Source organism: Burkholderiales bacterium, assembly GCA_035560005.1.
GTDB lineage: Bacteria > Pseudomonadota > Gammaproteobacteria > Burkholderiales > Eutrophovitaceae > DASRFY01.
Genome location: DATMAN010000093.1, coordinates 55,829 through 112,934, shown reverse-complemented (window position 1 = coordinate 112,934; position 57,106 = coordinate 55,829). Strand labels below are relative to the sequence as shown.

General features: G+C 65.3%; 47 protein-coding genes, 2 tRNA genes, 1 other RNA gene and 1 pseudogene (1 of these 51 only partly in view). 18 read left to right on the top strand and 33 right to left on the bottom strand.

All coding sequences use genetic code 11. The features are described from left to right. Window positions 1-330: the 5' portion of a YceD family protein gene (locus tag VNM24_14555; GenBank protein ID HWQ39802.1), read on the bottom strand. 177 nt of this gene lie to the left of the window's left edge; the window shows 330 of its 507 coding nt (coding positions 1-330); it begins with the start codon at window positions 328-330; the stop codon falls past the left edge of the window. Window positions 331-377: 47 nt separating this feature from the next. On the opposite strand from VNM24_14555, the gene VNM24_14550 reads away from it, so the two are divergent. Both VNM24_14550 and VNM24_14545 read left to right on the top strand, forming a co-directional pair. Then, window positions 378-971 (top strand): Maf family nucleotide pyrophosphatase, encoded by a 594-nt coding sequence (locus VNM24_14550; GenBank protein ID HWQ39801.1) that lies wholly within the window; start codon window positions 378-380, stop codon window positions 969-971. A 23-nt stretch (window positions 972-994) separates the two neighbouring features. Then, window positions 995-1,714 (top strand): annotated as a pseudogene (locus VNM24_14545) (SAM-dependent methyltransferase). Window positions 1,715-1,723: 9 nt separating this feature from the next. On the opposite strand, the gene VNM24_14540 reads toward VNM24_14545, so the two are convergent. The 4 genes from VNM24_14540 to VNM24_14525 are packed head-to-tail and all read right to left on the bottom strand — an operon-like array spanning window position 1,724 to window position 4,619. Next, window positions 1,724-2,662, bottom strand: a complete 939-nt coding sequence (locus VNM24_14540; protein HWQ39800.1) for a S49 family peptidase — start codon at window positions 2,660-2,662, stop codon at window positions 1,724-1,726. Further along, entirely contained in the window at window positions 2,649-3,020 is a 372-nt protein-coding gene (locus VNM24_14535) for a Rieske 2Fe-2S domain-containing protein (GenBank protein ID HWQ39799.1), read from the bottom strand. The genes VNM24_14540 and VNM24_14535 overlap by 14 nt, the downstream gene beginning before the upstream one ends. Next, a complete protein-coding gene (locus VNM24_14530) occupies window positions 2,999-3,655 on the bottom strand; it encodes an HAD-IA family hydrolase (protein ID HWQ39798.1) in 657 nt (218 codons plus the stop codon). Before VNM24_14530 ends, VNM24_14535 begins: the two co-directional genes overlap by 22 nt. Further along, window positions 3,648-4,619: an RluA family pseudouridine synthase gene (locus VNM24_14525; GenBank protein HWQ39797.1), complete on the bottom strand. Its 972-nt coding sequence runs from the start codon at window positions 4,617-4,619 to the stop codon at window positions 3,648-3,650. The genes VNM24_14530 and VNM24_14525 overlap by 8 nt, the downstream gene beginning before the upstream one ends. Before the next feature lie 352 nt (window positions 4,620-4,971). On the opposite strand from VNM24_14525, the gene VNM24_14520 reads away from it, so the two are divergent. Next, window positions 4,972-7,449: an Rne/Rng family ribonuclease gene (locus VNM24_14520; protein HWQ39796.1), complete on the top strand. Its 2,478-nt coding sequence runs from the start codon at window positions 4,972-4,974 to the stop codon at window positions 7,447-7,449. A 24-nt stretch (window positions 7,450-7,473) separates the two neighbouring features. Here VNM24_14520 and VNM24_14515 read toward each other — a convergent pair whose 3' ends face one another. After that, a complete protein-coding gene (locus tag VNM24_14515; GenBank protein ID HWQ39795.1) occupies window positions 7,474-7,965 on the bottom strand; it encodes a low molecular weight protein-tyrosine-phosphatase in 492 nt (163 codons plus the stop codon). Continuing rightward, window positions 7,958-10,075, bottom strand: coding sequence for an excinuclease ABC subunit UvrB (uvrB, locus tag VNM24_14510; protein HWQ39794.1), 2,118 nt, complete (start codon window positions 10,073-10,075; stop codon window positions 7,958-7,960). The genes VNM24_14515 and uvrB overlap by 8 nt, the downstream gene beginning before the upstream one ends. Before the next feature lie 199 nt (window positions 10,076-10,274). On the opposite strand from uvrB, the gene VNM24_14505 reads away from it, so the two are divergent. Continuing rightward, window positions 10,275-11,480, top strand: a complete 1,206-nt coding sequence (locus VNM24_14505; GenBank protein HWQ39793.1) for an amino acid aminotransferase — start codon at window positions 10,275-10,277, stop codon at window positions 11,478-11,480. 4 nt (window positions 11,481-11,484) lie between these two features. On the opposite strand, the gene VNM24_14500 is transcribed toward VNM24_14505, so the two are convergent. After that, entirely contained in the window at window positions 11,485-12,921 is a 1,437-nt protein-coding gene (locus tag VNM24_14500) for an AsmA-like C-terminal region-containing protein (protein HWQ39792.1), read from the bottom strand. Between the two features lie 58 nt (window positions 12,922-12,979). Between VNM24_14500 and VNM24_14495 the strand changes: the two genes are divergently transcribed. The 3 genes from VNM24_14495 (at window position 12,980) to VNM24_14485 (ending at window position 16,632) form a co-directional block, all read left to right on the top strand. Continuing rightward, a tRNA-Asn gene (locus VNM24_14495) sits at window positions 12,980-13,055 on the top strand. A 139-nt stretch (window positions 13,056-13,194) separates the two neighbouring features. Beyond that, the gene (gene map / locus VNM24_14490; protein ID HWQ39791.1) at window positions 13,195-14,016 is read left to right on the top strand and encodes a type I methionyl aminopeptidase; all 822 of its coding nucleotides are present in this window, start codon (window positions 13,195-13,197) and stop codon (window positions 14,014-14,016) included. A gap of 12 nt (window positions 14,017-14,028) precedes the next feature. Beyond that, the gene (locus tag VNM24_14485; GenBank protein ID HWQ39790.1) at window positions 14,029-16,632 is read left to right on the top strand and encodes a [protein-PII] uridylyltransferase; all 2,604 of its coding nucleotides are present in this window, start codon (window positions 14,029-14,031) and stop codon (window positions 16,630-16,632) included. 106 nt (window positions 16,633-16,738) lie between these two features. On the opposite strand, the gene def is transcribed toward VNM24_14485, so the two are convergent. From def to smc, 7 genes are read right to left on the bottom strand one after another with little or no spacing between them, the layout of a single operon-like run. Continuing rightward, window positions 16,739-17,272, bottom strand: a complete 534-nt coding sequence (def, locus tag VNM24_14480) for a peptide deformylase (GenBank protein HWQ39789.1) — start codon at window positions 17,270-17,272, stop codon at window positions 16,739-16,741. Then, window positions 17,262-18,008: an S-methyl-5'-thioinosine phosphorylase gene (locus VNM24_14475; GenBank protein HWQ39788.1), complete on the bottom strand. Its 747-nt coding sequence runs from the start codon at window positions 18,006-18,008 to the stop codon at window positions 17,262-17,264. Before VNM24_14475 ends, def begins: the two co-directional genes overlap by 11 nt. Window positions 18,009-18,014: 6 nt before the next feature. After that, window positions 18,015-18,560 (bottom strand): hypoxanthine-guanine phosphoribosyltransferase, encoded by a 546-nt coding sequence (locus VNM24_14470; protein ID HWQ39787.1) that lies wholly within the window; start codon window positions 18,558-18,560, stop codon window positions 18,015-18,017. Window positions 18,561-18,565: 5 nt separating this feature from the next. Beyond that, on the bottom strand, window positions 18,566-19,456 hold the full coding sequence (galU, locus tag VNM24_14465; protein HWQ39786.1) for a UTP--glucose-1-phosphate uridylyltransferase GalU: 891 nt from the start codon (window positions 19,454-19,456) through the stop codon (window positions 18,566-18,568). A gap of 9 nt (window positions 19,457-19,465) precedes the next feature. Next, the gene (ligA, locus tag VNM24_14460) at window positions 19,466-21,490 is read right to left on the bottom strand and encodes an NAD-dependent DNA ligase LigA (GenBank protein ID HWQ39785.1); all 2,025 of its coding nucleotides are present in this window, start codon (window positions 21,488-21,490) and stop codon (window positions 19,466-19,468) included. Further along, a complete protein-coding gene (locus VNM24_14455; GenBank protein HWQ39784.1) occupies window positions 21,490-22,578 on the bottom strand; it encodes a cell division protein ZipA C-terminal FtsZ-binding domain-containing protein in 1,089 nt (362 codons plus the stop codon). Before VNM24_14455 ends, ligA begins: the two co-directional genes overlap by 1 nt. 33 nt (window positions 22,579-22,611) lie before the next feature. Next, a complete protein-coding gene (gene smc, locus VNM24_14450; protein HWQ39783.1) occupies window positions 22,612-26,133 on the bottom strand; it encodes a chromosome segregation protein SMC in 3,522 nt (1,173 codons plus the stop codon). A 126-nt stretch (window positions 26,134-26,259) separates the two neighbouring features. On the opposite strand from smc, the gene queF reads away from it, so the two are divergent. The 6 genes from queF to prmB all read left to right on the top strand — a co-directional run bounded on the left by queF (window position 26,260) and on the right by prmB (window position 32,095). Continuing rightward, on the top strand, window positions 26,260-26,688 hold the full coding sequence (queF, locus tag VNM24_14445) for a preQ(1) synthase (protein HWQ39782.1): 429 nt from the start codon (window positions 26,260-26,262) through the stop codon (window positions 26,686-26,688). A gap of 118 nt (window positions 26,689-26,806) precedes the next feature. Continuing rightward, entirely contained in the window at window positions 26,807-27,997 is a 1,191-nt protein-coding gene (gene dapC / locus VNM24_14440; protein ID HWQ39781.1) for a succinyldiaminopimelate transaminase, read from the top strand. An 18-nt stretch (window positions 27,998-28,015) separates the two neighbouring features. After that, a complete protein-coding gene (gene dapD, locus VNM24_14435; protein HWQ39780.1) occupies window positions 28,016-28,837 on the top strand; it encodes a 2,3,4,5-tetrahydropyridine-2,6-dicarboxylate N-succinyltransferase in 822 nt (273 codons plus the stop codon). A gap of 31 nt (window positions 28,838-28,868) precedes the next feature. Next, window positions 28,869-30,035: a PilT/PilU family type 4a pilus ATPase gene (locus tag VNM24_14430; protein HWQ39779.1), complete on the top strand. Its 1,167-nt coding sequence runs from the start codon at window positions 28,869-28,871 to the stop codon at window positions 30,033-30,035. A 34-nt stretch (window positions 30,036-30,069) separates the two neighbouring features. After that, window positions 30,070-31,206, top strand: a complete 1,137-nt coding sequence (dapE, locus tag VNM24_14425) for a succinyl-diaminopimelate desuccinylase (protein ID HWQ39778.1) — start codon at window positions 30,070-30,072, stop codon at window positions 31,204-31,206. Beyond that, window positions 31,196-32,095: a 50S ribosomal protein L3 N(5)-glutamine methyltransferase gene (gene prmB / locus VNM24_14420; GenBank protein HWQ39777.1), complete on the top strand. Its 900-nt coding sequence runs from the start codon at window positions 31,196-31,198 to the stop codon at window positions 32,093-32,095. The genes dapE and prmB overlap by 11 nt, the downstream gene beginning before the upstream one ends. On the opposite strand, the gene VNM24_14415 is transcribed toward prmB, so the two are convergent. The 8 genes from VNM24_14415 to VNM24_14380 form a co-directional block, all read right to left on the bottom strand. Continuing rightward, window positions 32,067-33,041 (bottom strand): pseudouridine synthase, encoded by a 975-nt coding sequence (locus VNM24_14415; protein ID HWQ39776.1) that lies wholly within the window; start codon window positions 33,039-33,041, stop codon window positions 32,067-32,069. The two genes, prmB and VNM24_14415, sit on opposite strands and share 29 nt — an antisense overlap. Further along, a complete protein-coding gene (recR, locus tag VNM24_14410; GenBank protein ID HWQ39775.1) occupies window positions 33,038-33,634 on the bottom strand; it encodes a recombination mediator RecR in 597 nt (198 codons plus the stop codon). The genes VNM24_14415 and recR overlap by 4 nt, the downstream gene beginning before the upstream one ends. Before the next feature lie 94 nt (window positions 33,635-33,728). Beyond that, the gene (locus VNM24_14405) at window positions 33,729-34,055 is read right to left on the bottom strand and encodes a YbaB/EbfC family nucleoid-associated protein (GenBank protein HWQ39774.1); all 327 of its coding nucleotides are present in this window, start codon (window positions 34,053-34,055) and stop codon (window positions 33,729-33,731) included. Window positions 34,056-34,067: 12 nt separating this feature from the next. Further along, entirely contained in the window at window positions 34,068-35,600 is a 1,533-nt protein-coding gene (gene dnaX, locus VNM24_14400; protein HWQ39773.1) for a DNA polymerase III subunit gamma/tau, read from the bottom strand. Continuing rightward, complete coding sequence (locus tag VNM24_14395) at window positions 35,597-36,019, bottom strand: acyloxyacyl hydrolase (GenBank protein HWQ39772.1); 423 nt, start codon at window positions 36,017-36,019, stop codon at window positions 35,597-35,599. The genes dnaX and VNM24_14395 overlap by 4 nt, the downstream gene beginning before the upstream one ends. 131 nt (window positions 36,020-36,150) lie before the next feature. Beyond that, an RNA gene (gene ffs / locus VNM24_14390) (signal recognition particle sRNA small type) lies at window positions 36,151-36,249 on the bottom strand. A gap of 102 nt (window positions 36,250-36,351) precedes the next feature. Then, window positions 36,352-37,764 (bottom strand): di-heme oxidoredictase family protein, encoded by a 1,413-nt coding sequence (locus VNM24_14385; protein ID HWQ39771.1) that lies wholly within the window; start codon window positions 37,762-37,764, stop codon window positions 36,352-36,354. Between the two features lie 39 nt (window positions 37,765-37,803). Continuing rightward, window positions 37,804-39,333, bottom strand: a complete 1,530-nt coding sequence (locus VNM24_14380; protein ID HWQ39770.1) for a fumarate hydratase — start codon at window positions 39,331-39,333, stop codon at window positions 37,804-37,806. A 270-nt stretch (window positions 39,334-39,603) separates the two neighbouring features. On the opposite strand from VNM24_14380, the gene acs reads away from it, so the two are divergent. Beyond that, window positions 39,604-41,568: an acetate--CoA ligase gene (acs, locus tag VNM24_14375; GenBank protein HWQ39769.1), complete on the top strand. Its 1,965-nt coding sequence runs from the start codon at window positions 39,604-39,606 to the stop codon at window positions 41,566-41,568. On the opposite strand, the gene VNM24_14370 is transcribed toward acs, so the two are convergent. Continuing rightward, on the bottom strand, window positions 41,565-42,014 hold the full coding sequence (locus VNM24_14370; GenBank protein ID HWQ39768.1) for a hypothetical protein: 450 nt from the start codon (window positions 42,012-42,014) through the stop codon (window positions 41,565-41,567). The two genes, acs and VNM24_14370, sit on opposite strands and share 4 nt — an antisense overlap. 628 nt (window positions 42,015-42,642) lie before the next feature. On the opposite strand from VNM24_14370, the gene VNM24_14365 reads away from it, so the two are divergent. The 4 genes from VNM24_14365 (at window position 42,643) to VNM24_14350 (ending at window position 44,935) form a co-directional block, all read left to right on the top strand. Further along, a tRNA-Ser gene (locus tag VNM24_14365) sits at window positions 42,643-42,735 on the top strand. A gap of 230 nt (window positions 42,736-42,965) precedes the next feature. Next, the gene (locus tag VNM24_14360) at window positions 42,966-43,361 is read left to right on the top strand and encodes a hypothetical protein (protein HWQ39767.1); all 396 of its coding nucleotides are present in this window, start codon (window positions 42,966-42,968) and stop codon (window positions 43,359-43,361) included. A 479-nt stretch (window positions 43,362-43,840) separates the two neighbouring features. Next, complete coding sequence (locus VNM24_14355; protein ID HWQ39766.1) at window positions 43,841-44,254, top strand: hypothetical protein; 414 nt, start codon at window positions 43,841-43,843, stop codon at window positions 44,252-44,254. A 168-nt stretch (window positions 44,255-44,422) separates the two neighbouring features. After that, window positions 44,423-44,935: a cupin domain-containing protein gene (locus VNM24_14350; GenBank protein ID HWQ39765.1), complete on the top strand. Its 513-nt coding sequence runs from the start codon at window positions 44,423-44,425 to the stop codon at window positions 44,933-44,935. Between the two features lie 60 nt (window positions 44,936-44,995). Here VNM24_14350 and VNM24_14345 read toward each other — a convergent pair whose 3' ends face one another. The 9 genes from VNM24_14345 to VNM24_14305 all read right to left on the bottom strand — a co-directional run bounded on the left by VNM24_14345 (window position 44,996) and on the right by VNM24_14305 (window position 57,085). After that, window positions 44,996-46,897 carry a propionate--CoA ligase gene (locus VNM24_14345; GenBank protein ID HWQ39764.1) on the bottom strand — a complete coding sequence of 634 codons (1,902 nt, stop codon included), beginning with the start codon at window positions 46,895-46,897 and terminating at the stop codon, window positions 44,996-44,998. Between the two features lie 25 nt (window positions 46,898-46,922). After that, on the bottom strand, window positions 46,923-47,915 hold the full coding sequence (locus VNM24_14340; GenBank protein ID HWQ39763.1) for an oxidoreductase: 993 nt from the start codon (window positions 47,913-47,915) through the stop codon (window positions 46,923-46,925). A 35-nt stretch (window positions 47,916-47,950) separates the two neighbouring features. Next, window positions 47,951-49,066 carry a cell division protein ZapE gene (gene zapE / locus VNM24_14335; protein HWQ39762.1) on the bottom strand — a complete coding sequence of 372 codons (1,116 nt, stop codon included), beginning with the start codon at window positions 49,064-49,066 and terminating at the stop codon, window positions 47,951-47,953. 5 nt (window positions 49,067-49,071) lie between these two features. Continuing rightward, window positions 49,072-50,499, bottom strand: coding sequence for a dihydrolipoyl dehydrogenase (lpdA, locus tag VNM24_14330; GenBank protein ID HWQ39761.1), 1,428 nt, complete (start codon window positions 50,497-50,499; stop codon window positions 49,072-49,074). Window positions 50,500-50,519: 20 nt separating this feature from the next. Continuing rightward, on the bottom strand, window positions 50,520-51,761 hold the full coding sequence (odhB, locus tag VNM24_14325) for a 2-oxoglutarate dehydrogenase complex dihydrolipoyllysine-residue succinyltransferase (protein HWQ39760.1): 1,242 nt from the start codon (window positions 51,759-51,761) through the stop codon (window positions 50,520-50,522). A gap of 24 nt (window positions 51,762-51,785) precedes the next feature. Further along, on the bottom strand, window positions 51,786-54,653 hold the full coding sequence (locus VNM24_14320) for a 2-oxoglutarate dehydrogenase E1 component (GenBank protein HWQ39759.1): 2,868 nt from the start codon (window positions 54,651-54,653) through the stop codon (window positions 51,786-51,788). 109 nt (window positions 54,654-54,762) lie between these two features. Continuing rightward, window positions 54,763-56,067 (bottom strand): citrate synthase, encoded by a 1,305-nt coding sequence (gltA, locus tag VNM24_14315; GenBank protein ID HWQ39758.1) that lies wholly within the window; start codon window positions 56,065-56,067, stop codon window positions 54,763-54,765. 80 nt (window positions 56,068-56,147) lie between these two features. After that, window positions 56,148-56,375 (bottom strand): succinate dehydrogenase assembly factor 2, encoded by a 228-nt coding sequence (locus VNM24_14310; protein ID HWQ39757.1) that lies wholly within the window; start codon window positions 56,373-56,375, stop codon window positions 56,148-56,150. Between the two features lie 14 nt (window positions 56,376-56,389). Beyond that, a complete protein-coding gene (locus VNM24_14305; GenBank protein ID HWQ39756.1) occupies window positions 56,390-57,085 on the bottom strand; it encodes a succinate dehydrogenase iron-sulfur subunit in 696 nt (231 codons plus the stop codon). Window positions 57,086-57,106 lie beyond the last annotated feature (21 nt).

Below are 57,106 nucleotides of genomic sequence, written 5' to 3'. Positions count from 1 at the left end.
CGGCACGCAATCAATCGTGTCGCCTTCCTCCGCGACGTCCATTTCCGGCTCGCCGGGCAAGATCAGCACGAACTCTCGCTCGCAGGCGACCTTGTGCTCCAAGGGTTGCAGGCACCTTTGGCAGGTCAGCATCAGGCGTCCCGACATTTTCAGAAGCAGACGCGGCCGACCCTGTGCTCCGATGTGACCCGACAGCTTGAACAGGATGCTGCCTGTCTGATCCGCAAGCGCATCATGCAGGCGAACCAGTTCCGAAACCAGCGCTTCGCCTGTCAATATCGAACGCTGCCGAGCAAACTCGGCGCTGTCGATCAGCGGCCGTCCGGACATAAGGCGCGCATAATATTGGCTTTGAACAACCCTGTCAAAACAAAATCTTGGAGCAACAACTCGATTCACGCCTGGTCCTGGCCTCGGCCTCGCTCTATCGGCGCACGCTGCTGGAAAGGCTCAAGCTGCCTTTTGTTGCCGTAGCCCCCGACATCGACGAAACAGCGCTTGCCGGTGAACCAGCGCCGGCGACCGCGCTGCGCCTTGCCTACGCCAAAGCGCGCGCCGTTGCCCGGCGCCTTCCGGAGCGGCTCATCATCGGCTCTGACCAAGTGGCCGAGTGCCAGGGCATCAGGCTCGACAAGCCGCAAGGACACGCACGCGCGGTCGAACAGTTGCGGCTGCTGAGCGGCCGCGAAGCGGTGTTTCACACCGCGGTGACCTTGCTGAACTCGGCGACCAACCGGGCGCAGACCGAGGTCGTGCCGACCAAGGTGCGGTTCCGGCTCCTCAGCGAAGAAGAAATCGAGCGCTACCTGCAGAAGGAGCCGGCCTACGACTGCGCCGGCAGCGCCAAGTCCGAAGGACTCGGCATCGCGCTCATGGAGTGGATCGAAAGCAAGGACCCTGCGGCGCTGATCGGCCTGCCGCTCATCGCACTATGCACGATGTTGCGCAACGAAGGCTTCGCCCTCCCCTGATGATCGATGCTCGATGACGACCAATGATCAAGAAGCACAACCCCGGTCGGCTCTACCTCATCCCCTCGCCACTCGGCTCGACCGCCGCCAGTATCGGGTATCTGGGCTGCCTGCCCGCGGAAGTGCGCCAGCTCGCGCACTTCGTCGTGGAAAACGCGAGAAGTGCGCGGCGCGTTCTGGGCGGCCTGGGCCTGACTCGCCCGTTGCAGTCGCTGGATATCCAGGAACTCAACGAGCACACCCCGGCGCACCGCTTGGACGGGTTGCTGGTTCCCTTGCTCGCCGGCGAAGACGTCGGGCTGCTGTCGGAAGCGGGCTGTCCCGCGATCGCCGATCCCGGTGCCCAACTGGTGCGGCGCGCGCATGCCAACGGCGTGCGGGTGCTGCCCTTGATCGGTCCCTCGGCTATCCTGCTGGCACTGATGGCCTCGGGACTGGACGGCCAGCGCTTTGCTTTCTGCGGCTACCTGCCGCGCAGGTCGGCGCAGCGCGAGATTGCGATCAGGCAGGCCGAGGAGCGCTCGCGGCGACTGAGTCAAACCCAGATTTTCATCGAGACCCCGTATCGCAATGACGCGCTGTTGGCGGCGCTGCTGGGAACCTGTGCCGAGACGACCTTGCTGTGCATTGCCGCCGACCTTACTCGGCAGAGCGAGCAGATTGTCATGCGCAGCATTGCCCAGTGGCGTGCGTCGCAACCTCTAACGCTCGACCACAGACCGACCACCTTCTTGCTGCTTGCCGCGGGGCAATCAGCGAACCGTGTCGGGCGAGGCAGCACGCAGCAGCGACTCGCCAAGCGCCGTCCCGAAACGGCGGGCTAGGCGTTCAGCCAGGTTCTCGCGGCGCGTGAAGTTCACGATCTCTTCGGCTTTGAGGACTTCGCGCGCCACGAACTCGACGCTGCCGATGCCGTCGGCCAGACCGAGCTCCACACTCCTCTCTCCGGTCCACATCAGTCCGGAGAACAGCTCCGGCTGCTCTTTGAGTCGGTTGCCCCGGCCGGCCTTGACGGCCCCGATGAACTGCTGGTGGATCTCTGCCAGCATTTGCCGCGCGTAGTCTCTGTGCCTGGGGTCAAGCGGCGAGAACGGATCGAGGAAACCCTTGTTCTCTCCGGCCGTGAGCAGACGGCGCTCGATGCCGAGCTTTTTCATGGCTTCGGTAAACCCGAAACCATCCATCAATACCCCGATGGAACCGACCATGCTGGCCTTGTCGACGTAGATCTTGTCGGCGGCCACGGCGACGTAGTAGCCACCGGAGGCGCAGATGTCCTCTACCACCGCATACACAGGCACTTGCGGATGCAGGCTGCGCAGCCGCCGGATCTCGCTGTTGATGCTCGCAGCCTGTACCGGACTGCCTCCGGGACTGTTGATCCGCAGGATGACGCCCTTCGCGTTGCCCGACTCGAATGCATCGCGCAGGCCGGCAACGACATCCTCTGCGTTGGCAGGTGAATCAGAGGCAATCACGCCGGTGAGGTCGACGAGGGCCGTATAGGGACCGGATGGCTTGATTTCGCCCCCGATCCAGCCGAGCGCCACGAATAGCAGAATGAACAAATAGGCGAAGGTCAGGAACTTGAAAAAGATCCCCCAGCGCCGCGCGCGGCGCTGCTCTTCCAGCGCGCTGGACGCCAGCCTCTCGAGCACGCTCCGTTCCCAGTGCTCACTAGGTTGTGTCATCGGTTTCCTCTTCTTCGGCCAAGAATACGCATCCGTCGCGCTCGACCAACGGCAACGGGGTCAGTCTGCCACCGCGGCACGGGCCACCCGCACACCGCCCCGAGTCCGGGTGATACGCCGCGCCGTGCGTAGCGCAAACCAAGTATAGGCCGGAGAAATCGAAAAATTCACCTTCGGTCCAGTCCAATTCCACTCCCACGTGCGCACAACGGTTGAGGTAGGCGTAGACCCTGCCCCGATAACGCACCGCGAACGCGGCCGCAGGCTCTCCATCGAGAAGCTCCACGGTGAAGCGCCAGCCTTTGCCGCGTTCCCTCAGCTGGTCGGAGCGGCAGATCAGGCGTTGTTTTCCAGCCATTCCAGCAACTGCGCAAAACTGGCCACACAAGCAAGCGGCGACAGGCGTGCAAGCTCCTGCGGCGGATGCGCTCCATAGGTCACTGCGACGGCACTCGCGCCGGCGTTCAAGGCCATCAGCAGATCGTGAGTCGTGTCCCCGATCATCAAGGTGCGCGCGACCGGCACGCTCAGCGCTTGCATGAGCTGTTGCAGCATGTCCGGGTGGGGCTTGGGCAAACCCTCGTCCGCGCATCGCGTGGCGACAAAGTGTCCCCGCATTCCGAGCGTGGCCAGGATACGGTCGAGGCCGCGGCGGCTTTTGCCGGTCGCGATTGCCAGCAGATGACCGGCTTTTTGCAGGCGCAGCAAGCCCTCCTCGACCATGGGAAAGGGCCTGAGGCCGTCCTCACCCGACTGGTAATGCAGGGCATAGCGCTGCGCAACTTCGGCCAAGCGCCGCTGCGGCAGCCCAGGAAGGACATAACGCACGGCATCCTGCAGCCCCAGCCCGATCACGTGCCGGCAGGCGCGCTCGGAAGGAATCGGCAAGTCCAGATCGCGGCAAGCCGACTGAAGTGAGGAGACGATATGCGCGGCCGAGTCGACCAGGGTCCCGTCCCAGTCGAACACGAGCAGGTCAAATCTCCTAGCCATTGTCGGGCGCCGCAACGCCCTTTGCCTCCAGATGGTCGATGAAAGCCTGCAGGTCGGCGGGCAATGGCGAGTCGATCCGGACCCGCTGCCCGCTGTCTGGATGCCGAAACACGATGCGCGCGGCGTGCAGAAACATGCGCTTCACCCCCGTATGCGACAGCTCCCTGTTCACGGTGAAGTCGCCGTACTTGTCGTCGCCCACGATGGGGAAGCCGAGGTGGGAGAGATGAACCCGAATCTGGTGCATACGCCCGGTTTTGAGCTGCGCCTCGAGCAGACTGAAGCCACGCCATTGGCTGAGCAGACGGAAAACCGTGTGAGCGGCCATGCCGGACTGGTCGACGACGACCCGGCGTTCGCCACTACGGGTTAGGTATTTTTTCAGCGGCAGTGCCACGCTGCGGCTGCGCTCATTCCATCTCCCCACCACGAGCACCAGATAGCGCTTCTCCACCCCGCCCTGACGAAGCTGTGCATGTAGCGCCGTGAGCGCGCTGCGCTTCTTCGCGAGCAGCAGCACTCCGGATGTGTCCCGGTCCAGGCGGTGCACCAGTTCGAGAAAGCGCAGTTGCGGCCGCTCCAGTCGCAGCCGCTCGATGACCCCCAGGGACACGCCGCTGCCACCGTGCGCGGCGACCCCGGCCGGCTTGTCGATCGCGAGCAGCCAGTCATCCTCCAGCAGAGCCCGTGCGGCCAAGGGTGGGAGCGATCGGGAAACGGCCACGGTCTTGCCCGGCTCACCCTTTCGTACCGGCGGGATGCGAATCCGGTCGCCGACTTGCAAGCGATAGGCCGCATCGACCCGGTGGCTGTTGACCCGAACTTCTCCACTGCGCAGGATCCGGTATACGTGGCTCTTGGGCACGCCCTTGAGCGTGCGCAGCAGGAAGTTATCGATCCGCTGCTGGTCGGAAGACTCGTCGACTTCCGTCCAAGTCACCGAACCTTTACTTAAGCCATTCATTTTGCTTATACTCTTGTGAACCGAGCAGTCGCTTGACGAACCGTCGGGAAGACCTTGGTGCTGCGCCGGACCACGGCGCCCATGGAAGCCTGTAGACCCGATTGCCGGTTGCACGGGTTAACTTCGCTCACCCGCACAAGTAGCGATGGTAATTGACTTACGCGCTCCCAGACACCGCAGATTCTGTTCGCCCCGCCGCTGCTTTTGCGGGGCGTGCCCTACAAACCGCCGGCTACCGACAAACGTTTACCCCTCTGCATGAAGCATTAGACGACGGATCGCCAACTGCCCGCCACAGGTGCGGGTGTGTACAGGTTTGTACTCCCGGTAGCGACGAGCGCGGGAGAACAAAATGAAACGCATGTTGTTCAACGCGACGCACGCCGAAGAGTTGCGCGTCGCCATCGTCGACGGACAGAAGCTCCTCGACCTGGATATCGAAACAGCAGGAAAAGAGCAACGCAAGAGCAACATCTACAAAGGCATCGTTACCCGGATCGAGCCCGGCCTCGAGGCAGCCTTCGTCGACTACGGCGCCGAGCGCCACGGGTTCCTGCCCTTCAAGGAAGTCAGCCGCGCCTATTTCCAGAACCCGGAAGCCGACCCCGCCCGCCTGCGCATTCAAGATGCGCTGAAGGAAGGCCAGGAGCTGATCGTCCAGATCGACAAGGACGAACGCGGCAGTAAGGGCGCCGCGCTGACGACCTTCATCAGCCTCGCTGGCCGTTACCTTGTGTTGATGCCCAACAATCCGCGCGGTGGCGGAGTTTCACGCCGCGTGGAGGGCGAGGAGCGCAACGAGCTGCGCGAGATCATCGCCCAGCTGCCTGTCCCGTCTGGAATGAGCGTCATCGCGCGCACCGCCGGAATCGGCCGCACGGTCGATGAGCTGAGCTGGGACCTGAACTATCTGCTGCAACTCTGGCGCGCTATCGAGACGGCGGCCAAGCAGCAAAGCGGGGCGTTCCTGATCTATCAGGAAGGAAGCCTGGTCATCCGCGCGATCCGCGACTACTTCCACCAGGACATCGGTGAGATCCTGATCGACACCGAGTCGATCTACGAGCAGGCGCGGCAGTTCATGAGCCACGTGATGCCGCAGAACGTCAACCGGGTCAAGCTCTACAAGGACGATGTGCCGCTGTTCTCGCGCTTCCAGATCGAACACCAGATCGAAACCGCCTATTCGCGGCAGGTTCCCCTGCCTTCCGGCGGAGCAATCGTCATCGACCACACCGAAGCGCTGGTGGCGATCGATGTCAATTCCGCGCGGGCAACCAAGGGCGCCGATATTGAGGAAACGGCGTTACGCACGAACCTGGAGGCCTCGGACGAGATCGCGCGCCAGTTGCGCCTGCGCGACATCGGCGGGCTGGTAGTGATCGACTTTATCGACATGGAGAGCGGAAAGAGCCAGCGCGACGTCGAGAACCGATTGCGCGAAGCGCTGAAGTACGATCGCGCGCGCGTGCAGACCGGAAAGATCTCGCGCTTCGGGCTGCTCGAGCTGTCGCGCCAGCGGCTGCAGACCTCGCTGGGCGAGAGCAGCCATATCCCGTGTCCGCGCTGCAGTGGAACCGGACATATCCGCTCGATCGAATCCACCGCGCTGCACATTCTGCGCATCGTGCAGGAAGAGGCCATGAAGGAGAACACCGCGGCCGTACACGCGCAGGTACCGATCGACGTCGCTACTTATCTGCTCAACGAGAAGCGCAACGAATTTCATCTCATGGAGAGCCGGCTCAAGGTCAACGTGCTGTTGATTCCCAACAGCCACCTCGAGACGCCGAACTACCTCGTGACGCGGCTGCGTCATGACGAGTTGAACCAGAACGACATCGTTCTGCCGAGCTACAAGCTGATGAACGTGCCGGCGGAGCAGGTGCAAACCCCGCTCGCCGCGCAAAAGCCGGAACCCGTGCGTCCGCAGGCAGCCGTACAAGGTATCACCCCGTCGCAGCCGGCGCCGGTCGTGCGGCAGGAGGAAGCAAAGACTCCGTCCATCCTGCAGAAAATCCTTGGCTGGCTCACGCGCGGGCAGGTGCCGAAGCAAACGGAGCGGGCTCGGCCACAGCGCGAAGTCTCCCCGGTCAGGGAGCGGCACGACCAGCACCGCAGGGAGCGCCGCGAGGGTCAGTGGCGCGAGCGCCGGGGCGAGCCGGAAGCGCGCCGCGAGCCGCGTGAGCAGGGTCGTCAGCGTCTCCAAGAGGAAACCCGCAGGTCCGAGCCGCGCCAGCCGCAGCGGCCGGCGCGCCCGGAGCCGGCGCCAGCCGCGATCGAGCAGCGTCTGCCCGGAGATCGCCTGGACCATGAGGAAGGCCGCGCCCGGCGGCGGCGCCGGCGCGGACGCGGCGAGCGGCGGGAGGGCATGAACGCACCGGGATCTCAGGCGCCGGCTCAGCGCCGTGAAGCCACCGCAGCGCCCGAGGCAGCACCGGCTCGCGCAGCGCTGCCCGAGCAGATTCGGGCACCACAGCCCGAGCCGACGACCTTGGCTCAGGCAAGCGAAGCTCGGACACCCCCGATTGCCCTGGCCGCGGAGTCCGTCGCGCCCCCCGTCGCGCCAGCAGAGCAGTCCTTGGCGAACGCTCAGCCGCGCGCGTCGTCAGCCTGGAAGATGGAGCCAATCGAGTTGCCACCCGACATGGTGATGGTGGAAACGCGGCCGGATGCGGTAAGACCGGAGCCTCAGAACGGCGATGTGCAGGTACCGCGTGCGCCACGGCGGTCTCGGCCGCAACCATCTGAACCAGTCGTGACCGAGGAGCCGCTGATCCAAGTAGAAACCCGTCGCGAAAGCCAGCCGGCAAGCAGCGACGCGGCTTGAGCGCCCTGCGCGCAAGCCCGGTACTCAAGCGAGCTTGCGCGCCACCTCGCCCAGCAGCCCGCGAGCGGCATCCTCGACCAGATCGAGAACTTTCTCGAACGCCTCCGCCCCCGCGCAGTACGGATCGGGCAGTTCGCCGCCGGGAACGAGGCTGCTGAATTCCAGAAACAGACGCGGTTTGCCCACGTAGCGCCTTGGAGCAAGCTCGCGCAGCCTGGCAAGGTTGGCCCGATCCATCGCGAGCACGTAGTCGAAAGTCTCGAAATCCTGGCGGCGAATCACGCGGGCTCGCAGACCCGACAGGTCATAGCCGCGGTGTGCGGCTGCCTTGATCGCCCTCGGGTCTGGCGGCTCGCCCGCGTGATAGTCATGCGTGCCGGCCGAATCGGCGAGCACCCTGTCAGCCAACCCGTGCTCGTCCAGCATTTGCCTGAACACAGCGAGCGCAGTCGGCGATCGGCAGATGTTGCCCATGCAGACGAACAGCACGCCAGTGGCGAACTTGCGTTCACCCATGGCCCGCCGCCCGCTTCTTCCGCAGCGGGGACTGCCTGGCTCCGGAGCCGCGAGCAGTCGCGAGCGGCGGTCGCTCGGACTCGGCAACGCCAAACGCCAGCCGCTTCAGCTCCTGCAGTTGATCGCGCAAACGGGCGGCGCGCTCGAACTCCAAGTTCCTTGCCGCCTCCAGCATTTCGCGCTCCACGCGCTTGAGCTCCTTCACGAGATCCTTTTCGTTCAGGGCACCATACGTTTCCAGGCGCTCGGCCGCCACCAGCGCTTCGTGCCCGGCATCGTGCTCGTAGGCACCCTCGATCAGATCCTTGATGCGCTTCGAAACACCCTTGGGCGTAATCCCGTGTGCCTCGTTGTACGCAATCTGCTTGCGCCGCCGCCGCTCGGTTTCGGCAATCGCCGAGCGCATCGAGTCGGTGACAAAGTCCGCGTACATGATCGCGGTGCCGTTCAAGTGTCGCGCCGCGCGCCCGATGGTCTGAATCAGGGAGCGCTCGGAGCGCAGGAATCCTTCCTTGTCGGCGTCCAGAATCGCCACCAGGGAGACCTCCGGCAAGTCCAGACCCTCGCGCAACAGATTGATTCCCACCAGCACGTCGAACTTTCCGAGCCGCAAGTCACGGATGATCTCGACCCTTTCCACCGTGTCGATGTCGGAATGCAGGTAGCGGACCTTGACGCCGTGCTCCGAGAGATATTCGGTGAGGTCTTCGGCCATGCGCTTGGTCAGCGTGGTGACCAACACGCGCTCCCGCCGGCGCACCCGCTCGTTGATCTCCGAGAGCAGATCGTCGACCTGCGTGGATGCAGGCCGCACGATGACCTGGGGGTCCACCAGCCCGGTGGGGCGCACCACCTGCTCGACCACCTGCGCCTGATGCCGTGCCTCGTACTCGGCCGGGGTGGCCGACACGAAGATGGTTTGCGGCATCAGTCGCTCGAACTCGTCGAAGCGCAACGGCCGGTTGTCCAGCGCCGAAGGCAGCCGGAAACCGTATTCGACCAGATTTTCCTTGCGCGCCCGGTCGCCGCGGTACATGCCACCGATCTGCGGCACGGTGACGTGCGATTCATCGATGATGAGCAGCGCATTGCGCGGCAGATAGTCCATCAACGTCGGCGGCGGCTCGCCCTCGCGGCGACCGGAAAGATGGCGGGAGTAGTTCTCGATGCCCTTGCAGAAACCCAGTTCGTTGAGCATTTCGAGGTCGAATCGCGTGCGCTGCTCGATGCGCTGCGCTTCGAGCAGTTTGCCCTGCTTCCGGAAGGTCTCCACGCGCTCCGCGAGCTCCAGCTTGATCGCCTCGATGGCGCGCAGAACGGTGGAGCGCGGCGTGACGTAATGGCTCGAAGGATAGACCGTGAAGCGCGGGATCCTTTGCACGATCTCGCCGGTCAACGGATCGAACAGCGCGAGGCTCTCGAGCTCATCGTCGAACAAGGACACCCGCAGCGCGAGATCGGAGTTCTCCGCCGGGAAGATATCCAGCACGTCTCCGCGCACGCGGAAGCTGCCCCGCCTGAAATCGAGATCGTTTCTCTGGTACTGCATCTCGGCCAGCCGGGAGATGATGGCGCGCTGGCCCACACGCTCCTTCTCGCGCAGATGCAGGATCATGCCATGATAGTCGACCGGATCGCCGATCCCGTAGATGCACGAGACGGTGGCCACGATCACGCAGTCTTCGCGTTCGAGCAGCGACTTGGTCGCCGACAGGCGCATCTGCTCGATGTGCTCGTTGATGCTGGAGTCCTTCTCGATGTAGAGGTCGCGCGAAGGTACGTAAGCTTCCGGCTGGTAGTAGTCGTAATAGGAAACAAAGTACTCGACGGCGTTCTCCGGAAAGAACTCCCGGAATTCGGCATAGAGCTGCGCGGCGAGCGTCTTGTTGGGCGCCATGACCAGCGCGGGCCGCGCGGTGCGCGCGATGACATTGGCCATGGTGTAAGTCTTGCCCGAACCGGTCACGCCCAGCAGCGTCTGGAATTGCAAGCCGTTCTCGATCCCTTCCACCAGCCTGGCGATCGCTTCGGGCTGATCCCCGGCGGGCGCAAAGGGCTGATGCAGGCGGAACGGGCTGCCCGGAAAGGCGACTACGCGTGCTGGATTCATGGGTTTGCGCGCGAGCGAAAAGATGTGCCTCGAACAATGAATTTTCCCACGGCGAGGAAGTGCATGGCCAGCATTCGTCCAGCGCCGATTCTTCGCGGCGCGCGCAGCGGCGGCCTTGTGAGGCGGCAGCGCACTCCGCTCGCCAGAGCTTACGGTACAATTCGCGCCTTTGCCGGCCGTCCCTACACCTCTCGTCCTGATGAGCGCTTCCCCATTCGCCCGCGTCGAAATGGCGCCGCGCGACCCGATCCTGGGTCTGACCGAGCTGTACAACGCGGATACCAATCCGAAGAAAGTCAATCTCGGCGTCGGCGTGTACTACGACGACCAGGGCAAGGTACCGCTGCTCGAGTGCGTGCGCCGCGCCGAGCGTGAACTGGTCGAGAAGGCGGCGCCGCGCGCCTACCTGCCAATCGACGGCCTGCCGGCCTACGACCAGGCCGTGCAGGCGCTCTTATTTGGCGCTGATTGCGCAGCCCTGGCGCAGAAGCGCGTCGTCACCGTACAGGCTCTGGGAGGCACCGGTGGTTTGAAGGTCGGCGCCGACTTTCTGCGCCGCGTGCTGCCCCACGCCGAAGTGTGGATCTCCGAGCCCAGCTGGGAAAATCATCGCGCCTTGTTCGAAACCGCAGGCTTCAAGGTCAACGCCTATCCTTACTATGATCCGGACAGCCACGGCCTGAACTTCGCTGGCATGGCGCGCGCACTCGAGCAGTTGCCCGAAGGCTCCATCGTCGTGCTGCACGCCTGCTGCCACAACCCGACAGGCGTGGATCCGATGGAAAGTCAGTGGGAGGAAGCGCTGCGAATCGTGAAGGCACGCGGGCTCATGCCCTTTCTTGACATCGCCTACCAGGGTTTCGCGGAGGGATTGGACGCGGATGCGGCCGTCGTGCGCCGGTTTGCGCAGGCCGGAATCACGCTGTTCGTGTCCAACTCGTTCTCCAAGTCCTTCTCGCTCTATGGGGAGCGCGTCGGCGCACTCTCGGTCGTCGCCCAGAGCGCCGAGGAGGGGCAGCGCATACTGTCGCAACTCAAGCGCATCGTGCGCACCAATTACTCCAGCCCCCCGACCCACGGCGGGCAGATCGCGGCCATGGTGCTGAACTCGCCGCAATTGCGCGCCCTCTGGGAGCAGGAACTGGCGCAGATGCGCGAGCGCATCCGTGCCATGCGCACGCAACTGGTGGACAGGATCCACGCGCGCGTTCCGGACTCGGATTTCAGTTTCGTAATCCGCCAGCGGGGAATGTTCTCCTATTCGGGCCTCACTCGTGCGCAGGTTCAACGGCTGCGCGACGCGTACTCGGTGTATGCGGTCGACACGGGTCGCATCTGTGTGGCCGCGTTGAACTCGAAGAACATCGATTACGTGGCCGACGCGATCGCCGCCGTGATTCGTTGACGTGCTAGCGCCTGCCGGCGGGTGGCGCGGAGGCCTCTTCGCCCGCCTTGGCTGGCGAGGTGCCCTGCTCCTCGGTCGCCTGTTTCGCGCCGGGTCTCTTCGCCTTGGGCGGTTTCTTGCCAAACAGGCGTTCGGTCAGCTCCGCAGCCTTCATGCCGAGGGTGGTCCCCACCCCGGGACCCAACAACAGCGTGCCGGCCGCAGCACCGGCCAACGTGCCCTTCGTCGGAAGTACCTTCGGTGAGTCGACGGTGCCGGAAAGGGCAAGCGGCGTGCCCACCAGCGAGCCCGTGCCCTTCAGGGTAGCATCCACCCGGCCGGACAATGCTTGCTGCGGCGAGATGGAAACATGGCCGCGCGCTTCGAGCACGCCCGAAGCGATCTCCAGGTCCGTGAAATGAAACCCTTCAGCATCGATCCATAGATGACCGGAAAGGCGGTCGAACTTCGTCTGCCCGGCTTGAGCCTCGACCCTGTTCTTGCCCGGCAAGAACTTCGCAGCCGCCACCAGGTCGACCCGGTGCAATATTCCGTCCGATACACTGAAATCGATCCCCACACCGGGCGAGTGGATCAGCGCGGCGGCGCTTGGCGCCTGCATATCGATCACGCCCGTTGCGGCAAGCCACCCGCTGATGGCAGCTTCCCGGCTGTAGAGGGCGGCAACGGGCTTGAGATCGACCTGTCTGAGCTCGAATTCTCCGGCCAAGCGCCAGCCTGGGGTCCAGCTCAGCGAGAATCGACCGGACAGCTCTCCGTCGTAGAGCCGTGCGCGCACCTCGGGCAGCGTCAGGCCGGAGCCGCTGAACTCCCCGTTGGCCTCCAGTGCGGCGATCCTCAGCGGTGGCCCGGCGGGCAGGTGCCAGTCGCGCGCGAAGACTTTGAGCGCGTAGGCCTTGCCGCGCGGCACGATGGACAGGCGCAGCCTGTCACCGCCGTGACGTGCGAGGATGGATCGCAGCGCGTTGTTCGGAGCAAGTTCGATGTCCGCTTCCACTGCAGCGAGCGTGACCTCGCCCAGATCGAGATGCACACGACGCAGGCTTACATGACGCACATCGACAGACCGCGCAGCCCCGCCGTTCTTGGAACCGAGTTGCTCCAGCTTGTCGAGGAACGGCCGGCGGATCGTGACTCCAGACAATCCGATTCTCCGGATCACTTTGTGCTGCGCGAAGACGGTGGACAGGCGCGGGACTATGCTGAGCTTTTCCACTTGCAGGTAGGCGCGCTTGCCCACCATGATGTCGCGCACGGTGAGGCCTGGAACGGGAAGCAGGACCAGGCGAACGCCGCCGACTCGGACCGAGTCCATGAGCGCTTCGGAGGCGAGCCGCTCGACTTGTGGAACAAACAGGTTTGCCGGGAGAAGCAGCGGCGCAGCGAGAAGCACCGCAACCACCGCTAGCGCACCTGTCATCAGGCGTTTGCTGACTTTCATCCGACTGAGGTCGGTTGACCATCGACAGGCGAGTCACTATCATACGCGCCTTTCGCGTTCCCCGATAGCTCAGTCGGTAGAGCGACGGACTGTTAATCCGCAGGTCCCTGGTTCGAGCCCAGGTCGGGGAGCCACCCAACTCCTTGCGACGAATCGCGCCAGCCAGGCCCGGTTCTCCACACCGCCCGCTCCAACATGCAATTGCCGCACATTCCGCTTGCCGGGCTGGCAGCCGTGTCCGGCAACCCGCACGGGTGCCCGAGGACGGATGCTATGATTCGGGCGCCTCACCGCGAAGCGATGTCAGTCATCATCAAGTCCGCCGAGGAGATCGAAAAGATGCGCGTGGCCGGGCGCCTCGCCGCCGAGGTGCTGGACTACATCGCGCCGTTCGTGAAGGCGAACGTGACCACCGAGGAGCTGGATGCGCTGTGCCACGACTACATGGTCAACGTCCAGAAAGTTACGCCCGCTCCGCTTAACTACGCGCCGCCCGGCTACCAGCCTTTCCCCAAGTCGATCTGCACCTCGGTCAATCACGTGGTCTGCCACGGCGTGCCCGGCCCCAGGAAACTCAAGCCCGGGGACATTCTCAACATCGACGTCACGGTCATCAAGGACGGCTTCCACGGCGACACCAGCCGCATGTTCTTCGTAGGCGATCCCTCGATCCAAGCACGCCGTCTTTGCGAGATTACTTATGAGTGCATGTGGCGCGGCATCCTGCGGGTACGCGCCGGTGCCTACTTGGGCGATATCGGGCATGCGATCCAGACGCATGCGGAAGAACACGGCTACAGTGTCGTGCGCGAATTCTGCGGTCACGGGATCGGACGTAAGTTCCACGAAGAACCACAGGTTCTGCACTACGGCCGGCCCGGCACCGGGCTGAAACTGCAGGCCGGGATGATCTTCACCATCGAGCCGATGATCAATGCTGGCAAGCCCGGCATCCGCCAGCTCGCGGACGGCTGGACGGTCGTTACCAAAGATCACAGCCTTTCGGCCCAATGGGAGCACACGGTGCTGGTCACCGAGAAGGGCTTCGAAGTACTCACGCTATCGGCAGGTGCTCCACCACCTCCCGCTTCTTAGCGGTGACGGCCAATGCCCGGCGCCCACGCGCAAGCCTCGATGCGCCCGGCAAACGGGGTAGGGACCCCGCGCTGGCGCGGCCTGCTGGCCGAAGGGCGCGCTAGGATCCGCGCCGCCTTCGAACAAAGCGGGAAAGCGCGCCTGGCGCTCGAGGCACACAGCGCGCTGGTCGACGCGCTGCTGCGCGAGATTTGGGCGCACACCGGACAGTCCAGCGCGCTCGCTCTGGTAGCCGTGGGCGGCTACGGGCGCGGCGTTCTCTTTCCTTGTTCGGACGTGGACGTCCTGGTATTGCTGCCAGAGGCTGTGGACGAGGACGCGCGTGCCGGCGTGGAAGGTCTCGTGGGGCTGCTGTGGGATATCGGGCTTGAAATCGGCCACAGCGTTCGCACCATCGAGGAATGCGCGCTGGAAGCGGCGCGCGACGTCACTGTCCAGACCAGCTTGCTCGAGTCGCGCCTGATCACCGGCAACCGGTCCCTGTATCGGAGGTTCGCCGCCGCGATGCGCGCCGAACTCGATGTCGGGTACTTCGTTGAAGCGAAGCTGCTCGAGCAGCAGCAACGGCATACGCGCTTTCACGATACCGCCTATAACCTCGAACCCAACGTAAAGGAAAGTCCTGGCGGCTTGCGCGATCTGCAGAGCATTCTCTGGATCGCGATGGCGGCCGGCCTCGGAACGCGCTGGAGCGACCTTGTGCGTCAGCGCATCCTGACGCGCCAGGAGAGCGCGCAGCTAAAGCGACACGAAGCGATCCTCGCCGACCTGCGCGTGCGGCTGCACTATCTCGCAAAGCGCAGGGAAGACCGCCTCCTGTTCGATTTCCAGAGCGCGCTGGCATCCGGATATGGCCTGAAAGACACCCCGGCCAAGCTCGCCAGCGAGCAGCTAATGCAGCGTTTCTACACGACGGTCAAGGCAGTCACGCTGCTCAACACCATCGTACTGCAGAACCTGCGAACCAGAATCTTCCCGGCGCCAGCAGCCCAACCCCGGGTGTTGAACGAACGTTTCCAGATTCGCGGCGAGCTGCTGGAGACGCGCTATCCGGGACTGTTCGAACGCGAGCCCGCTGCGATCCTCGAAGCGTTCCTGCTCTGGCAGCAGCATCACGAAATCAAAGGCCTCAGCGTGGGCACCATGCGCGCCTTGTGGCATGCGCGCAATCGCATCGATGCCCGGTTTCGCTGCGACCCGACGAACCGCGCGTGCTTTCTCGAGATCCTGCGCCAGCCATCGGGCCTCACCCATACCCTGCGTAGGCTGAACCAGTACGGAATCCTGGGGCGTTACCTGCCGGTGTTCGGTCGCATCGTCGGCCAGATGCAACACGACCTGTTCCACGTCTACACCGTGGACGAGCACATCCTCATGGTCGTGCGCAACCTGCGCCGCTTCGCGGTCCCGGAAATGGCGCACGAATACCCGCTATGCAGCCGCCTGATGGCGGAGTTCGAACGCCCGGAAGCGCTCTACATCGCGGGGCTGTTCCACGATATCGCTAAGGGCCGCGGCGGCGATCACTCGCGACTCGGGATGATCGACGCACGCCGTTTCTGCCGCGATCATGGACTGAGCCGGGAGGATGCCGACCTCGTCGTCTGGCTGGTGGAAAACCACTTGTACATGTCGTCGGTCGCGCAGAAGCAGGATCTGTCCGATCCGGACGTGATCGCGGCGTTTGTCGACAGGGTCAAGACCGGTCGCAGACTGAACGCTTTGTACCTGCTGACGGTCGCCGACATCCGCGGCACGAGCCCGAGGGTGTGGAACGCGTGGAAGGCGAAGCTCCTTGAAGACCTGTTTCATGCTGCGCGCCGCAGGCTGAGCCCGGAGCCCGGAGCGGCGGAGAACACGCTGCAGGCCAAGCAGGCACGGGTACTGGCCAGGCTGCGCGCCTACGCGATACCGCCCGACACGCATCTGGGTTTGTGGAAGAACCTGGACGACAGCTACTTTCTGCGCCACGACGAACACGAGATCGCCTGGCACACGCGGCTGCTGAACTACCGCGTTTCTCCCGGGACGCCCATCGTAAAAGCGCGTCTTTCCCCGGTGGGCGAAGGTTTGCAGGTAATGATCTATTCGCCGGACGAAAAATCGCTGTTCGGCCGCATCTGCGGCTTTTTCGCGTCGATCAACTTCAGCATCGTCGAAGCCAAGATCTACACCACCCGGCACGGCTACGCCCTGGACAGTTTCCAGGTCATGGACCCGACGCGCACCGCGGCCCATTACCGGGATCTGATCAGCTACATCGAGCACGAGCTCGCCGTTCGGCTCAAGGAACATGGACCGCTGCCGGAACCGGGGCGGGCGCGGCTTTCCCGCCGGCTGAGAAACTTTCCGATCACCCCCGAAGTGCTGATCCGCCCGGACGAGAAAGGTGCCTACCACTACCTCAGCATCGTCGCCGGCGACCGCCCCGGGCTGCTCTACCGCGTGGCGCGCGTGCTCGACAGCTACGGGGTCGACGTGCACACCGCGAAGATCAACACCCTGGGCGAGCGCGTCGAAGACTCGTTCCTGATCAGCGGCGAAGCCCTAGACGACCCGAAGACGGTGGTGAAGCTGGAAGCCGAACTCGTCCAGGAACTCCACCTTTCGCCCTGATAGCTCCGAGAACATAACAACGAGAAACCAAGAAAGAACTCGATTCCCTCTCGGAGTTCTTGCTTGGAATTCTTGGTGCCCTTGTTAGCCCGCTTCTCCGTGCTGGTTACTCGTCGATCACCGCCTCGCCGGGGAACAGCTCCTCGTTGAAGCCGAAGTGGCGCAAGTCGCGAATGCGCATCGGATAGAGGATGCCGAGCAGATGGTCGGTCTCGTGCTGCACGACCCTGGCGTGAAAACCGCTCACGCTGCGATCGATCGCTTTGCCGAACTGATCGAAACCACGGTAGCGAACCTGTTTATAGCGCGGCACCAGACCACGCATGCCAGGCAGCGACAGACACCCCTCCCAGCCCTCTTCCATCGCTTCTCCGAGCGGTTCCAGAACCGGGTTGATCAGCACGGTGTAGGGGACCTGCTCCGCGTCCGGATAGCGCGCATTGGCGCCAACGCCGAAGATCACCACCTGCAGCGATACGCCGATCTGTGGCGCCGCGATGCCTGCGCCATTCCTGGCGCGCATGGTGTCATCCATGTCGCGGATCAGCCCGTGAAGCTCCGGCGTATCGAAGCGCTGCACCGGCCGCGCACGCTCTAACAGCAGGGGGTCGCCCATGCGCAGCACGGGTCTAACGGCCATGGCTAGCGACCAGCTTTTCGAGCAGCAAGCGCACTTTCGCCATCACCCCGCCGAGCACCGCGCGAATCGCGTCGAGCTGGATCTTCTCCTTGCTGTCCCCGCGCCCGGCTGCCCAGTTCGCGACCACGGCCACGGCGGCATAGCACAGGCCTAGTTCGCGCGCGAGCGCCGCTTCCGGCATGCCCGTCATTCCTACCATGTCCGCCCCATCGCGCTCGAGGCGGCTGATCTCGGCTGCACTCTCCAGCCGAGGCCCCTGGGTGGCGGCATACACGCCGCGTGCGATGACCGGCAGCTGTACATCGGCGGCCGCCCGCAACAGCTCGGCGCGCAGTTCCTCGCAGTAAGGATGGGTGAAATCGGCATGGGTGACGGGCTGATCGGTGGTGTCGAAATAGGTGTGCTTGCGGCCCCAGGTGTAGTCGATGATCTGGTCTGGTACGGCGATCGTTCCCGGGCGGAAATCGGATCGGATGCCACCCACCGATGCCACCGAAACGACCCGGTCCACGCCCACTGCCCGCAGCGCCCAGATGTTCGCGCGATAGTTCACTGCGTGCGGCGGAATGGTATGGCCGTAGCCGTGCCGGGCGATGAACGCGACCTCGGCGCCCTTCAGTTCGCCGAAGGTCACGGCGCACGAAGGCTCGCCGAAGGGCGTGCGTACGACCTCCCTGCGCGAAACCTCTAGACTCGTGAGCTGTGTCAGCCCGCTGCCGCCGATGATCCCGAGCATGGAGCCCTATTCCTTGAGCGCGTACACGGCCGGCAGGTTGCGCCAGGCCTCGTTGACGTCCATGCCGAAGCCGAAGAGGTACCTGTTCGGCAACAGCACCCCGACGAAATCCGCGCGCACCGGCTTTGCGCGCCCCAAGTCCTTCTCGCAGAACACGGCGATCAGCACCTCGCGCGCGCCCTCGCGCAACAGCCGCTCGCGTATCGCTGCCAGCGTGCGTCCCTCGTCCAGAACATCGTCGAGCACCAGCACGCTGCGCCCGCTCACGGGTGTGCGCGGCTGGACCTTCCATTGAACGTGCCCGCCATGCGTCTCGCCCCCATAACGGGTGACATGCACGTAATCGACCTGCAGCGGAAAGCGCAGCAGCGGCAGGATCTGTCCAGCGAAGACGATGCCGCCGCCCATCACGCAAAGCACGAGCGGCATGCCGTGCTGCAGACGCTGCGTGATCTCCAAGGCCATTCTCCTGACCGCAGCGGCGGTATCCGCCTCGCTGCACACGAGCTCGGCTTCGCGCAGAATCTGCCAGGCCCTGTCCTCGTCCACCATCGAATTCAGGCGCGCCGGATGTGTGTCGATCCCGCGGCCGAGCGCAGGAAATCGCTGAACTCGGCGCCCACTTCCGGATGGCGCATGGCGTAGAGGACGTTGGCCTGGAGATAACCGAGCTTGGATCCGCAGTCGTAACGCACGCCCTGGAACTCGTAGGCAAGCGCGCGCTGCTCGCCGAGCAGCGCGGCAATCCCGTCGGTCAGCTGGATCTCGCCACCCTTGCCTGGTCTGATGCGTTCGAGGTGATCGAAGATTTCCGGAGTCAGAATGTAACGTCCCACCACGGCGAGCGTGGAAGGCGCCGCCTCCGGGCGGGGCTTTTCGACGATCCCGGTGATGCGATACATGCCCCGCTCGCCCGGCTCCGTGCGCACGATGCCGTAGGAGGAAGTGTCCTGTTTTGGCACATCCTGCACCGCGATTAGCGAACAGCGTTCGCGCGCGTAGATGTCAACCATTTGCCTGATGACTCCGGGTCGGGCGTCGATCAGGTCATCGGCCAGGATGACGGCGAAGGGCTCGTTGCCCACCACCGGGCGCGCGCACAGGACCGCGTGTCCCAGCCCGAGCGCTTCCACCTGCCGCACGAAGATGCAGCTCGCCTCCTTGGGGACGATCGCGCGCGCCTGCTCCAGCAGCGCTTCCTTGCCGCGCACGGCCAGCTCGGTCTCTAGTTCGTATGCCTTGTCGAAGTGATCTTCGATCGCGCGCTTGTTGCGGCCGGTGATGAACACCATCTGCGTGATGCCGGCTTCCAGCGCCTCCTCGACGGCGTACTGGATGAGCGGCTTGTCGACGATGGGCAGCATCTCCTTCGGGCTCGCCTTGGTGACAGGCAGGAAACGCGTCCCCAGACCCGCAACGGGAAAGACCGCTTTCGTGATCTTGTTCATTCGAGCGTATTATTTCGATTTCGCCAGCAATTCTAGCAACCCGTCCTCGTCGAGCACAGCGATACCGAGCTCCCGCGCCTTGTCGTACTTGCTGCCGGGATCCGCGCCGACCACGACGTAGTCGGTCTTGCGCGAAACGCTGCCGCTCACCCTCCCGCCAGCCGCCTCGATCCTTTCGACGGCCTGCTCCCGGGTCAGGCTCGGCAGCGTGCCGGTAAGCACGAAGGTCTTGCCGGCCAGCGGCGCGGAAGCCGCCGCGCGCGGTTCGTCCTTCCAGCGCACGCCGGCCTTGCGCAGAGCTTCGATGACGGTGCGATTGTGCGGCTCGCGGAAGAAGCCCACGATGCTCGACGCGACTACCGGGCCGACGTCGGGCGCCCGCTGCAGCGCCTCCTCGTCCGCGTTCATCAACGCCTCCAGCGTGCCGAAATAACGGGCAAGGTCGCGGGCCGTCGCCTCACCGACATTGCGGATACCGAGCGCGTAGATGAAGCGCGCCAGCGTGGTGCGCTTGCTGCTCTCGATCGCCGCGACCAGGTTCGCCGCCGATCTTTCCCCCATGCGCTCCAGACCGGCGAGCGTGTCCACGCTCAACCGGTACAGATCGGCGGGAGTCTTCACGATCCCCCGGTCGACCAGTTGATCCACGATCTTTTCGCCCAGACCGTCGATATCCATCGCGCGGCGTGAAGCGAAATGCAGCAGCGCCTGCTTGCGCTGCGCCGGACAGTACAGGCCAGCGGTGCAGCGCGCGACCGCTTCGTCCTGCGCGCGCTCGACGCGCGATCCACAGACCGGACACACGTCGGGCATGTGGAACCTGCGGGCATTGGCCGGCCGGCGCTCCTTGACCACGCTGACGACCTCGGGAATCACGTCGCCGGCCCGACGCACGATCACGTAGTCGCCGATGCGCACGTCCTTGCGCCTGATCTCGTCCTCGTTGTGAAGGGTGGCGTTGGTAACGGTCACTCCGCCCACGAAGACTGGTTTCAAGCGCGCCACCGGGGTGAGGGCGCCGGTGCGGCCGACCTGCACATCGATGTCGATCACCTGGGTGATCTCTTCCTCGGCCGGATACTTGTGGGCGATGGCGAAGCGCGGCGCGCGCGAGACGTAGCCGAGCTTCGCCTGGGCAGCGAGGTCGTTGACCTTGTAAACCACGCCGTCGATCTGGTAGGGAAGCTTTTGCCGTCTGCCCGCCATTTCGGCGTAGTAACCCAGCAGGCCGCGCACACCTTCGACTACACGGCGCTCCGCGCACACCGGAAAGCGCAGTCGCTCGAGATAGTCCAGTTGCTCGCTGTGGCGAGTCTTCGGCACGTTGCCGTCCTCCACAACGCCCAGGCCATAGGCAAAGAAAGTCAGCCGGCGCGAGGCGGTCACCCGGGAGTCGAGCTGGCGCAAGGACCCCGCGGCCGCGTTGCGCGGATTGGCGAACTCCTTCTGTCCGCGGCTGCGTTGCAGCCGATTGAGCATCTCGAAATCGCGCTTGAACATCAGCACTTCGCCGCGCACTTCGAGCCGCCGCGGCAGCTTCGGGCCCGAGAGCCTGAGGGGAATGACACGCACCGTGCGCAGATTGGCAGTCACGTCTTCGCCGGTGTAGCCGTCGCCGCGGGTGGCGCCAAGCACCAGCTCGCCCTCCTCGTACATCAGGCTGACGGCCAGTCCGTCGAACTTGGGTTCGACCGCGTACTCGATATCTCCTTGCGCACCCAGCGCCTCGCGTACGCGCCGATCGAAGGCCGCAACTTCGGCTTCGTCGAACGCATTGTTGAGCGACAGCATCGGCAGCTCGTGGCGCACTGCCGCGAGTTCCGACACCGGCGGGCCGCCGATGCGTTGCGTGGGCGAATCGGCAGCAGCCAGCGCCGGGTACTTCGCTTCCAGCTCTTGGAGCTCGCGGAACAGCCGGTCGTATTCCGCGTCCGGCAACGTGGGCGCGTCCTTGACGTAGTAGTCGTAGTTGGCCTGTTCGATGATGCGCCTGAGCTCGGCCGCGCGTTTTGCGGCGGAACGCTCTACAGCCATCAGGCGAACAAGCGCATTGCGCTCGCGCTGCCTGCGGGAATGCCACGGGCCTCCATCGCCGCATAGATGGTGCGCAGGCGGGCGCGAATCTTGTCCAGCCCGCTCTCGTTCAGGAGCTGACGGTTGTCGTCGGCCAGCAGCCCGTCGAGCGATTCCGCGAACTGACGGCTCAGTACCACCATGCGATCGAAGACCTTGAGACCATCGCGCGTGCGCGGAACATCGAGCAGAAACGTGACCGCCGAGGTGGTAATGTGGCGGATGTCTTCGGGCTTGAACGGCCGCGGCTCCTGGTTCTCGAGGGTGAAGAGCGGTGCTTCGTTCTCGCCATAGCTGGCAAAGGCCCCGCCCGGCTGCAGGCGCATTCCCTGTGCCTCCGCCAGTGCGCGCACCTGGGTTCCGTGAAAGACCTGTCCGGAATGCGCGATGATGTTGATTCCCACCACCACGTCGACTTCCTCGAAGAAGCGGTGCAATTCCTGGGCGCGCCGCATACCTTCTTCGACGTCCGGGACCTGGACGTCCGCCGCCATGCGTTCGGCATGCTGCCTCACCAGCGCGTGAAACGCACGCAGTTGCTCGCGGGTCGCCGGCCCGTTGCGGTCCGCGAGCTGCAGTCCGGCACGCAGCGAAGCGAAGCCGCGTTCCACGCCGGCAAACGGTTCCCAAGTCTTCGCATGAGGGTTGTATCCGGCAAGGATCGGGCGCCCGAGTGCCTGCGACAGCGCGGCGGCAAACAGGGAAATCTCCGCCGCCGAGATGGGCTGATCGGCGTGCAGCTCGGCCACATGGTCGATCGCCGCATCGGGCTGCGCCGCTGGCGCCAGCGGCCGCGGCGGCGGGCTCGGTGCCGGTCCCGACGCGCCGACCGCGGAGAGCGGATCGAGCTGGGGTTCGATGCGCGCCTCGGTGTCGTGCGAGCGTCCGGTATCCGCAGCCCCTGTCCCCAGCAGTACGTCGTGCTGCGGGCGGGGAAAGTCCTGCTGCGCGCTGCGCCTGAACTTGCGCTCCTGCCACCAGTTGAAAAGCGCCACGCCGGCGATGACGAAGGCGCCGAGGATCGCCAGGCCAATCTGCAGGTCGCTCATCGTCTCATTCCCCGCCCTGCGCGTCCACGGCGATCACGCCGCCTCTTCGCGCATTCTCAGCGCTTCCTCGATATCGACAGCTACCACGCGCGACACGCCCTGCTCCTGCATCGTCACGCCGATCAGTTGCTGCGCGAACTCCATCGTGATCTTGTTGTGGGTGATAAAAAGGAACTGGGTCGACACCGACATCTTTTTCACCAGCTCGCAGAAACGCATGGTGTTGTTGTCGTCGAGCGGCGCATCGACCTCGTCCAGCATGCAGAACGGCGCCGGATTGAGCTGGAACATGGAAAAGACCAGAGCGAGCGCGGTCAGTGCCTTCTCGCCGCCCGACAGCAGGTGAATCGACGAGTTCCTCTTGCCCGGCGGCCGCGCCACGACCTGCACCCCGGCGTCGAGGATTTCCTCCCCGGTCATGACGAGCTTCGCCTCGCCGCCGCCGAAAAGCGCCGGAAACATTTCGCCAAAGTGCTGGTTGACCTGGTCGAACGTTTCCTGGAGCCGCTCCCGCGTCTCGCGATCGATGCGCCGGATCGCACCCTCCAGGGTGGACACCGCCTCGGTCAGATCGGCCGATTGCGCATCAAGATAGCTCTTGCGCTCGCGCGCGGTGGCCAGCTCATCCAGCGCCGCAAGATTCACCGCGCCCAGCGCCGCAATCTCCTCGTTCAGCCGGGTGATCTCGCCCTGCAGATGGCTGGGACGAACGCCTTTTTCCAGCTGCTGCGCCAAGATCGACTCGTCGGCCCCGTCCTCTGCCAGCTGCTGCCCGAAGCTTTCCTCCACCAGCCGCGCCTCCTGCTCTTTCAACCGCAGCTCGTTGATCCGGTCGCGCAGGGGCTGCAGCCTCTGCTCCGCGGCCATGCGCTGCTGCTCCACCTCCTTGAGCGCCGTTTCCGCCCGGCTCAGCTCCTCGCGGGCCTTGGCGAGGCTGGCTTCCCGCTCCGCGCGCGTGGCGAGGGCGCGCTGGAGGCGCTCCTGCAGTTGCGATTCGTCGGTCTGCGCGATCTCTTCGCCGAGCCTCAGCAGCTGCTCTGCGGAGCGGGCTAGAGTCTGAGACACTTGTTGAATAGAAACTGATACGTCACTGATTTTCTGACTTATCGTGCGCTGGAGAAATGCCGCTTCCTGATGTTCCCGCTCGACGCGCTGCAAGCCTTCGCGCTGCCGGCGCAGTGCCGCCTCGGCCCGGGCGGAGCCTTCGCGCGCCTGCGCAAGCCCGGTCTGCAGTTGTCCGATCCGCGCCTCGAGTTGAGCGATCGCGCGGGCGGCGCCGGCCATCTGTTCGGCTTCCCGCGCCGCTTCGGCCTCGATTTCCTGCAGCTCGCGCACGATCTGGCTGCCGCGGGTGGTAACCCGCTCGGCCAGCTGCGAAAGGCGCACATGGTCGACCCTGGCCCGGTGTTGGGCTTCCTGCAGATCGGACACTTCCTGGCGCAGGTGCTCGACCTCCGTCCGCCCCTCCTCCAGCGCGGTTTCGAGCGCCAGCGTCTTGCTGCGCGCCAAGCCGAGCGCTGAGTCGATCTGGCGATGCTCAGAGAGGAGCGCTTCGATCTCACGTTGCCGCGACAGGATGCCGTGCACTTCGGAATCGGCGGCATGGAATCGCGCGCTGGTGGCGGTGAAAATGTGCCCTTGGGCGCTCACCAGTAGGGCGCCAGGAGCCAGGGCGCGCGCAGCCTGCACCCCTTTGACTGGGTCGTCCACCGCATAGACCCCGGCCAACCAGTCATCCAGCACGCCTTCGATGCGGGCGTCGGCGCAGCTCACAAACGCCCTGAGCGGCGTCAGTCCGGCGCACGCGGGCGCACCACCCGGCACCCTGGCGCCCAGTTGATGGAACGACACCTTTCCGGGCGGAGGCTCGGAAAGCAGCGACCGTACCATCTCCAGCTGGTCCAGCCCGATGCTGTTCAGCCGCTCCCGCAGCACCGCCTCCAGGGCATCCTCCCATCCCTCGCGAATGCGCACGCCCTGCCACAAGTACGGGTTGCGGGCAAGGGCGTGGCGCTCCAGCCAGGGTTGCAGGTCCCCCGCACGGCCGACCTGCTCCTGCAACGACTGCAGTGCCTTGCGCCGAGCGTCGATCTGATTCAGGCGCTGTTGCAGCTGCTCGACCTCGGCGTGCGCTGCGCGCCAGCGTTCCTCGTGCGCCGGCAGCTCGCTTTCGCGCAGCGCCAGCGCTTCGCGCCGCTCGGCCAACGTGGCCGAAAGCTCCTGCAGCTCGCGGTCCAGCCGCACGAGCTCGCTCGGTGCGGGCAACTCCAAGGCGTCGCGCTCTTCCTCCAGCCGGGCCTTGCGGGCGCTGAGCTGCCCGATGAGCTTTTCGGCGTGTGCGTGCCGGGCGCGCTCCAGTTCGAGCTGCTGCTCGGTGCGCTGCAACTCGCGCTGAGCCTCGTCGGCCGCCGCGCGGGCGAGCCGGTCTGCCTCCTCGGCCGCGGGCAGCGCCGTGCGCGCTGCCTCCAGTTCGACCGACAGCGCCTCCAACCGCTCTTCGGCGGCGCGCAGTGCTTCGCTGCTACGTTGCTGTGTGCGCTCCAGATCGGCGAGCTGGGCGCGCTGCTCCGCTTCCTGGCCGCGCACCGCCTCGAGCTGGCGCTGGGCACGGCCACGCGCGCTTCGCAGATGCTCGATCTCCTGCTCCAATCGCGCCACCTCGGCATTGGCCTCGTAGAGCATCCCCTGTGCCGCGTGCGAACGGTCCGACACCGCGTAGTGCGCCGCGCGCAGCTCCTCCACTTTGCGTTCCGCCTCGCGCATGCGTGCGGTCTCGGCTTCCAGCTCCACGGTAGCCGCATCGATTTCGCGCTGGGCACGGGCGCGCTGCGCGCTCGCATCGCGCCTGCGCGTGAACCAAAGGAGCTGCTGCGCGTTTCTGACTTGCGCTTCCAACTCCCGGTATCTGGCTGCCTGGACCGCCTGCGCTTCGAGGTGCTCGACCTGCTTGGCCAGCTCCTGGCGGATGTCGTCGACCCGCAACAGGTTCTCGCGCGCGTCCTCGAGCCGCAGCTCGGTCTCCCGCCGCCGTTCCCGGTACTTCGACACGCCGGCGGCTTCCTCCAGAAAGGCGCGCAGATCCTCCGGCCGGGCCTCGATGATGCGCGTAATCATGCCCTGCTCGATGATCGCGTAGCCGCGGCCGCCCAGCCCGGTGCCGAGAAAGATGTCCGCCACGTCGCGGCGGCGCACATGCTGGTTGTTGATGAGATAGGTGGACTCGCCGTCGCGCTCAAGCACGCGCTTGACCGAGATCTCGGCGTAGCTCGACCACGGTCCCGCGGCTTTGCCCAGGCTGTTGTCGAAGATCAGCTCCACGCTGGCGCGCGACACCGGCTGGCGCTGCGCGGAGCCGTTGAAGATCACGTCCTGCATGCTTTCGCCGCGCAGGTGTTTGGCGGAGGATTCGCCGAGCACCCAGCGCACGGCGTCGATCACGTTGGACTTGCCGCAGCCGTTGGGCCCCACGATGCCGACCAGCTGCCCCGGAACCGGAATATGAGTGGGCTCTACGAAAGACTTGAAACCGGCGAGTTTGATGTGGGTGAGTCGCACTGTCGCGGCACGATCAAAGCTTATAATCGGTCACCAAATAACAAGCGCCTGGGACCACCAGGCGCGCGCTCTAAAGTGCGTCTATTCTAGCCGATCAGTTTCCCCACCGATCACCACCGCCGAACAATGCCGAGCAAGCCGTCCAGGTCGCTGGAGACCTTCCCCAATCCGCATCCGGACCGCGACTACCTGATTCACATGGAGATCCCCGAATTCACCTGCCTGTGCCCCAGGACCGGGCAGCCGGACTTTGCCACGCTGCTGCTCGATTATGTTCCGGACCGCACCTGCGTGGAGCTGAAAAGCCTGAAGCTCTACGTCTGGTCCTACCGCAACGAGGGCGCCTTTCACGAAGCGGTGACCAACCGCATTCTCGACGACCTGGTGAAGGCGACCCGCCCCCGATACATGCGCCTGACCGCCAGGTTCAACGTTCGGGGCGGAATCTACACGACCGTGATCGCGCAACATCGCAAGGCGGGCTGGAAAACGCCGCTCGGGATGATACCGAGCGCCGTCACGGCGGCGCAGTTCGGCGCGCGCGGACGGGAGTGAGCACCGCGGCCTTTCCAACCGCCTCGCGGCAGCGCTACCTTTGCTGCAGCCGCATGCTTGAGGCCCTTATATAATGCGACCGCCCGCCGGGGGAGCCCCCGTGCGACCCTCACCCGGAATGAATCCAGACCTTGCACGACTCCAACCCTACCCGTTCCAGAAGCTTGCGACGTTGCTCGCCGGTACCACGCCTGATGGCGCGCACACGCCGATCAACCTGTCGATCGGCGAACCGAAGCATCCGACGCCGGCGTTCATCAAGTCGGCCTTGAGCGCGAGCCTTGACGGGCTCGCCGTCTATCCAGCCACGCGCGGCGGCCAGGCGCTGCGCGAAGCGCTCTCGGCCTGGATCGCGCGACGTTATTCCATCCCGCCGCCGGATCCGCACCGTCAGGTGCTGCCGGTCAACGGCAGCCGTGAAGCCCTCTTCGCCTTTGCGCAAGCCGTGGTCGACGCGACCGCCGGCACGCCGGTGGTGGTCGCACCCAATCCCTTCTACCAAATCTACGAGGGCGCCGCGCTGCTCGCCGGAGCCGAGCCTCAGTTTCTCAACGCGCTGCCGGACAATGACTTCGACTTCGATCCGGATCAGTTGCCCGAAACGGTCTGGCGCCGCACGCAACTGCTCTACGCGTGTTCGCCGGGCAATCCGACCGGCCGGGTGCTGTCGCTTCGCGAGTGGCAGCGTCTGTTCGAGTTGTCCGACCGCCATGGTTTCGTGATCGCCGCCGACGAGTGCTATTCGGAGATCTATTTCCGGGCTCCACCGCTGGGCGCCCTGGAGGCCGCGCGGCGCCTCGGCCGCGACGACTACCGGCGCCTGGTCGTGTTCAGCAGCCTGTCCAAACGTTCCAATGTGCCGGGCTTGCGTTCGGGGTTCGTCGCCGGCGATGCCGCGATCCTGGAGAAGTTCTTGCTCTATCGGACATATCACGGTTCGGCGATGAATCCGGCGGTGCAGGCAGCCAGCGTGGCGGCATGGAAGGACGAAGCGCATGTGGAGGAAAACCGCCGCATGTACGCGGAGAAGTTCGCCCATGTCCTGCCGATCGTGCGCGAGGTGAGCCCCGTGCAGGCGCCCGACGCCGCGTTCTATCTGTGGCTCGCCACACCGATCGCGGACACCGAGTTCTCCCGGCGCCTGTACCGACACTATAATCTGACGGTCCTTCCGGGGAGCTTTCTGGCCCGTGACGCACGCGGCGTCAACCCCGGCGCCAATCGCGTGCGCATCGCGCTGGTGCCCTCGCTTTCCGAATGCGTCGAGGCCGCGAGCAGGCTGCGTGAATTCATCCGATCACTTCACTAGAGAGGAAAAAAGCGGAACATGTCTGACCTGCAGGGCGTCATCGAACAAGCCTTCGAGAACCGTGCCGCGCTCTCTGCACGCAGCGCCGGCGCGCAGGTGCGCGAAGCGGTCGCCGAGAGTCTTGCGCTTCTGGACAGCGGGAAGCTGCGCGTGGCGGAGAAGAAGGGCGGCGAGTGGATCACGCATCAGTGGGTGAAAAAGGCCGTGCTGCTGTCTTTCCGGCTGGAGGACAACGCCGTGATCCGCGACGGCTACACCAACTACTTCGACAAGGTGCCCGCCAAGTTTGCCGCGTACGGAGACGGCGACTTCCGCGCCGGAGGCTTTCGCGTCGTGCCCCCTGCCGCCGTGCGCCGCGGCGCGTTCATCGCGCGCAACGTCGTGCTCATGCCCTCCTTCGTCAACATCGGCGCCTACGTGGACGAAGGCACGATGGTGGACACCTGGGCAACGGTGGGTTCCTGCGCCCAGATCGGCAAGAACGTGCACTTGTCGGGCGGAGTGGGTATCGGAGGTGTGCTGGAGCCGCTGCAGGCCAATCCCACCATCATCGAGGACAACTGCTTCATCGGCGCGCGCTCGGAAATCGTCGAAGGCGTCATCGTCGGCGAAGGTTCGGTGATCTCGATGGGGGTTTACATCGGCGGCAGCACCAAGATTTACAACCGGGCAACCGGCGAAGTACTCTACGGGCGCGTGCCGCCCGGTTCGGTGGTGGTGCCCGGAAACCTCCCCTCCGCCGACGGGAAATACAGTCTGTATTGCGCCGTCATCGTCAAGCGGGTCGATGCCGGAACCCGCGCCAAGACCAGCATCAACGACCTGCTCAGAGGCGACTAGAGCGCGTTTCAACCAGCCTAGCGAGGCCACCATGTTCCTGGACCCGTTGTTCAAGCTCATGGCCGAGAAGGAGGCGTCCGACCTGTTCATCTCGGCCGGCGCGCCTATCTCGATCAAGATTCTGGGCAACATCATGCCGGTCAACCAGCAGACGCTGGACGGCGATTTGACGCGCAAGATCGCCTACGAGCTGATGACCGAGAAGCAGCAAAGGGAGTTCGAGGAGTTCTGGGAGATGAACTTCTCGCACGTGGTCAAGGGCGTAGGCCGCTTCCGCGTGAACATCTTCCGCCAGCGCGGCAACGTCGGGCTGGTGATCCGCTACCTCAAGTCCGGCACGCCGGGGATCGACAAGCTCCGGCTGCCGCCCATGCTTAAGGAACTGGTGCTGGAAAAGCGCGGCTTCGTGCTGGTGGTGGGCTCCACCGGCTCGGGCAAGTCCACCACGCTCGCGGCCATGATCGAGCACCGCAACGCGCTCAAGCCCGGCCACATCCTGACCATCGAAGACCCGATGGAATTCGTGTTCCGCAACGACAAGTGCGTGATCAACCAGCGCGAGGTGGGTACGGACACCAAGTCCTACGAGCACGCGCTGGTCAACGCGATGCGCGAGGCGCCGGACATGATGATGATCGGCGAGATCCGCGACCGCCAGACCCTGCAGCACGCGCTCCTCTATGCCCAGACCGGCCACCTGTGCCTGTCCACGCTGCACGCCAACAACAGCTACCACGCGCTGAATCGCATCATCAACTTCTTCCCGTACGACGCGCGTCCCGCGCTGCTCTCCGATCTGTCGATCAGCCTGCGTGCGATCATTTCACAGCGCTTGGTCAAGGCCAACGACGGCTCGCTGGTCGCCGCGGTCGAAGTCATGCTCAATACCAAGCTCGTGGCGGAACATATCCGCAAGGGCGAGATCGACCAGATCAAGGAAGCGATGGAACAAAGCCTCACGCCGGGCTGCAAGACCTTCGAGCAGGCACTGTTCGAGCTGTACCAGCAGGGATTGATCTCGAAAGACGAGGCGCTGCGCAACTCGGATTCCGCCACCAACCTGTCCTGGCTGATCAACAACTACGAGCAGAAGGCGGCCGGCAAATTGGGCGAAAGCCCGACCGGACGGGTCATGGTCAAGCCAGGCGGCAACTACTCTTTCAGCGAGATCAAGCTCAACGTCGACACCGACAAGTAATGTCGCCGGCAGCGGCCGGCGCGGTTTCCCGGCAATGGTCTCTCCCACGCTGGAACTTGCGCGCGCGCTGATCGCGCGCCCCTCGGTCACACCCAACGACGCGGGTTGCCAGGCGCTCGTGGCGCAGCGTCTGAGCGCGTCCGGTTTCCGGGCCGAACCGTTGCGTTCGAACGGCGTGGACAACCTCTGGCTGCGGCGCGCGGGAGGGCGCCCGCTGGTGTGTTTCGCCGGTCATACCGACGTGGTCCCGGCCGGCCCGCTGGAGCGCTGGCGCTCCGACCCGTTCGTCCCCACCGAACGCGACGGCCGGCTCTACGGGCGCGGCGCCGCAGACATGAAATCCTCGATCGCCGCGTTCGTGATAGCCGCCGAGGAGTTCGTGCGGCGTTTCCCCCGCCACCCCGGCTCGATCGCGCTGCTGCTCACCTCGGACGAAGAAGGTCCTGCAACCGACGGCACGCTCAAGGTAGTGGAACGTCTGGCGCAGCGCGAAGAGCGCATCGACTTCTGCATCGTCGGGGAGCCGACTTCGAGCGCGCGACTGGGCGACGTCATCAAGAACGGTCGCCGTGGGTCGTTGTCCGGAGAACTGACCATCCGTGGCGTGCAGGGCCACGTGGCCTATCCGCACCTGGCCAGGAACCCCATCCACGAGGCCGCGCCTGCGCTGACGGAACTGGCGGCAACCGAATGGGACCGCGGCGACGAACACTTTCCACCCACGACTTGGCAGGTATCGAACATCCACGCCGGGACGGGAGCGACCAATGTCATTCCGGGAGAGCTGAAGCTGCTGTTCAATTTCCGCTTCTGCCCCGCCAGTCCGGCCGAAGACCTGAAGCGGCGCCTGCGCGCGCTGCTCGATCGGCACGGCCTGGACTACTCGATCGAGTGGTCGCTCGCGGCGAACCCGTTTTTCACCCCGCGCGGGCGGCTGGTGGAAGCGCTCTGCGGTGCGATCGAGGCGAACACGGGACATCGCCCAGAGCTCTCAACCACCGGCGGCACCTCGGACGGCCGTTTCATCGCCGCCATCTGTCCCGAGGTCGTGGAATTCGGCCCGGTCAACGAGTCGATCCACAAGATCGACGAGCACATCGCGCTGCCCGACCTGGACGCGCTGTCGGCCATCTACTTCGACACGCTGCAGAGACTCTTCGATGTGGGCTGAGGCGCGCAAAAGCCTTCGCACCGTGCGCGACCTGCTGCGCTTTGCGGTGAGCCGTTTCAATGCCGCGGGACTCGCCTTCGGGCACGGCAGCGATAACGCCTATGACGAGGCCGCCTACCTGATCCTGCACGCCCTGCATCTGCCGCCGGACCGACTGGAGCCGTTCCTGGACGCAACGCTCACCGGCAGCGAAATCGAGCGGGTGATCGAACTGCTGTGGCGGCGCGTGGAAGAGCGCCTGCCGGCGGCCTACCTCACCCATGAAGCCTGGCTCGGGGATCACCGCTTCTATGTCGACCAGCGCGTGATCGTGCCGCGTTCCCACATCGCAGATCTGTTGCACGAAGCGCTGGCACCGTGGGTGCCGGAAGCGGGGCGCGTGCGCCGCGTGCTGGATCTGTGCACCGGCAGCGGCTGCCTCGCCATTCTGGCCGCGCTGGCCTTCCCCCACGCGACGGTGGATGCCACCGACGTGTCCGATGCCGCGCTCGAGGTCGCGCGCCGCAACGTGGCGGATTACCACCTCGAAGACCGCATCACGCTGATTTGCGGCGACCTGTTCGAAGGCTTGCCGCCGGGGCGCTACGACGTCATCTTGTCCAACCCGCCATATGTCACGGCGGAGTCGATGGCCGCCTTGCCGCCCGAGTACCGGGCGGAGCCGACCCTGGCGCTGGACGGCGGCGTGGACGGGCTCGCGCTCGTGCGCAGGATCATCGAGCGGGCACCCGATCGCCTGAGTGCCGACGGCGTGCTGGTGGTGGAGATCGGCGACAACCGCGCGGCGCTGGAAGCCGCCTTTCCTTCACTGGCGTTCAACTGGCCGGTGCTGCCCGCCGGCGGAGAACGAGTTTTCGTGCTCAACGCACGGCAATTCGTCGCGGGCTAGCCGCGCGCCGCAGGCTGCTTGGCCGCTTGCGGGCCGCTTCCGGCGTCGCGGCGCGCGCCGCACCCGGTTCCGGGGCGTGCTCGCCGCCGACCCAGTCGAGCAGCCGGCGGATTTCCGATTCCTTCATCTCGGTCCAGGTGCCGCGCTTCACCGAAGGCGGCAGCGACACGATTCCGAAGCGCACGCGCATTAGCCGACTGACGGTGAACCCGAGCGCCTCGAACATTCTGCGCACGAGGCGGTTGCGGCCTTCCTTGACCACGACGCGATACCAGCGGTTGCGCCCATCCCCGCCCTGCGGCTCCAGCGTCTCGAAGCGCGCTTCGCCGTCGGACAGACGCACGCCTTTTTTCAGCTGCTGAATGTGCTCCTCGCCGAGCTGACCGAAGACGCGCACGGCGTACTCGCGCTCGACTTCGAAGCGCGGGTGCATCAGCCGGTTGGCAAGTTCGCCGGAAGTCGTGAACATGAGCAGCCCGCAGGTGTTGTAGTCAAGCCTGCCGACCGCCAGCCACTTCGCGCTGCGGATCGCAGGCAGCTTCTCGAACACGCTGCGCCGCCCCTTCGGATCGTCGCGCGAGACGATCTCGCCCTCCGGCTTGTGGTACAGGATCACCCGTGGCAGGCGCGTGGTTACCTGAAACTTGATCTGCCGGCGACCGACCTGGATCAGGTCCTCGGTGGTCACGCGCTGCCCGAGTCGGGCCGGCGTGCCGTTGACTCTCACCTTCCCGGCCGCGATCAGCTCTTCCATCGCGCGGCGCGAACCAAGACCAGCCTGAGCCAGGACCTTGTGCAGTTTCTGCGAGCGGGAGGGCGGTGGTGCCGCTTCGGCCGCGGGGCGCGCGGGGGGGCGCAGGGGGCGGCGCCGTGTCTTGCCGACCGCGGGCGTGGTGCGCGGCCGGGCGCGGCCGCGCGGTTTGGATCCTTCGCCCGTTTGCGTCATACCGGTCTGCGCTCGATGATGGCCTGCGCCAGCGTGCCGGTGTCCACGTGCTCGAGCTCGCCGCCCACCGGAAGCCCACGCGCGATGCGCGTCACCTTCAGCCCGCGGGCTCGTAGCAGCTCGCCCACGTAATGTGCGGTCGCCTCGCCTTCCACGGTGAAATTGGTTGCCAGCACGACTTCCTTGACCACACCGTCGGTCGCGCGCTTGAGCAGCAGGTCGAGATGGATGTCCTTGGGTCCGATTCCGTCCAAGGGACTGAGCCGTCCCATCAGCACGAAGTACAAGCCGTTGTAGACCTGGGTCTGCTCCATCATGGCGAGGTCCGCCGGCATCTCGACCACGCAAAGCAGGGACGGGTCGCGCCGCGGCGAGCTGCACAGCGCGCAGAGCTGCGCCTGGGCAAAACTGTTGCACTTCTCGCAGTGGCGAATGCGCTCGAGCGCCTCGCTCAGCGCCCGGGCGAGCCGCTGTGCGCCGGGCTTGTCCCGCTGCAACAGATGATAGGCCATGCGCTGGGCCGACTTCGGTCCCACTCCCGGCAGGCAGCGCAACGCCTCGACCAGCTCTTCGAGCGACGAGGGACTTTTCATGGTGATGATGATCTCGCCACAGCGACACCGAGACAGGCGGACTGACTGGCCACTGAGCCGCAGAAAAGCGGCAAGCAGTCTCTGCGCTCGCGCCCTAGAACGGAAACTTCATCCCCGGAGGCAAGGGCAGTCCGGCGGTGGCCGAAGCCATCTTCTCCTGGGTGGCGGCTTCCACGCGGCGCACGGCGTCGTTGACCGCCGCCGCCAACAGGTCTTCAAGCATCTCCTTGTCGTCGCTGAGCAGCGAAGGATCGATCGACACGCGCTTGACGTCGTGCCGGCCCGTCATCACCACCTTGACCATGCCGGCGCCCGACTGCCCCTCGATCTCCATCGCCGCGATCTCTTCCTGCACGCGCTTGAGGTTTTCCTGCATTTGCTGAGCCTGTTTCATCAGACCCGCGAGCTGACCTTTCATCATGGTGCAATCCGTCTACTGAATGGGTTTGATCGATGAGTCGATGACGCGAGCGTCGAAGTTTTCGACCAGGTCGCGCACGAAAGGATCGCTGTCGATGGCCTCCACGGCGCGCTGCAGCCTTTGCTGGCGTTCACGGTCCTCCTGCGCCGCCGGCGTATTGTCGCCGCCGCCGATGCGGATCCTGACGCGGACCTGCTTTCCCAGCCTGTCCTGAAGCGCAGCTTGCAGCTTTTCGGCGTAGGCCTTTTCGAACAGGTGGCGATGCGCCTGCGGCAGCTTCAGCTCCACCGCGTCCGCCTCAAAGCGCTCGAGTTCACAGTGCTCGGCCAGCATCCGCGCCATTCCGCCGAGCTTGAGCTGACCGATGAGCGAGCGCCAGTCGCCGAGCTCCGCCGAGGGCGTGGGCTCCTGCGGCGCACTGCCGGCCTGGGCTGCTTGCCCTCGCGGCAGGGCGCCGCCGGCGTCCAGTGGCACGAAGCTCAGCATGCGCAGCAGCGTCATGGTGAAGCCGCCGTATTCGTCCGGAGCAAGACCCAGATCGCGCCGGCCGAGCAGCGCGATCTGATACATGAGCTGCACGTCTTCCGGACTGAAGCTGGCCGCCAGCCCGCCGAGCGCTTCGCGTTCCGGCTCGTCTTCCGGCAGCGTCTCCGGAAGGGTCTGCGCCAGCGCCAGCCGGTGCAGCAGGCTCGCCAACTCTTCCAGCGCGGTGTCGAAGGACAGGCTGCGCTGCGCCATGCGGTCGGCCTCGGCGATCAACCGCTTCGCGTCGCGATCAGCCAGCGCACGCAGGATGGCCACCAGGTGGCCGCGGTCCACCGCACCGAGCATTTCCCGCACGCCGGCTTCCTCCACTTTGCCGGCGCCGTGCGCGATCGCCTGGTCGAGCAGTGAGAGCGCATCGCGCAGGCTGCCCTGGGCTGCGCGCGCCAGCAGTGCCACCGCGGGCCCTTCGAAACCGATCCTCTCTTCTTGCAGGATCCGCTCCAGCCGGGCGCGGATCTGGGCCGCGGGGATCTGCTTGAGATTGAACTGCAGGCAGCGCGAGAGCACTGTGACGGGAATTTTCTGCGCTTCCGTCGTGGCCAGGATGAATTTCACGTGGGCCGGCGGCTCTTCCAGCGTCTTGAGCATGGCGTTGAAGGCGCTGCGCGAGAGCATATGCACTTCGTCGATGATGTAGACCTTGTAGCGCGCCACGGTCGGTGCGTACATCGCGTTTTCCAGCAGTTCGCGCATGTTGTCGACCTGTGTGTTGGACGCGGCGTCGAGTTCCAGCAGATCGACGAAGCGCCCGGCATCGATTTCGGTGCACGCGGCGCACTGGCCGCAGGGCCTGGACGTGACCCCGGTTGCGCAATTGAGCGCCTTGGCCAGGATCCTGGCCAGCGTGGTCTTGCCCACGCCGCGCGTGCCGGTGAGCAGCCAGGCGTGATGCAAGCGGTTCTGCTCGAGGGCGTTGGTCAGGGCCTTGACGACGTGCTCCTGGCCGACCATCTCCGAGAAGTCGCGCGGGCGCCACTTGCGGGCCAGCGCCAGCGTCATGCCAATGGCCCCGCGCTCAGCCAACGGACGAGACGCAGCATGGCGAATTCGATGCCCTGATTGGGATGCTTGATCCCGGCGTTGGAAAAGTGCTCGATGCGCAATGCGACCTCATATCCGTTTCGATCTCCCAGGCGCCAACCAATGCCGATCAGGTCGCCGAATTGAAAGGCGCTGCCGAGCTCGCGCCCTCGATAGGGAGAAGTATCGGAGAGCAGGTGCGCGCCGATGCCCGCTTCGACGAAGAAGCGCCCCCGCTCTCCCGGTGCAAGCCGCAGGACCGGCGTGAGACCGATATCGATGATCGCCCTGCGCTCGGCGCGGCTGGACGCGGGTGTCCAGTAACCGATGTTGGCCTCCCAATCGAGGCGCACCTCCCAAGTGCCCAGGCGCAAGCCCGGACGGCCGGTCTCGCGCACCCATGCAACCTCGCCGCGGCAGGTGTGATCGCCCGCGCCTGCACTGAGCGCCAGCCCATCGGCGCCGAGCGCCGGTGCGCCCAGCGCCAGCGTCGCGGCCGCCCATGCACCGCGCCAGCCGCCACGTAAAGGGCGGCGAGCCTGACCCCCGGCACTTGCAGAGAATAGCTGTGGCTGCTTCCTTCCGGACCTGACCAGGTTCACTACCATGCAATGCGGGGAGGCCCGCCAGTGATCGTTGTGGGATGCAGGTCGCCGCACAGCGCCCGAGCGGCCTGGATCCCGGCTGTGCATCGAAGTCGATTCCGAAGCGCTCGGCGGCAGTAGTTGCCTCACAGGGATTGCACGAATCTTACCAGAGCGCTTCGCTCCGCCTTGGAAAGCGCACGAAACAGCTCGCGCGAGGCTTCGGCTTCGCCCCCATGCCAGAGAATGGCCTCGGCTATGCTGCGCGCACGGCCGTCGTGCAGCAGATCGCCTTTGCCGTTGACCTGCTTGTACAACCCGAGGCCCCACAAGGGGGGCGTGCGCCATTCACGCCCATCGGCCAGAAAGTCCGGGCGATGATCGGCCAGCGCATCTCCCATATCGTGCAGCAGCAGATCGGTGTAGGGCCGTATGGTCTGCGCGGCCGCGCTCGTGATCGCGGTCTTGTCGCCCGTTGTCAGTTCCGGGACGTGACAGAGCGAGCAACGCGCCCGTTCGAAGAGCTTCTCGCCGCGCTGCACTTCCGGGTCGTCGACGTCGCGGCGCGCCGGCACGGTCAAGGCCTGAAGGTAGAACGTGAGGCTCGCCAGCCGGCTGGGAATGACATCTGGCCGGAACTGACCGGTGCAGCCGCCCTGCCCGCCGCAACGCACCGCCGAGGGCATCTCGCGGCATTGTATCTGGGCACCGGGGCAGTTTTCCTCCCTGAAGATCCACGAGGTGGCGCCGATGTCGCCGATGAAGGCCGCGGCGATCTGCTGGCGCAGGCTGGGCTGATTCGCCTTCCATCCGAACCGTCCGAGCGCGACCCGGTCGTTTTCGTAGTCCCAGACATAGTTGGGCCGGCCGCTGATGCCGTACCGTGCCTGCTGCTCGGCAATGGCCAAGAGCTGGGCTTCCGGCACCGCTTCCAGCAGACCCAGTCCGAACACCGCCGGCGCGATTCGCACCGAGATCTGGATGTCCTCGCCGAGCGGACCGAACTGCAGGTCCGAAAATCGCACGCGCGGGCGGCGCAATTCGATCGTTTCGCCGTCCGCGAACGCGACCTGCACCGTCTCGTAGTCCACGACGGCGCGGCCTTCGGCCGGCACCCCGGGGATGCTTTTGTCGTTGAGCTGGTCGCCGTAATCGGGATGCGGCCGCGCAGCACCCTGGGCGTCGCGTCCCGGGAGGCTCAGCCGCACCAGCATGCCGCGCAGGGGGTCATGCGCCGAGCGCGGCGCGCCGGCGCGCCCGTTATGCTCATGGCACTTCGAGCAGCGGTCTTCGTTGAAGGTCGGGCCCAGCCCCCACACACCGGACATGTCGGGCGCGACGACCCAGGCTTCGTGGAAGAACTTGTGCCCGTCGGCGAAGACCCTGCGCTGCTCCGCGTCCAGCGTGGCCACGGGGACGGAAAAGGCCTGCGCTCCAGTCGACGTGGAAGTGAAGCTGCCGGCCGAAAGCGCAGCGGGCGAAGGCGACTGGTCCTGCGCAATCGCGAACAGGGCGGCGGCACCTGCCGCCGCCGCGAGACTTCCAAAAACCGGTTTCACGCTTTCTCCTCCGTGCACCCGCCAGCGTGGCCGTCGGCCTCAGCCCGGCACCAACGCCGGGATCTTGCCGATCCTGGCGCGCCATTCGGCCGGGCCGGATTGATGGATCGAATTGCCGTCGACGTCCACCGCCACCGTCACCGGCATGTCCTGCACTTCGAACTCGTAGATCGCTTCCATCCCGAGGTCGGCGAAAGCGACCACCCGCGAGGATTTGATCGCCTTTGACACCAGGTAGGCGGCACCACCGACCGCGATCAGATAGACCGCCTTGTGCCGGCGGATGGATTCGATGGCGGCGGGCCCGCGCTCGGCCTTGCCGATCATGCCGAGCAGCCCGGTCTTCTCCAGCATCAGGTCCGTGAACTTGTCCATCCGTGTCGCAGTGGTCGGACCGGCAGGCCCGACCACTTCGCCCGCCACCGGATCGACGGGGCCGACGTAATAGATGAAGCGATTGCGGAAGTCGACCCCGGCAGGCAGCCCCCGACCCGTTTCGACGAGTTCCTGAATGCGCCTGTGGGCGGCGTCGCGCCCGGTGAGCAGCTTGCCGCTGAGCAGCAAGGTCTCACCCGGCTTCCAGCTCGCGATCTCCTGCCGGGTCACTTTCGCGAGATCGACGCGGCGCGCCTGCGTTGCCGGGGTCCAGTGCACGTCCGGATAGTCCTCCAGGCGCGGCGGTTCCAGACGCGCCGGCCCGCGGCCGTCGAGGACAAAGTGCACGTGGCGGGTGGCCGCGCAATTCGGAATGACCGCTACCGGCAGCGAGGCAGCGTGCGTCGGATAGTCCCTGATCTTCACGTCGAGCACCGTGGTCAGGCCGCCCAGACCCTGCGCGCCGATGCCCAGCGCGTTGACCTGGTCGTAAATCTGCAGACGCAGTTCTTCGAGCCGGTTCGCCGGTCCGCGCGCTTTGAGTACGTGCATGTCGATCGGCTCCATCAGCGCTTCCTTGGCCAGCACCATGGCCTTCTCCGCGCTGCCCCCGATGCCGATGCCCAGCATCCCCGGCGGGCACCATCCCGCGCCCATGGCCGGCAGCGCCGTCACCACCCAGTCGACAATGCTGTCGGAGGGATTGAGCATGACGAACTTCGCCTTGTTCTCCGAACCTCCCCCCTTTGCCGCGATGCGCACGTCGAGCGTATCGCCTGGCACCAGTTCCATGTGGATCACCGCCGGTGTGTTGTCGCGGGTGTTTCTGCGACTGCCGGCCGGATCGGCGAGGATGGAGGCGCGCAGCTTGTTTTCGGGGTGCAGGTAGGCGCGCCGTACGCCTTCGTTGACCATGTCGGCGATGCCCATCGTGGCGCCGTCCCAGCGCACCCCCATTCCGATGCGCAGGAAGACCACCACGATTCCGGTGTCCTGACAGATCGGACGCCTGCCCTGCGCGCACATGCGCGAGTTGGTCAGGATCTGTGCGATGGCGTCGCGCGCCGCCGGCGACTGCTCGCGCTCATAGGCCTGTGCGAGGGACCGGATGTAGTCGCGCGGATGGTAGTAGGAGATGTACTGCAGCGCGTCGGCCACGCTGTCGATGAGGTCGTGCTGGGCAATGACGGTCATGGAGCTTCGGACTTCGCCGCGCGCTCGGGCGCATGGGAAGGCGGCCAGTATACGCCATGACCTTCGCCCCAACGACGCGCGATTCTTCCCGCAGACGCGCAGTGCACTTGCCTGGCCGCGGGGGGTCTTTGGCGCGGGGCAGCGCCGCTATAATGGACCGCAGGTCGACCGGTCCTTGCGGTCAAAGATCGGGCAGCAGACCGGCCGCGCCGTTCACGAGCACAGCCGAGCGGCGCGAGGCGCCAACAGCACTGCGTCGGGGAGATCTGAATGAGCACCATCGAATCGGTCCTACACGAGAACCGCGTCTTCGAACCGAGCCCGGAATTTGTCAAGAACGCCAACGTCTCCGGCATGAGCGCCTACCGGGCACTGTGCGCGGAAGCCGAGCGCGACTATGAAGCCTTCTGGGCACGCCACGCCCGCGAGCAGCTGCTCTGGCACAAGCCCTTCACCAAGGTCCTGGACCAGAGCAACCCGCCGTTCTTCAAGTGGTTCCACGACGGCGAGCTGAACGTCTCCTACAACTGCCTGGACCGCCACCTCAACACCCAGCCGGACAAGACGGCGATCATCTTCGAAGCCGACGACGGCTCGGTCACCCGAATCACCTACAGGCAGCTCTACCACCGCGTTTGCCAGTTCGCCAACGGCCTGAACAGCCTCGGCATCCGCATCGGCGACCGGGTCGTCGTCTACATGCCGATGTCGATCGAAGCCGTGGTCGCCATGCTGGCGTGCGCGCGGATCGGAGCCACGCACTCCGTGGTCTTCGGCGGCTTTTCCGCCAAGAGTCTGCAGGAACGCATCATCGACGCCGGCGCGGTGGCGGTCATCACCGCCGATGGGCAGATGCGCGGGGGCAAGGAGATCGCGCTCAAGGCCGCGGTCGACGAAGCCTTTGCCATGGGTGGATGCGACGCGGTGCGGCACGTGGTGATCTACCGCCGGACCGGCACTCCGATCCGCTTCCACGCGCCGCGCGATGTGTGGTGGCACGAGCTGGTGCACAACCAGCCGGAAGTGTGCGAGCCGGTGCCGGTCAACGCCGAGCATCCGCTCTTCATCCTCTACACCTCCGGTTCCACCGGCAAGCCCAAGGGCGTGCAGCATTCGAGCGCAGGCTACCTGCTCCAAGCCATGCTCACCATGCGCTGGACCTTCGACTACAAGTCCACCGACATCTTCTGGTGCACCGCCGATGTGGGCTGGGTCACCGGCCACACGTATATCGCCTATGGGCCGCTGGCGGTCGGCGCCACCGAGATCGTGTTCGAAGGCGTGCCTACCTATCCCGATGCCGGGCGCTTCTGGAGAATCATTCAGAACCACCGCGTGACGGTGTTCTATACCGCGCCCACTGCGATCCGCTCTCTGATCAAGCTCGGTGCCGACCTGCCGAAGAAATGCGATCTGTCCAGCCTGCGGCTGCTGGGCACGGTGGGCGAACCGATCAATCCGGAAGCATGGATGTGGTACTACACCACGGTGGGTAACAGCCGCTGCCCGATCGTGGATACCTGGTGGCAGACCGAGACCGGCGGCCACATGATCACTCCGCTGCCGGGCGCCACGCCCCTCAAGCCCGGCTCCTGCACGCTGCCTCTGCCCGGCATCATGGCCGATGTGGTGGACGAAACCGGCCACTCGGTGGAAAAAGGCAAAGGCGGGATCCTCGTGATCAAGAAACCCTGGCCGTCGATGATCCGCACCATCTGGGGTGATCCCGAACGGTTCAAGAAGAACTACTATCCGGAAGAGTTCCAGGGCAAGTATTACCTGGCGGGCGATGGTGCCAACCGCGATCTCGACGGCTATTTCTGGATCATGGGACGCATCGACGACGTGCTCAATGTCTCCGGGCACCGGCTGGGCACGATGGAGATCGAGTCGGCGCTGGTCGCAAACCCCTTGGTCGCGGAAGCGGCGGTTGTGGGCAAGCCGCACGAGATCAAGGGCGAGGCCGTGGTTGCTTTCGTGGTGCTGAAAGGCGCGCGCCCACAAGGCGAAGCGGCCAGGGAAGTCGCGAAGGAACTGCGCGAGTGGGTCGGGCAGCAGATCGGGCCCATCGCGAAACCGGACGACATCCGCTTCGGCGACAACCTGCCCAAGACCCGATCCGGAAAGATCATGCGCCGGCTGCTGCGCGCGATCGCCAAGGGCGAAGAGATCAGGCAGGACGTCTCGACCCTGGAAAACCCGGCGATACTCGAACAGTTGAAGCAGGTGAGCTAAACGCTCACCCGCGCATTTTCGGCCAGCGCTTCACGCGCTTTGAGCAATGCCGGTAGCGCCCGAGCGCGGCGCGGGCCCGGATGGCGCTCGGGCCGGTCCTTGCACAGTGCGCACTGCGGATCGGCGCATTTGGGCTCGACCCATTCGCCGGAACGTACAAAGTAGTGGGCGTCGTATCGCGGATCGTGTTCCACCGCTTCGCGGTACCAGACATGGCGCAGCCCGATGAGGCTCGGGCCCTCGTGGCTTCTGGCCACGCGCGCCGGACGCGCTTCGCTGCGCGCCATCGGACCCGCCGCGATCGCACCGCCTTCGGGATGTGGGGCTGACGAAACGAAGGGTCTCGCATCGAAGCGATGCCGCGACTTCAGAACTGCTGACTGCCGCTTCCGGACGATGGCAAAGAGCATCGTCAGCGGAACGCGGTCACCGAACAACGTGACCATCTTGCTCTCCTCCCTTAGTCGGCGGCCAACTCGGGGCCGCCGACTGATCTCGGTACTCGCGGATGCCCGGCGCCGGGCCGCCGCTTCTCTTCCTCAAAGCCTTTCTGTTCTTGCTGTTATCTGTTGGTGTTAAAGCAGACCCGCAAATCAGCTGCACTTCTCGTCGAGTCCCTGCGTGCAAATCCTAGTCTGTCTGCGCCGTGCTGCGCAAACGTTCCTGGGAACCACCTGTCGCAGAGCAACTACATCACAACTCTCGCATGCTGGAAAAGCCATCCGAGGTGACCGCACCTTCCTGCCCGGCACGCTCGCGCGCTTTGACAGCGCGCGGGCCTTCCGCTAGCCTGCGCGCCTTTCTTTTCCGGCCGATACGCGCAGTCGGAGGTCGGGTCCCGCGCGAACTGCGACAGCCATGAAAACGTGGAGCCTGCTGCCGGGAAGGTCCGGGTGGGCGGGGTACAATTGAATCGGGATCGATGACTTTCGGAGAGGTGACCGAGCGGTCGAAGGTGCACGCCTGGACAATACGGCCGCCCCAGCGGCCTTATTGCGGCGCAGACTAACCTTCAGGTTAGGTCGAAGCCAAAGCGTAGCGTTCTAACCAGTACCAAACAATTGAAATGCATTCGGAGAGGTGACCGAGCGGTCGAAGGTGCACGCCTGGAAAGCGTGTGTACGGCGACGAGTCGTACCGCGGGTTCGAATCCCGCCCTCTCCGCCAGAAACGAAAATGCCCTCGCGGGGCGTTCTCGTTTCTGCGGAAGTGGCTCGTGATAGCCGGCTGGTCGGCGCGAGCGTAATGATGAAACGGCGGGAGTATCCGGCGGCTTCGACCCCTCGCGGGCACAATCGATCACCGTCTGTTTCTCGACCACCCCTTCCCGCGCCACAGTAACGCGCCGCAAGCGATCGTGCGCAGGCGCGTTCGCTGGACCTTCTCGGGAGATCGTCGTGCGAAAACTGTTGCTCGTTTGGATCGGCGTACATGCCCTGGCAGACACGGCACTGGCGGCCGGAGAACGCTTCGTCCAGAGTGCCTGGCTCTGCGTTTCGCCGGAGGCGCACGCCGAAGCGGTGGCCGCGAGCGTGCAAGGCGCGGCGCTCGAGGACGTGAAGGCGCGCCTGCTCGCCGAGCAGAAGTGCACCTATCTGCCCGAGGAGGAATTCGGCAAGGTGATCAGCGCGGTGCGCATCCTGGAGACCCGAGGCGACCTCGCGCGCGTGATGTTCACCCTGCAAGTCGGCGACCAGATGCCTGCCGAAGTACGCCGCGAGAGCTTTTATCGCATGGTGGTCTGGACCGCGCGAGCGAATCTTTCGGTTACCGAAGGCGACCGTCAGCGCTAGATTCGCCCGATCCCGGAAGTGCGGGTCCAGGCGCCTCCCCGCACCGCGTGCCTCGGAACGCCTTGCGCGCCGATCGTCTGGCCGCAGCTTTCCGCCTCCACGCTCTTTCACCGGCTCCTCGTGTGGGGCCGCCGGAGGTCATCGACTCGCAGCCTGCAACCACAAGCCCGGTCTCAGGCGTCTGGCCGGCCGTCGGTTCTTCGACTGGCCTGTCGTCGGTCAGTCAGCGGTGCCGACGGGCCCTGCGACTGTTTGCGCTGCACCGACAGGCGTCCATCCGCTTTTCAGCAGACGGGGCCGGCTCACTGCACGGTGAACAGCGATCCGCTTTTCTCACCAATTACATAGCCACTTCGCAAGGACGGCGGGGCCGGGCGTTCGGGGGCCTCTTGGTGCGGAAGGTCTGCGCGCGAAATGCGCATGGCATGGCGGTTGCAGACTCACTGCGCGAACCCCAACGGGCGACGAGCGAGAACGCCATGTTCGACTGCAGCGACCCTTACGAGTACTGCCCGCGCGAGCTCGCGGTGCACGTCACTTCGCACCACTTCGATCGTGCTGCGGGGTACAACGAGAACAACGCCGGCTTCGGCTTCAAGTGGCGCAAGTCCAACGGACGGCTGTTTGTCACGGTGGGAACCTTCCGCAACTCGCTCGAAAAGACGTCCACCTACAGCGGCACGGGCGGCGACTGGCCGCTCGCCGGCCCTTTGAGCCTGCGCGTGACCGCAGGCTTGGTGACCGGCTACGAAGTTTTGGTGGTTCCGTTCGTCTTTCCGGAGCTTCTCGTCGGGGAAAAGACCGGGCTGGCGCTCGGCTACGCACCCCGCATCGAGCTCGGCGACGCCGTGGTCGACTCCTTCCTCTCGCTCTCGCTCTTCAAGCGCTTCTGACGGTTCGGCTTGAGCCGCGGCGCGCTCGTCCGCCGGACGAAGGCCTGCGCCCGTGAGTCCGCTCCAACGCGCTGCGCACGCGCGACCTTGCCTGAAGTCCGGTCGAACAAGCGTGATAACATCTTCCGCGCAAGCGACCCGCCGCAGGAATCGTTGAGGAGATTACGGATGCGAACGTTGTGCAAGCGATCCCTGAACGTGCTGGGAGTGTCCCTGGCGATTGCGGCCTTCCCGGTGGCGCACGGCGAAAACGCAAACGACATGAGCGTCGTGATGCGGGACAGTTTCGCCACCGCCGATGCGCAGGATATCCAGTGGGCGCCGAACAAGTCCGTTCCCGGGGGCATGATGACCCTCATGCTCTACGGCGACCCGAGGCAGCCGGGCCCGTACATCTTTCGCGCCCGGATGCCTGCGGGCTACAAGCTTCCGCCCCACCGCCACCCCGATGAGCGCGTGGTGACGGTCCTTGAAGGAACCTACTGGTCTGGGGTGGGCGCGCGCTTCGATCCGACGACGATGAACGAGTTCCGGCCGGGTGCGTTTTACATCACCCGCGCGGGCGTACCGCATTACGCATGGGCGCGCACGGAAGTCATCATCCAGGAACAGGGCATGGGGCCAGTGGGCAACCCGATCGAATACATCGATCCCGCAGACGATCCACGCCCCCGCAACTGAGCCACAGGGAAATTCCGCGAAGGGGGCAGCCGCTGGCCGCCCCATTCTTTTCCTGCCCAGCTAGTCACCCTGCACCACCTGACGGATCTGCTCCAGCGCGGCCGGATCTTCCAGTGTGGTCAGGTCGCCGGGATCGCGGCCTTCCGCGAGCGCCTGGATGCTCCGGCGCAACAGCTTTCCCGAACGCGTCTTCGGCAGCATCGAGACGAAATACACGCGTCCCGGGCGGGCGATCGCGCCGAGCTGTGCATCCACGGTCGCCATGATCTCCTTCTCGTGCAGATCCCTGAGTTGCGCCGTGGCAATCCTGGCGGAATCCTTGACCACCGCGAACGCGACGGGCAACTGCCCTTTCAACTGATCCGCCACACCTATCACGGCCACCTCGGCGATGTTCGGATGGGCCTGGACGGCCTCCTCGATTTCGCGCGTACCAAGCCGGTGCCCCGCGACGTTGATCACGTCGTCGGTGCGTCCGAGGATGAAGTAGTAACCGTCGCGATCGCGGATGCCCCAGTCGAAGGTGGAGTACACGACCCGCGAGGAGAAGGTGCTGAAATAGGTCTTCACGAAGCGCTCGTCGTCGCCCCACACCGTGGACATGCAGCCCGGAGGCAGCGGCGGCACGATGGTCACTACCGCCTTCTCGTCAACACCGGCTTCGCCGGCGTCGGCCTCGCGCAGCAACCGCAGGTCGTATCCGTAGGCGGGAAAAGAGGGGCTGCCGTACTTGATCGGCGTCTTCTCCACGCCCGGAACCGCGGTGAGGATCGGCCATCCGGTCTCGGTCTGCCAATAATGATCGATCACCGGTTTGCCGAGCGCCTCGCTGATCCAGCGGTGCGTGGGTTCGTCCAGCGGCTCGCCGGCGAGAAACAGGTGCTTGAGCGACGAAAGATCGTACTTCCGCAGGTACGCGGGATCCTGCTTCTTGAGAACGCGGATGGCGGTGGGCGAGGAGAACATGACGTGCACTTTCTCGTCCTGCACGATCTTCCACCAGATGCCCGGGTCGGGACGGATCGGCACGCCTTCGTAGACGATCGTCGTCATGCCCCGTAGCAGCGGCGCATAGACGATATAGGAATGCCCAACCACCCAGCCGATATCGGAAGTCGTGAACATCGTCTCGCCGGGTTGGCCGCAGTAGATGTACTGCATCGAGGCGCCGAGCGCCACGGCGTGGCCGCCCGTGTCCCTCTGCACGCCCTTGGGCCGGCCGGTCGTGCCCGACGTGTACAGGATGTAACTCGGCTCGGTGGATTCCAGCCAGGTGATCGGCACGGCTGCGTTCTCGTGCGCACGCACCAGCGCCGCGTAATCAAGGTCGCGGCCGCCAACGATCGGCATTCCGGGATCGAGATTCCGGTTGACGATCACGACCTGGCGCGGCGGCGACTGCGACAGGCGCATCGCTTCGTCGACCAGGGGCTTGTACGCGATCACCTTGCCGGCACGCATGCCGGCGTCGGCGGTCACCATCACCGCCGGCCGGGCATCGTCGATCCGGCTCGCAAGACTCGCCGCGGCGAAACCGCCGAAGACCACCGAGTGAATGGCTCCCAGGCGCGCGCAGGCGAGCATCGCGAAGACGGCCTCGGGGATCATCGGCATGTAGATGAGCACGCGGTCGCCTTTGGCCACGCCGAGCCCGAGCAGCACGCTGGCAAAGCGATTCACCTCGCGATGCAGCTCGTGGTACGTGTAGGCACGCTGCTGTCCCGTCTCGGTCGAGAGGTAGACCAGCGCCTTCTGATCGCCGCGCGCCGCCAGATGGCGATCGACCGCGTTGTGGCACAGGTTGGTCTCGCCGCCGACGAACCAGCGCGCAAACGGCGGCCGACTGTAATCGAGCACCCGGTCGAACGGTTTGCGCCAGTCGATGAGCGCCGCCTGCTCGCGCCAGAACGCTTCGCGCTGCTCGATCGAGCGGCGATGGAAGGCCCGATATGTTTCGCCCATCTCCCTCCCCTTGGCGCGATGCGCCTCAAGCGCCGATTCTGACCACCGTGCGTCCGCGCACCTGCGCCTTGAGCAGTTTGTCGAACACGCCTGGCAGTTCCTCGAAGCGGATCGTGGTCGCCATTTCCTTCAGCGAGCGCGGCTTGAGATCGCTTCCCAGGCGACGCCAGACTTTCTGCCGCAACTCCATCGGCGCGTTGACGGAATCGATCCCCAAGAGGCTGACGCCCCTCAGGATGAACGGCATCACGGTGGTGTTGAACTGGTGGCTTGCGGCCAGTCCGATGACAGCCAGGGTACCGCCGATCTGCATGGTGCTGGCGATCCACGAGAGCACGTCTCCACCCAGGTTGTCCACCGCGCCGGCCCACGTCGCCTTGTCCAGCGGCTTGATCTTGGCGAGGTCGAGGTTCGCGCGCAGCATGACTTCCTGCGCGCCGAGTTTCTTCAGGTAAGCGGTCTCGCCCTCCTTTCCGGTGAGGGCGACCACCTGGTAGCCGCGGCCCGCGAGGATATCGACCGCCACGCTGCCCACGCCGCCGGTGGCGCCGGTCACGATGACCGGTCCAGCGGCCGGCTTCAAGCCCTCGTGCTCCATGCGTTCCACCGCCAGCCCGGCGGTGAACCCTGCGGTCCCCAGTGCCATCGCCTCGAACAGATCCAGCCCCTGGGGCATCGGCACCACCCAGGCTGCGGGGACGCGACAATACTGCGCATATCCCCCGTCGTGGGCGACGCCGAGGTCGTAGCTGGTGGCAATGACCGGGTCGCCTTGCCTGAATCGGGGATCGCTGGACTCCACCACCGTACCCGAGAGGTCGATGCCGCCGACACAAGGGAAACGCCGGATGATCTTGCCGGCGCCGGTCGCGGCCAAGGCGTCCTTGTAGTTGACGCTGGAATAGGCGACTTTGACCACCACCTCACCAGGATCCAGCTCGTCGAGCCTCATGTCCACGAAGCGGCTGGTGACCTTGCCGTCTTCGCTGAAGATCCGGTACGCCTTGACTGAAGTCATCGCCCTTCTCCCTCCTTGTCTGAAAAGCGCCTGGCTCAGGCCAGGTGCGGTTCGCTCAGGTAGCGGCGCGTCTGCATTTCGATCAGCCGCGAAACCGTCCGCTGCGCCTCGGCGGCCTTGCCGGCGCGCGCGAACAACGCGGCGGGTTGCGCCTGCGCGCTCAGCACGAGCTTCACCCGGCGATCGTAGAACTCGTCGACCATCCAGGCAAACCGGCGGCGCCGGTCGCCATCGGCCGCGCCGAACACCGGCACGCCGGAGACCAGCACCGTGTGGAAGCGCCGCGCCAGTTCGATGTAGTCCGCCTGCGCCCGCGGCCCGTCGCACAGCGCCGCAAACTCGAACCAGGCCACCCCCTCGCCCAGCCGCCGCGCCGAAATCCGGCGTTCCGCGATCTCCAGGAAAGCTCCCTCGACCCCTGGCCCCCCCGTTACCTCTTCGAAAGTGCGGGCCAGCGCCGCTTCCGCTTCCGCGCCGAGCGGTGCATGAAACACGCCTGCCCTCTCCAGCATCGCCAGACGATAGTCCGTCGCGCCATCGACATGGACCAGGGCCATCCACCGCTTGATCAGCTCGATGGCCGGAAGGAACTGTGCGCGCTGCAGGCCGTGCTCGTACAGCTCGTCGGGACGCTGATTGGAGGTGGTGACCAGCGCCACCCCGTGCTCGAACAGCGCCGCCAGCAGGTTGCGCATGATCATCGCGTCGCCGATGTCGCTCACGTGCAGCTCGTCCAGGCACAGCAGGCGCACTTCGCGCGCCATCTCCCGGCCGATCTGGCGCAGGGGGTCGGCCTCGCCCTGAAGCTCCCGCAGCCGGCGATGGACCGACTGCATGAAACGGTGGAAATGCAGCCGGCGCTTGCGCAGCATCGGCAAGCTATCGTGGAAGCAGTCCATCAGGAAACTCTTGCCCCGCCCCACTCCACCCCACAGGTAGACCCCGCGCACCGGCTCGCTGCGCTGGAACACGCGCAGCAGCGAGCGGCCGTTGTGCTCCAGTCCCCTCAGCTCGGCATAGAGCCGGTCCAGTTCGCCGCAGGCTGTCAGTTGGGCCGCGTCGAGACGGTAGCCGTGGCGCTCGGCGCAGCGCAGCGCATGGGCGCGAAAGCCTGCGGCCGGTGGGGCGCTGGCGGCCGGAGCGTCGGGCATCGAGCTCAGAGGTTCAGATAGCGCTTGTCGACGCCGAGCGCGGCTTCGTGCACCGCCTCCGACAGCGAAGGATGGGCATGGACGATGCGCGCGATGTCCTCGCTAGTGGCGGCAAACTCCATCGCCACCACCGCCTCGGCGATGAGCTCCGAGGCATAAGGGCCCAGTATGTGCACGCCGAGGATGCGATCGGTGCGCGCGTGCGCCAGCATCTTGACGAAACCGGCGGTCTCGCCGAGCGCCCTCGCCCGACCACTGACCGAGAACGGAAACTGCCCGCTGCGGTATGCGACGCCTTCGGCCTTCAGTTGCTGCTCGGTGCGGCCGACCCAGGCGATCTCCGGGGCGGTGTAAATCACCCATGGCACGGTTTCCAGGTTGACGTGCCCGTGCTGGCCGGCGATCGTCTCCGCCACCGCCACGCCCTCCTCGGAGGATTTGTGCGCGAGCATCGGGCCACGCACCACGTCGCCGATCGCGTAGACGTTGGGCAGGTTGGTCCGGTTGCGCTCGTCCACTTCGATGAAACCGCGGGCGTCGATCTTCAGGCCTATCGTCTCGGCCCCGAGATCGGCCGAGTTCGGTGCCCGGCCGATGGACACGATCAGGCGGTCGAACTCGAGTTTGTGCGCGGACTGGCCGTCGCTGTACTCGAGCGTGACGGACTTCTTGCCGCGCTTGACGCCGTCGATCCTGCAATTCAGGCGGATGTCCAGACCGACGGTCTTGGTGAAGATCCGCCAGGCCTCCTTCGCCACGGCCTGGTCCGCCGAGGGCAGAAACTCGGGCAATGCTTCGAGCAGGGTGACCTGCGAGCCCAGGCGTTTCCACACGCTGCCCATCTCCAGGCCGATGACGCCGGCGCCGATGACGCCCAGCCTGGCCGGTACCTCCGGAAACGAGAGCGCGCCCACATTGTCGCAGATGCGGTCGTTGTCCACTGGGGCCATCGGCAGCTGCCGCGCGCTGGAACCGGTAGCCACGATCACATGCCGGGCTTCGACGATCTGCGCGCCATCGCCGTTGCGCACCTCGATCTGGTACGCGGCGCCCGCCGAGACGAAGCGTCCGTGCCCGTGCAGCGAGGTCACCTTGTTCTTCCTGAACAGCAAGGCAATCCCGCCCGTGAACTGGTCGACTATCCTGTCCTTGCGCGCCAGCATCGCCGTCACGTCGAGCGAGACCTCCTTGATGCGAATGCCGTGCTCGCCGAACTTGCGCAGCGCGCGCTCGTAGTTCTCCGAGGACTCCAGCAGTGCCTTCGACGGAATGCAGCCTACGTTCAGACAGGTTCCACCCAGGCTGGGCGTGCCCCTGGCATTCCTGAAATCGTCGATGCAGACGACATTCAGGCCGAGTTGCGCAGCGCGGATCGCGGCCACGTACCCGCCGGGCCCTGCCCCGATCACCGCGACGTCAAATGCCTTCGCCATCGTTCATCCGGGAATCGACCTCAGAGCTCGAGCAGCATCCGCGAGGGATCTTCCAGCGCTTCCTTGATCGCCACCAGGAACAGCACGGCTTCGCGCCCGTCGATGATCCGGTGGTCGTACGAGAGTGCCAGGTAGTTCATCGGACGGATCACGATCTGGCCGTTCTCCACCACGGGCCGCTCCTTGGTCAGATGCACGCCGAGGATCGCCGACTGTGGCGGATTGATGATCGGGGTCGAGAGCATCGAGCCGTACACCCCGCCGTTGGAGATCGAGAACGTCCCGCCGGTCAGCTCCTCGATGGCGAGCTTGCCGTCCTGGGCACGCTTGCCGAAGTCGGCAATCTGCTTCTCGATCTCGGCGAAGGACAGTTGATCCGCGTTGCGCACGATCGGCACTACGAGGCCGCGCGGGCTGCCCACCGCGATGCCGATGTCGAAGTAGCCGTGATAGACGATGTCGTCGCCATCCACGGAGGCATTCACTATCGGGAACTTCTTCAGCGCCGCCACTGCCGCCTTGACGAAGAAGGACATGAAGCCGAGCTTGATGCCGTGCTCCTTCTCGAACTTCTCCCTGTGCCGGTTGCGCAGCTCGATCACCGGCTGCATGTTCACTTCGTTGAACGTGGTCAGGATCGCCGCGGTTGCTTGCGACTGCACGAGCCGCTCGGCCACGCGTTTGCGCAGACGCGACATCGGCGCGCGCCGCTCCGGCCGATCTCCGAGAATCTGACCCACGTCCACCGGCGGAGCAACCGGCGGCAACGGCGCTTTGGCGGCGGGTTGCACGGCGGTTTTCGCCTCCACCGCCGCCATGACATCCGGTTTGGTCACGCGCCCGCCGCGACCGCTGCCGGTGATCTGGGTCAGATCGACCTTGGCGTCGGCCGCGAGCTTGCGCGCGGCCGGCATGGCGAGGACTTCCGCCGCGGATGCAGCCGGCGCGGCGGCGGTCACGGGCTCGGCCCTGACTGCCTGGACGGTCTTGCGGGCCGGCTCGGCGGCCGCCGTCGGCTTGGCTTCCGTGTCGATCTGCGCGATCACCTCGTTGGCTACGACCGTCTCGCCGTCGCCCTTCAGGATCTTTACCAGCACTCCGGACTCCGGGGCCGGCATTTCGAGCACGACCTTGTCGGTTTCGATATCGATCAGGTTTTCGTCCCGCCTGACGTACTCGCCCGGCTTCTTGTGCCAGGTGAGCAACGTGGCTTCGGAAACGGACTCCGAGAGCTGGGGGACCTTGACTTCAATCAGCATGATCGTTCCTCATCGTGAACTGCGGCTTCACCCCGCGCGCGCGTCGGCGCGCGCCGTGCCCTGCACCGGCACAACGACGTTGTCGGTGATGGGGGCGAACGCCGCATCCACCACCGCCTTCTGCTGCTCGAGGTGCAGCGATAAATAGCCCACCGCCGGAGACGCCGAGGAGGGCCGCAATGCGTAGGCCAGAATCTGGTCCGGCCGCATGTGGCGCAGCAGGTAGTGCTGGATGCGATGCCATGCGCCCTGGTTGCCGGGTTCTTCCTGGCACCAGAGAACTTCGCGGGCGTTGCGGTACAGATCGATCTGCTCCTGGAAATCCTTGTGCGGGAACGGATAGAGCTGGGCTATGCGCACGATCGCCACGTCCTTGCGGCTGCGTTCGCGACGCGCAGCGAGCAGCTCGTAGAAGATCTTCCCGCTGCAGAAGATCACGCGCTTGACATTCTCCGGCCGGATCTCCGCGTCCCATTCGCCGTTGACCGGCTTGAACTTGCTCTGGGCGAATTCCTCCAGCGGCGACACGGAATCCTTGTGGCGCAACAGGCTCTTGGGGGTGAAGATGACCAGCGGCTTGCGATAGGGGCGGATCATCTGCCGGCGCAGGAGGAAGAACATCTGCACCGGCGTGGCCGGAATGCAGATCTGCATGTTGTAGTCGGCGCACAACTGCAGAAAGCGCTCGATCCGGCCCGATGAGTGCTCGGGACCCTGTCCTTCGTAGCCGTGGGGCAGCAGCAGCACCAGGCCGCACATGCGGCCCCATTTGACTTCGCCCGAGGCGATGAACTGGTCGATCACCACCTGCGCGCCGTTGGCAAAATCGCCGAACTGCGCCTCCCAGACGACCAGCTCGTTTGGCTCCGAGGTCGCGTAGCCGTACTCGAAGCCGAGCACGGCCTCCTCGGAGAGCACCGAATCGATCACCACGAAATCGCCCTGGTTGGGCGCGATGTGCTGCAGGGGGATGTAGATCCCCTGGTCCCACTTTTCCCGGTTCTGGTCGTGCAGCACTGCGTGGCGGTGGAAGAATGTCCCCCGCCCAGAGTCCTGCCCCGACAGGCGCACCGAGTAGCCCTCCTTGAGCAGCGAAGCGTACGCCAGGTTCTCGGCCATGCCCCAGTCCACCGGGATCTTGCCCTGCCCCATCAGGCGGCGGTCGGCGATGATCTTCTCGACCCTGGGATGCAGCTTGAACTCGGGCGGGATGGTGGTCAGCCGCTGCGCCAGGAACTGCAGATCCGCCAAGGGCAGTTGCGTGTCGTCGTTCTCGTCCCAGCGGGTGTTCCTGTACGGGCTCCAGTCCACCGCGTAGGGCGGCTTGTAGTTGGACAAAATGGTCTTGTTGGTGTGGTATCCGGCCTCGAGCGCCTCGCGGTACGACACTGCCATCGCGTCGGGCTCCTCAACGCCGACCACCCCTTGTGCCACCAGCTTGTCCGCGTAGAGCTTGCGCGTGCCGGGATGGGCATTGACGATCTTGTACATCAGCGGCTGCGTGACCATCGGTTCGTCCTGCTCGTTGTGGCCGAGCTTGCGGAAGCAGACCAGGTCCACCACCACGTCCTTCTTGAACTTCATCCGGTAGTCGAGCGCGAGTTCGATGGCCATGACCGCGGCTTCCGGATCGTCGCCGTTGACGTGGAAGATCGGTGCCTCGACCATCTTCACCACGTCGGTGCAGTACAGCGTGGAGCGCGTGTCGCGCGGGTCCGACGTCGTGAATCCGATCTGGTTGTTGATGACGATGTGGACCGTGCCGCCGGTACCGTAGCCGCGGGTCTGGGAGAGGTTCAGGGTCTCCATCACCACGCCCTGGCCGGCGAACGCGGCGTCTCCGTGCAACAGGACCGGCAGTACCTCCTTGCCTTCGCGATCCTTGCGCCGATGCTGGCGTGCGCGTACCGACCCCTCCACCACCGGATTGACGATCTCCAGGTGCGAAGGGTTGAACGCGAGGCTCACGTGCATGGGCCCGCCCGGGGTCATGATGTCGGAAGAGAAACCCTGGTGATACTTGACATCGCCGGCCAGCAGCGCGCTGTCATGCTTGCCCTCGAACTCCGCGAACAGGTCCTTCGGCATCTTGCCCAGCGTGTTCACCAGCACGTTGAGCCGTCCGCGGTGGGCCATGCCGATCACGACTTCCTGCACGCCCGCTTCGCCCGCCCGCTGCAGAAGGTTGTCCAGCATCGGGATCAGCGTCTCGCCGCCTTCCAGCGAGAAGCGCTTCTGGCCCACGTAGCGCGTGTGCAGGTAGCGTTCCAGACCCTCGGCAGCGGTCAGGCGCTCGAGGATGTGGCGCTTGTAATCGGGGGAATAGCTCGGCTTGGAGCGGATCGGCTCCAGACGCTCCTGGATCCAGCGCTTCTCGGCCCGGTTGCTGATGTACATGTACTCCACGCCGAGCGTGCCGCAGTAGGTTTCCTGCAGCGCCTTGATGATCTCGCGCAGCGTAGCCTGCTCCTGCCCGATCATCGAACCGGTGTTGAACACCGTGTCCATGTCGGCATCCGTCAGATCGTAGTAGCCGGGTTCCAGCTCGACGATGTGAGGACGCTCGCGGCGCTTGAGCGGGTCGAGATCGGCCAGGAACACGCCGCGGAAGCGGTATTCGGCGACCAGCTGGATTACCGAGACCTGCTTGCGGTCGAACCGCGCCGCCGCATGCACGGCATGCGGCACGCGCATGCGCGCCAACTGCACGAAGGACTCCACGATGGGCGCGTGGGGAACGTCGCGTGCGCCCGGAGTCGCCTGAAGCTGATCGAAGTAACGCCGCCATTCCGGCGCTACCGCTTCGGGGTTCTCCAGATAGGCCTCGTAGAGCTGCTCGACGAACGCGGCGTTGGCGCCGAAGAGGTAGGAAGTGCTCAGGAATTCTTTCATCATGGTGCGACCCTCCGGGTGTTACCCGCGACACGAGCGGCGCAAGCTGTACATTCTGTACCTCGAAAAGCGTCGGCGACCGGCTGCCGATGCGCGTTGATCATCGCCCGGTTCAGTCCCCGCGCTGCTCGAGCGGCACGACGTCGCGCTTTGCCGAGCCAGTGTAGAGCTGGCGCGGGCGCCCGATCTTCTGGTCCGGATCCGCAATCATTTCGTTCCACTGCGCGATCCAGCCGACTGTGCGAGCCAGCGCGAAAATGCAGGTGAACATCGATACCGGAATGCCCAGCGCGCGCTGCACGATCCCGGAATAGAAATCGACGTTCGGATAGAGCTTGCGGCTGACGAAGTAGTCGTCTTCCAACGCGATCTTTTCCAGGGCGAGCGCGATCTTGAACAGCCGGTCGTTTTCCAGCCCCAGTTCGCCCAGCACCTCGTAGCAGGTCTCGCGCATCAGCTTGGCGCGCGGGTCGTAGTTCTTGTACACGCGGTGGCCAAAGCCCATGAGCTTGACCCCGGAATTCTTGTCCTTCACCTTGGCGATGAACTGCCCGATCTTCGATACATCGCCGATCTCTTCGAGCATGTTGAGCGCCGCTTCGTTCGCGCCCCCGTGCGCCGGACCCCACAGGCAGGCGATGCCCGCAGCGATGCAGGCGAACGGATTGGCGCCCGAGGAACCCGCCATGCGCACCGTTGACGTGGACGCATTCTGCTCGTGATCGGCGTGCAGGATGAAGATGCGATCCAGTGCCCGCACCAGCACGTCGTTGACCTTGTATTCCTCGGCCGGAACGCCGAACATCATGCGCATGAAATTCGCGGTGTAGGAGAGCGAATTGAGCGGGTACATGAACGGCTGCCCGATGGAGTACTTGTAGGCCATCGCGGTGATCGTCGGCATCTTGGCGATCAGCCGGAAGGCCGAGATCTCCCGATGCTCCGGATTGTTCAGGTCGAGCGAGTCGTGGTAGAAGGCGGACAGCGCGCCCACCACTCCGACCATGACCGCCATGGGATGCGAATCGCGGCGAAAACCGGTATAGAAGCGCGCCAGCTGCTCATGAATCATCGTGTGGCGCGTGACCGTGGTGACGAACTCTTCCTTCTGCTTCGGCGTGGGCAACTCCCCGCGCAGGAGCAGGTAACACACCTCCAGATAGTCGCAGTGCCTGGCGAGCTGCTCGATCGGATAGCCGCGATAGAGCAGCACGCCCGCGTCGCCGTCGATGTAAGTGATCGACGAGCGGCAGCTCGCCGTGGACAGGAAACCCGGGTCGTAGGTGAATTTTCCGGTCTTGGCGTAGAGCGTGCGGATGTCCACCACATCGGGGCCCAGGGTGCCCGAGAGGACAGGGAATTCGACGGGCGCGGACCCGTCGTCGACCGATAGCGTTGCGGTGTGCGGCTGCTTCATGCGGGGGTTCGCCGATCGTCTGCGTCGAAGCTGCAAGTTTACCGTTTCCACCCGCCCGGACTCACACGGATCGGCGCAGCCTAACGCAGGAGGGCGACGATTTCCGCACAGCCCGGATCCGGAGCTTCGCGCCTGCCGCTCACCATGTCCCACAAATCAACGTCGGGCAGCCTCAGCAACCGCAGCAGCGACTCGCGCTGCTGCGCGGTGAGCTGATCCAGGCGAGCATCTAGGAAGCGACTCAACACCAGATCCAGCTCGAGCATCCCGCGCCTGCAGCGCCAGCGGATGCGATGCTCGTCGATCATGGTGCGGCCGTTCCCTAGATGGCCCGCCGCGCCAGCATGTCCCGGATGCCGCTGATCGCGGCCGTCGGGTTCAGGCCCTTCGGGCAGACGTCCACACAGTTCATGATCGAATGGCAGCGGAACAGCCGGTAGGGATCTTCCAGGTTGTCCAGGCGCTCGCCGGTGGCCCGATCGCGCGAGTCGGCGATGAAGCGATAGGCCTGCAGCAGACCCGCCGGGCCCACGAATTTGTCCGGATTCCACCAGAACGATGGGCACGCGGTCGAGCAGCACGCGCACAGAATGCACTCGTAGAGGCCGTCGAGTTGGGCCCGCTCCTGCGGAGACTGCAGGCGCTCCCTTTCCGGTGCCGGCTCCTCGTTGATCAGGTAAGGCTTCACCGAGTGGTATTGCCTGAAGAACTGGCTCAGGTCCACGACCAGATCGCGGATCACCGGCAGGCCGGGCAGCGGGCGTATCTCGACCGGCTCTTTCAAGTCGCTCAGGCGCGTAATGCAAGCGAGCCGGTTCTTGCCATTGACGTTCATCGCATCCGATCCACACACCCCTTCGCGGCAGGACCGGCGCAGGCTCAGGCTGTCGTCCATTTCCTTGATCCGGACCAGCGCATCGAGCAGCATGCGGTCGGAGGATTGCAGTGCGACGTCGTAGTCCTTCAGGTAGGGTCTGGCGTCCTTGTCGGGATCGTAGCGGTAGATCCTGAATCGCATGCTGAGGGCTTCCGTGTGGTT

What these genes read in the sequence shown, in the direction of transcription:
- VNM24_14540 (HWQ39800.1), bottom strand. Translation starts at nt 2,662, where the DNA reads ATGACACAACCTAGTGAGCACTGGGAACGGAGCGTGCTCGAGAGGCTG.
- VNM24_14535 (HWQ39799.1), bottom strand. Translation starts at nt 3,020, where the DNA reads ATGGCTGGAAAACAACGCCTGATCTGCCGCTCCGACCAGCTGAGGGAA.
- VNM24_14530 (HWQ39798.1), bottom strand. Translation starts at nt 3,655, where the DNA reads ATGGCTAGGAGATTTGACCTGCTCGTGTTCGACTGGGACGGGACCCTG.
- VNM24_14525 (HWQ39797.1), bottom strand. Translation starts at nt 4,619, where the DNA reads ATGAATGGCTTAAGTAAAGGTTCGGTGACTTGGACGGAAGTCGACGAG.
- VNM24_14520 (HWQ39796.1), top strand. Translation starts at nt 4,972, where the DNA reads ATGAAACGCATGTTGTTCAACGCGACGCACGCCGAAGAGTTGCGCGTC.
- VNM24_14515 (HWQ39795.1), bottom strand. Translation starts at nt 7,965, where the DNA reads ATGGGTGAACGCAAGTTCGCCACTGGCGTGCTGTTCGTCTGCATGGGC.
- uvrB (HWQ39794.1), bottom strand. Translation starts at nt 10,075, where the DNA reads ATGAATCCAGCACGCGTAGTCGCCTTTCCGGGCAGCCCGTTCCGCCTG.
- VNM24_14505 (HWQ39793.1), top strand. Translation starts at nt 10,275, where the DNA reads ATGAGCGCTTCCCCATTCGCCCGCGTCGAAATGGCGCCGCGCGACCCG.
- VNM24_14500 (HWQ39792.1), bottom strand. Translation starts at nt 12,921, where the DNA reads ATGAAAGTCAGCAAACGCCTGATGACAGGTGCGCTAGCGGTGGTTGCG.
- map (HWQ39791.1), top strand. Translation starts at nt 13,195, where the DNA reads ATGATTCGGGCGCCTCACCGCGAAGCGATGTCAGTCATCATCAAGTCC.
- VNM24_14485 (HWQ39790.1), top strand. Translation starts at nt 14,029, where the DNA reads ATGCCCGGCGCCCACGCGCAAGCCTCGATGCGCCCGGCAAACGGGGTA.
- def (HWQ39789.1), bottom strand. Translation starts at nt 17,272, where the DNA reads ATGGCCGTTAGACCCGTGCTGCGCATGGGCGACCCCCTGCTGTTAGAG.
- VNM24_14475 (HWQ39788.1), bottom strand. Translation starts at nt 18,008, where the DNA reads ATGCTCGGGATCATCGGCGGCAGCGGGCTGACACAGCTCACGAGTCTA.
- VNM24_14470 (HWQ39787.1), bottom strand. Translation starts at nt 18,560, where the DNA reads ATGGTGGACGAGGACAGGGCCTGGCAGATTCTGCGCGAAGCCGAGCTC.
- galU (HWQ39786.1), bottom strand. Translation starts at nt 19,456, where the DNA reads ATGAACAAGATCACGAAAGCGGTCTTTCCCGTTGCGGGTCTGGGGACG.
- ligA (HWQ39785.1), bottom strand. Translation starts at nt 21,490, where the DNA reads ATGGCTGTAGAGCGTTCCGCCGCAAAACGCGCGGCCGAGCTCAGGCGC.
- VNM24_14455 (HWQ39784.1), bottom strand. Translation starts at nt 22,578, where the DNA reads ATGAGCGACCTGCAGATTGGCCTGGCGATCCTCGGCGCCTTCGTCATC.
- queF (HWQ39782.1), top strand. Translation starts at nt 26,260, where the DNA reads ATGCCGAGCAAGCCGTCCAGGTCGCTGGAGACCTTCCCCAATCCGCAT.
- dapC (HWQ39781.1), top strand. Translation starts at nt 26,807, where the DNA reads ATGAATCCAGACCTTGCACGACTCCAACCCTACCCGTTCCAGAAGCTT.
- dapD (HWQ39780.1), top strand. Translation starts at nt 28,016, where the DNA reads ATGTCTGACCTGCAGGGCGTCATCGAACAAGCCTTCGAGAACCGTGCC.
- VNM24_14430 (HWQ39779.1), top strand. Translation starts at nt 28,869, where the DNA reads ATGTTCCTGGACCCGTTGTTCAAGCTCATGGCCGAGAAGGAGGCGTCC.
- dapE (HWQ39778.1), top strand. Translation starts at nt 30,070, where the DNA reads ATGGTCTCTCCCACGCTGGAACTTGCGCGCGCGCTGATCGCGCGCCCC.
- prmB (HWQ39777.1), top strand. Translation starts at nt 31,196, where the DNA reads ATGTGGGCTGAGGCGCGCAAAAGCCTTCGCACCGTGCGCGACCTGCTG.
- VNM24_14415 (HWQ39776.1), bottom strand. Translation starts at nt 33,041, where the DNA reads ATGACGCAAACGGGCGAAGGATCCAAACCGCGCGGCCGCGCCCGGCCG.
- recR (HWQ39775.1), bottom strand. Translation starts at nt 33,634, where the DNA reads ATGAAAAGTCCCTCGTCGCTCGAAGAGCTGGTCGAGGCGTTGCGCTGC.
- VNM24_14405 (HWQ39774.1), bottom strand. Translation starts at nt 34,055, where the DNA reads ATGATGAAAGGTCAGCTCGCGGGTCTGATGAAACAGGCTCAGCAAATG.
- dnaX (HWQ39773.1), bottom strand. Translation starts at nt 35,600, where the DNA reads ATGACGCTGGCGCTGGCCCGCAAGTGGCGCCCGCGCGACTTCTCGGAG.
- VNM24_14380 (HWQ39770.1), bottom strand. Translation starts at nt 39,333, where the DNA reads ATGACCGTCATTGCCCAGCACGACCTCATCGACAGCGTGGCCGACGCG.
- acs (HWQ39769.1), top strand. Translation starts at nt 39,604, where the DNA reads ATGAGCACCATCGAATCGGTCCTACACGAGAACCGCGTCTTCGAACCG.
- VNM24_14370 (HWQ39768.1), bottom strand. Translation starts at nt 42,014, where the DNA reads ATGGTCACGTTGTTCGGTGACCGCGTTCCGCTGACGATGCTCTTTGCC.
- VNM24_14355 (HWQ39766.1), top strand. Translation starts at nt 43,841, where the DNA reads ATGTTCGACTGCAGCGACCCTTACGAGTACTGCCCGCGCGAGCTCGCG.
- VNM24_14350 (HWQ39765.1), top strand. Translation starts at nt 44,423, where the DNA reads ATGCGAACGTTGTGCAAGCGATCCCTGAACGTGCTGGGAGTGTCCCTG.
- VNM24_14345 (HWQ39764.1), bottom strand. Translation starts at nt 46,897, where the DNA reads ATGGGCGAAACATATCGGGCCTTCCATCGCCGCTCGATCGAGCAGCGC.
- VNM24_14340 (HWQ39763.1), bottom strand. Translation starts at nt 47,915, where the DNA reads ATGACTTCAGTCAAGGCGTACCGGATCTTCAGCGAAGACGGCAAGGTC.
- zapE (HWQ39762.1), bottom strand. Translation starts at nt 49,066, where the DNA reads ATGCCCGACGCTCCGGCCGCCAGCGCCCCACCGGCCGCAGGCTTTCGC.
- lpdA (HWQ39761.1), bottom strand. Translation starts at nt 50,499, where the DNA reads ATGGCGAAGGCATTTGACGTCGCGGTGATCGGGGCAGGGCCCGGCGGG.
- VNM24_14320 (HWQ39759.1), bottom strand. Translation starts at nt 54,653, where the DNA reads ATGATGAAAGAATTCCTGAGCACTTCCTACCTCTTCGGCGCCAACGCC.
- gltA (HWQ39758.1), bottom strand. Translation starts at nt 56,067, where the DNA reads ATGAAGCAGCCGCACACCGCAACGCTATCGGTCGACGACGGGTCCGCG.
- VNM24_14310 (HWQ39757.1), bottom strand. Translation starts at nt 56,375, where the DNA reads ATGATCGACGAGCATCGCATCCGCTGGCGCTGCAGGCGCGGGATGCTC.
- VNM24_14305 (HWQ39756.1), bottom strand. Translation starts at nt 57,085, where the DNA reads ATGCGATTCAGGATCTACCGCTACGATCCCGACAAGGACGCCAGACCC.